This window comes from Tomitella cavernea, from assembly GCF_016599145.1.
GTDB lineage: Bacteria > Actinomycetota > Actinomycetes > Mycobacteriales > Mycobacteriaceae > Tomitella > Tomitella cavernae.
The window spans coordinates 1-49,787 of sequence record NZ_JAENKO010000035.1; the positions used below are offsets into that span (position 1 = coordinate 1).

The 49,787-nt window shown below is 71.1% G+C and carries 46 protein-coding genes; 32 read left to right on the forward strand and 14 right to left on the reverse strand.

Features of this window, described 5'->3' with window-relative positions:
* The 13 genes from ribD to secG all read left to right on the forward strand — a co-directional run.
* Nucleotides 1–871 (forward strand): bifunctional diaminohydroxyphosphoribosylaminopyrimidine deaminase/5-amino-6-(5-phosphoribosylamino)uracil reductase RibD (gene ribD, locus JJ683_RS12515; protein WP_200174558.1); only part of this gene is annotated, 871 nt, incomplete at its 5' end.
* A gap of 48 nt (nt 872–919) precedes the next feature.
* Nucleotides 920–1,621, forward strand: a complete 702-nt coding sequence (locus JJ683_RS12520; protein ID WP_200174559.1) for a riboflavin synthase — start codon at nt 920–922, stop codon at nt 1,619–1,621.
* Between the two features lie 90 nt (nt 1,622–1,711).
* Complete coding sequence (locus JJ683_RS12525) at nt 1,712–2,989, forward strand: bifunctional 3,4-dihydroxy-2-butanone-4-phosphate synthase/GTP cyclohydrolase II (RefSeq protein WP_200174560.1); 1,278 nt, start codon at nt 1,712–1,714, stop codon at nt 2,987–2,989.
* Nucleotides 2,986–3,468, forward strand: a complete 483-nt coding sequence (gene ribH, locus JJ683_RS12530; RefSeq protein WP_200174561.1) for a 6,7-dimethyl-8-ribityllumazine synthase — start codon at nt 2,986–2,988, stop codon at nt 3,466–3,468. The genes JJ683_RS12525 and ribH overlap by 4 nt, the downstream gene beginning before the upstream one ends.
* Nucleotides 3,465–4,016, forward strand: a complete 552-nt coding sequence (locus JJ683_RS12535; RefSeq protein ID WP_307810899.1) for a PH domain-containing protein — start codon at nt 3,465–3,467, stop codon at nt 4,014–4,016. The genes ribH and JJ683_RS12535 overlap by 4 nt, the downstream gene beginning before the upstream one ends.
* Before the next feature lie 34 nt (nt 4,017–4,050).
* A complete protein-coding gene (gene uvrC / locus JJ683_RS12540) occupies nt 4,051–6,171 on the forward strand; it encodes an excinuclease ABC subunit UvrC (protein WP_200174562.1) in 2,121 nt (706 codons plus the stop codon).
* A gap of 80 nt (nt 6,172–6,251) precedes the next feature.
* Entirely contained in the window at nt 6,252–7,109 is an 858-nt protein-coding gene (gene rapZ, locus JJ683_RS12545; RefSeq protein WP_200174615.1) for an RNase adapter RapZ, read from the forward strand.
* Entirely contained in the window at nt 7,106–8,167 is a 1,062-nt protein-coding gene (locus tag JJ683_RS12550) for a gluconeogenesis factor YvcK family protein (protein WP_200174564.1), read from the forward strand. The genes rapZ and JJ683_RS12550 overlap by 4 nt, the downstream gene beginning before the upstream one ends.
* 12 nt (nt 8,168–8,179) lie before the next feature.
* Nucleotides 8,180–9,157, forward strand: coding sequence for a DNA-binding protein WhiA (gene whiA, locus JJ683_RS12555; RefSeq protein WP_200174617.1), 978 nt, complete (start codon nt 8,180–8,182; stop codon nt 9,155–9,157).
* Nucleotides 9,158–9,380: 223 nt separating this feature from the next.
* Nucleotides 9,381–10,397, forward strand: coding sequence for a type I glyceraldehyde-3-phosphate dehydrogenase (gene gap, locus JJ683_RS12560; protein ID WP_200174566.1), 1,017 nt, complete (start codon nt 9,381–9,383; stop codon nt 10,395–10,397).
* Between the two features lie 20 nt (nt 10,398–10,417).
* Nucleotides 10,418–11,671 (forward strand): phosphoglycerate kinase, encoded by a 1,254-nt coding sequence (locus JJ683_RS12565; RefSeq protein ID WP_200174569.1) that lies wholly within the window; start codon nt 10,418–10,420, stop codon nt 11,669–11,671.
* Nucleotides 11,672–11,678: 7 nt separating this feature from the next.
* Complete coding sequence (tpiA, locus tag JJ683_RS12570) at nt 11,679–12,464, forward strand: triose-phosphate isomerase (protein WP_200174570.1); 786 nt, start codon at nt 11,679–11,681, stop codon at nt 12,462–12,464.
* Between the two features lie 212 nt (nt 12,465–12,676).
* Nucleotides 12,677–12,910 carry a preprotein translocase subunit SecG gene (gene secG, locus JJ683_RS12575; RefSeq protein WP_182348687.1) on the forward strand — a complete coding sequence of 78 codons (234 nt, stop codon included), beginning with the start codon at nt 12,677–12,679 and terminating at the stop codon, nt 12,908–12,910.
* Nucleotides 12,911–12,974: 64 nt separating this feature from the next.
* Here the strand turns inward: secG and pgl are convergent, their stop codons facing one another.
* The 5 genes from pgl to tkt form a co-directional block, all read right to left on the reverse strand.
* On the reverse strand, nt 12,975–13,685 hold the full coding sequence (gene pgl / locus JJ683_RS12580) for a 6-phosphogluconolactonase (protein ID WP_200174571.1): 711 nt from the start codon (nt 13,683–13,685) through the stop codon (nt 12,975–12,977).
* Between the two features lie 76 nt (nt 13,686–13,761).
* Complete coding sequence (locus JJ683_RS12585) at nt 13,762–14,667, reverse strand: glucose-6-phosphate dehydrogenase assembly protein OpcA (RefSeq protein ID WP_200174572.1); 906 nt, start codon at nt 14,665–14,667, stop codon at nt 13,762–13,764.
* The gene (gene zwf / locus JJ683_RS12590) at nt 14,664–16,322 is read right to left on the reverse strand and encodes a glucose-6-phosphate dehydrogenase (RefSeq protein ID WP_307810902.1); all 1,659 of its coding nucleotides are present in this window, start codon (nt 16,320–16,322) and stop codon (nt 14,664–14,666) included. Before zwf ends, JJ683_RS12585 begins: the two co-directional genes overlap by 4 nt.
* Nucleotides 16,323–16,325: 3 nt before the next feature.
* Complete coding sequence (gene tal / locus JJ683_RS12595) at nt 16,326–17,444, reverse strand: transaldolase (protein ID WP_200174573.1); 1,119 nt, start codon at nt 17,442–17,444, stop codon at nt 16,326–16,328.
* A 12-nt stretch (nt 17,445–17,456) separates the two neighbouring features.
* Nucleotides 17,457–19,580, reverse strand: a complete 2,124-nt coding sequence (gene tkt, locus JJ683_RS12600) for a transketolase (RefSeq protein WP_200174574.1) — start codon at nt 19,578–19,580, stop codon at nt 17,457–17,459.
* 628 nt (nt 19,581–20,208) lie between these two features.
* Between tkt and JJ683_RS12605 the strand changes: the two genes are divergently transcribed.
* Entirely contained in the window at nt 20,209–21,153 is a 945-nt protein-coding gene (locus JJ683_RS12605) for a heme o synthase (protein ID WP_242474676.1), read from the forward strand.
* Between the two features lie 32 nt (nt 21,154–21,185).
* On the opposite strand, the gene JJ683_RS12610 is transcribed toward JJ683_RS12605, so the two are convergent.
* Entirely contained in the window at nt 21,186–22,154 is a 969-nt protein-coding gene (locus JJ683_RS12610; RefSeq protein WP_200174579.1) for a quinone oxidoreductase family protein, read from the reverse strand.
* 115 nt (nt 22,155–22,269) lie between these two features.
* Here JJ683_RS12610 and JJ683_RS12615 point away from each other — a divergent pair, with 115 nt between their 5' ends.
* Complete coding sequence (locus JJ683_RS12615) at nt 22,270–22,557, forward strand: hypothetical protein (protein ID WP_200174581.1); 288 nt, start codon at nt 22,270–22,272, stop codon at nt 22,555–22,557.
* A gap of 47 nt (nt 22,558–22,604) precedes the next feature.
* Here the strand turns inward: JJ683_RS12615 and JJ683_RS12620 are convergent, their stop codons facing one another.
* From JJ683_RS12620 to mptB, 3 genes are read right to left on the reverse strand one after another with little or no spacing between them, the layout of a single operon-like run.
* Nucleotides 22,605–23,462, reverse strand: coding sequence for an ABC transporter permease (locus JJ683_RS12620; RefSeq protein WP_200174583.1), 858 nt, complete (start codon nt 23,460–23,462; stop codon nt 22,605–22,607).
* Nucleotides 23,459–24,415, reverse strand: coding sequence for an ABC transporter ATP-binding protein (locus tag JJ683_RS12625; RefSeq protein WP_372435296.1), 957 nt, complete (start codon nt 24,413–24,415; stop codon nt 23,459–23,461). The genes JJ683_RS12620 and JJ683_RS12625 overlap by 4 nt, the downstream gene beginning before the upstream one ends.
* Nucleotides 24,416–24,447: 32 nt before the next feature.
* Nucleotides 24,448–26,151 (reverse strand): polyprenol phosphomannose-dependent alpha 1,6 mannosyltransferase MptB, encoded by a 1,704-nt coding sequence (gene mptB, locus JJ683_RS12630; RefSeq protein ID WP_200174585.1) that lies wholly within the window; start codon nt 26,149–26,151, stop codon nt 24,448–24,450.
* A gap of 94 nt (nt 26,152–26,245) precedes the next feature.
* On the opposite strand from mptB, the gene JJ683_RS12635 reads away from it, so the two are divergent.
* From JJ683_RS12635 to JJ683_RS12670, 8 genes are all read left to right on the forward strand, one after another.
* Nucleotides 26,246–27,178 carry a helix-turn-helix transcriptional regulator gene (locus JJ683_RS12635; protein ID WP_200174588.1) on the forward strand — a complete coding sequence of 311 codons (933 nt, stop codon included), beginning with the start codon at nt 26,246–26,248 and terminating at the stop codon, nt 27,176–27,178.
* A 102-nt stretch (nt 27,179–27,280) separates the two neighbouring features.
* Nucleotides 27,281–28,753, forward strand: coding sequence for a Fe-S cluster assembly protein SufB (sufB, locus tag JJ683_RS12640; RefSeq protein WP_200174589.1), 1,473 nt, complete (start codon nt 27,281–27,283; stop codon nt 28,751–28,753).
* A gap of 95 nt (nt 28,754–28,848) precedes the next feature.
* On the forward strand, nt 28,849–29,985 hold the full coding sequence (sufD, locus tag JJ683_RS12645; protein WP_200174623.1) for a Fe-S cluster assembly protein SufD: 1,137 nt from the start codon (nt 28,849–28,851) through the stop codon (nt 29,983–29,985).
* 58 nt (nt 29,986–30,043) lie between these two features.
* On the forward strand, nt 30,044–30,829 hold the full coding sequence (gene sufC, locus JJ683_RS12650; protein WP_200174590.1) for a Fe-S cluster assembly ATPase SufC: 786 nt from the start codon (nt 30,044–30,046) through the stop codon (nt 30,827–30,829).
* A gap of 4 nt (nt 30,830–30,833) precedes the next feature.
* On the forward strand, nt 30,834–32,093 hold the full coding sequence (locus tag JJ683_RS12655; RefSeq protein ID WP_200174591.1) for a cysteine desulfurase: 1,260 nt from the start codon (nt 30,834–30,836) through the stop codon (nt 32,091–32,093).
* A gap of 89 nt (nt 32,094–32,182) precedes the next feature.
* Complete coding sequence (sufU, locus tag JJ683_RS12660) at nt 32,183–32,668, forward strand: Fe-S cluster assembly sulfur transfer protein SufU (RefSeq protein WP_200174592.1); 486 nt, start codon at nt 32,183–32,185, stop codon at nt 32,666–32,668.
* A gap of 98 nt (nt 32,669–32,766) precedes the next feature.
* Nucleotides 32,767–33,108 (forward strand): metal-sulfur cluster assembly factor, encoded by a 342-nt coding sequence (locus JJ683_RS12665; RefSeq protein ID WP_143908102.1) that lies wholly within the window; start codon nt 32,767–32,769, stop codon nt 33,106–33,108.
* Nucleotides 33,086–33,580: a DUF1990 domain-containing protein gene (locus JJ683_RS12670; RefSeq protein ID WP_200174593.1), complete on the forward strand. Its 495-nt coding sequence runs from the start codon at nt 33,086–33,088 to the stop codon at nt 33,578–33,580. Before JJ683_RS12665 ends, JJ683_RS12670 begins: the two co-directional genes overlap by 23 nt.
* A gap of 3 nt (nt 33,581–33,583) precedes the next feature.
* Here JJ683_RS12670 and JJ683_RS12675 read toward each other — a convergent pair whose 3' ends face one another.
* Nucleotides 33,584–34,771, reverse strand: coding sequence for a lycopene cyclase family protein (locus JJ683_RS12675; protein ID WP_307810904.1), 1,188 nt, complete (start codon nt 34,769–34,771; stop codon nt 33,584–33,586).
* Nucleotides 34,768–35,607, reverse strand: a complete 840-nt coding sequence (locus tag JJ683_RS12680) for an SDR family oxidoreductase (RefSeq protein ID WP_200174594.1) — start codon at nt 35,605–35,607, stop codon at nt 34,768–34,770. Before JJ683_RS12680 ends, JJ683_RS12675 begins: the two co-directional genes overlap by 4 nt.
* Before the next feature lie 278 nt (nt 35,608–35,885).
* Here JJ683_RS12680 and JJ683_RS12685 point away from each other — a divergent pair, with 278 nt between their 5' ends.
* Entirely contained in the window at nt 35,886–37,517 is a 1,632-nt protein-coding gene (locus JJ683_RS12685) for an ABC-F family ATP-binding cassette domain-containing protein (RefSeq protein WP_200174596.1), read from the forward strand.
* A 30-nt stretch (nt 37,518–37,547) separates the two neighbouring features.
* Here JJ683_RS12685 and JJ683_RS12690 read toward each other — a convergent pair whose 3' ends face one another.
* Complete coding sequence (locus tag JJ683_RS12690) at nt 37,548–38,114, reverse strand: TetR/AcrR family transcriptional regulator (RefSeq protein ID WP_200174598.1); 567 nt, start codon at nt 38,112–38,114, stop codon at nt 37,548–37,550.
* Nucleotides 38,115–38,255: 141 nt separating this feature from the next.
* Nucleotides 38,256–40,970 (reverse strand): aconitate hydratase AcnA, encoded by a 2,715-nt coding sequence (acnA, locus tag JJ683_RS12695; RefSeq protein ID WP_307810905.1) that lies wholly within the window; start codon nt 40,968–40,970, stop codon nt 38,256–38,258.
* Nucleotides 40,971–41,368: 398 nt separating this feature from the next.
* Between acnA and JJ683_RS12700 the strand changes: the two genes are divergently transcribed.
* Nucleotides 41,369–41,896 carry an Rv1476 family membrane protein gene (locus tag JJ683_RS12700; RefSeq protein WP_200174603.1) on the forward strand — a complete coding sequence of 176 codons (528 nt, stop codon included), beginning with the start codon at nt 41,369–41,371 and terminating at the stop codon, nt 41,894–41,896.
* A gap of 169 nt (nt 41,897–42,065) precedes the next feature.
* On the opposite strand, the gene JJ683_RS19450 is transcribed toward JJ683_RS12700, so the two are convergent.
* A complete protein-coding gene (locus JJ683_RS19450; RefSeq protein WP_277952131.1) occupies nt 42,066–42,191 on the reverse strand; it encodes a hypothetical protein in 126 nt (41 codons plus the stop codon).
* 135 nt (nt 42,192–42,326) lie between these two features.
* On the opposite strand from JJ683_RS19450, the gene JJ683_RS12705 reads away from it, so the two are divergent.
* The 7 genes from JJ683_RS12705 (at nt 42,327) to JJ683_RS12735 (ending at nt 49,700) form a co-directional block, all read left to right on the forward strand.
* Complete coding sequence (locus tag JJ683_RS12705) at nt 42,327–43,676, forward strand: C40 family peptidase (RefSeq protein ID WP_200174625.1); 1,350 nt, start codon at nt 42,327–42,329, stop codon at nt 43,674–43,676.
* Nucleotides 43,677–43,803: 127 nt separating this feature from the next.
* Nucleotides 43,804–44,934, forward strand: a complete 1,131-nt coding sequence (locus JJ683_RS12710; protein ID WP_200174605.1) for an AAA family ATPase — start codon at nt 43,804–43,806, stop codon at nt 44,932–44,934.
* Entirely contained in the window at nt 44,931–45,920 is a 990-nt protein-coding gene (locus tag JJ683_RS12715) for a DUF58 domain-containing protein (RefSeq protein ID WP_200174607.1), read from the forward strand. Before JJ683_RS12710 ends, JJ683_RS12715 begins: the two co-directional genes overlap by 4 nt.
* Nucleotides 45,917–46,897, forward strand: coding sequence for a VWA domain-containing protein (locus tag JJ683_RS12720; protein WP_200174608.1), 981 nt, complete (start codon nt 45,917–45,919; stop codon nt 46,895–46,897). Before JJ683_RS12715 ends, JJ683_RS12720 begins: the two co-directional genes overlap by 4 nt.
* A gap of 97 nt (nt 46,898–46,994) precedes the next feature.
* Nucleotides 46,995–47,732, forward strand: coding sequence for a 3-oxoacyl-ACP reductase FabG1 (fabG1, locus tag JJ683_RS12725; RefSeq protein WP_200174609.1), 738 nt, complete (start codon nt 46,995–46,997; stop codon nt 47,730–47,732).
* A gap of 82 nt (nt 47,733–47,814) precedes the next feature.
* Nucleotides 47,815–48,612 carry an NADH-dependent enoyl-ACP reductase InhA gene (gene inhA / locus JJ683_RS12730; RefSeq protein WP_200174610.1) on the forward strand — a complete coding sequence of 266 codons (798 nt, stop codon included), beginning with the start codon at nt 47,815–47,817 and terminating at the stop codon, nt 48,610–48,612.
* A gap of 5 nt (nt 48,613–48,617) precedes the next feature.
* Nucleotides 48,618–49,700 (forward strand): ferrochelatase, encoded by a 1,083-nt coding sequence (locus JJ683_RS12735; protein ID WP_200174611.1) that lies wholly within the window; start codon nt 48,618–48,620, stop codon nt 49,698–49,700.
* Nucleotides 49,701–49,787 lie beyond the last annotated feature (87 nt).

Below are 49,787 nucleotides of genomic sequence, written 5' to 3' on the forward strand. Positions count from 1 at the left end.
CGGCCCGCACGCCGAGGCCGCCGCACTGGCGCAGGCGGGGGCCCGGGCGCGCGGCGGCACCGCCGTCGTCACGCTCGAGCCGTGCGATCACACCGGCCGTACCGGGCCGTGCAGCCGCGCCCTGATCGAGGCCGGAATCGCGCGGGTGGTCTTCGCGATCGCCGATCCCACTGCGCAAGCATCCGGGGGCGCGGAGACGCTGCGCCGGGCAGGGGTCGAGGTGGTCGGCGGCGTGTCGGCCGCCGACGTGGAGGCCGGGCCGCTGCGGCCGTGGCTGCACCGGCAGCGCACCGGACGGGCGGAGGTCACGCTCAAAATCGCCACGACCATCGACGGGCGGGTCGCGGCGCCCGACGGCACCAGCCGCTGGATCACGGGCGAAACGGCGCGCGCCGAGGTGCACGAGCGGCGCGCCCGGGTCGACGCCATCCTCGTCGGCACCGGCACCGTCCTCGCGGACGACCCGGCGCTGACGGCCCGCAATCCCGACGGCTCGCTTCGCGCGCACCAGCCGCTGCGGGTGGTCGTGGGCGACCGGCCCGTACCCGCGGGAAGCAGGATTCTCGATTCCGCCGCGCGCACGCTCGTCATCCCCGGCCACGACCCGGCAAGCGTGATCGAGCGCCTCTCCGCCGATTGCTGCGACGTGCAGGTCGAGGGCGGGCCGCGGCTCGCGGGGGCGTTCCTCGCTGCCGACCTGGTCGACCGTGTCGAGCAGTATCTAGCGCCGGCGCTGCTCGGCGACGGGCAGCTCGCCGTCGCCGGCGGGGGAGCCCTCAGCATCGGCGACGCGCTGCGGCTGCGGCGCACTGCGGTGCGCGCGCTCGGCGACGACCTGCTGCTGACCTACGATCGGGTGACCGGACAGTGACCGTGCCGGCGGTCGTGCCGACCGCCGGCGAACGAGAGGACCACGCGATTGTTCACGGGAATCATCGAAGAGGTCGGTGAGATCACCGCGGTCGCCGTCATGGGCGACTCGTCGCGGTTCACCGTGCGCGGGCCGCTGGTCACCTCGGACGCCGGCCACGGCGATTCGATCGCCGTCAACGGGGTGTGCCTCACCGTCGTCGACCTGCTGGAGCCCGGCGCGGCAGAGCGCGCGGCGACCGGCGGGGACGGCGCCGGAGCCGGCGGGACGCGGGCCGTCGCGTTCACCGCCGACGTGATGCACGAGACGCTCTCCCGCTCGTCGCTGGGCGACCTGCGCGTGGGCAGCCCGGTCAACCTCGAACGCGCCGCCGCCGTCTCGTCCAGGCTGGGCGGACACATCGTGCAGGGCCACGTCGACACCGTGGGGACCGTGGTCTCCCGCACTCCGTACGAGCACTGGGAGGTCGTGCGGGTGGCGGTGCCCACGCCGTCCGCGCGCTACGTGGTGGAGAAGGGCTCGATCACCGTCGACGGCGTCTCGCTCACGGTGAGCGCGCTGGGCGTCGACGAGGCGGGTCAGGACTGGTTCGAGGTGTCTTTGATCCCCACCACCTTGGCGTCGACCGTGCTGGGGACCGCTGCCGCCGGCACCCGGGTGAATCTGGAGGTGGACGTCATCGCCAAGTACGTCGAACGCCTTCTGGGAGCCGGTGCGGCCGCACCGGGCCCGCAGGGCCTACCCTCATAGTCGGGAATCGGGGCACCCACCGGTGTCCACGGGTGTCAAGCCGTGAGCGCGTGCGCGGGGCGAGACCACGAGCTGCCATGGGAGCGTTGCGTGAGGTTCGACAGCATTGAGCGGGCGGTGTCCGACATCGCCGCGGGCAAGGCGGTCGTCGTGGTCGACGACGAGGACCGCGAGAACGAAGGCGATCTCATCTTCGCCGCGGAGAAGGCCACCCCCGAGCTCGTCGCGTTCATGGTCCGTTACACCTCCGGGTACCTGTGCGTACCGCTGACCGGGGCCGACTGCGAACGCTTGGCGCTGCCGCCGATGTACACGGTGAATCAGGACAAGCACGGCACCGCCTACACCGTCACCGTCGACGCGCGCGAGGGCGTGACCACCGGGATCTCCGCTGCCGACCGCGCCCGCACCATGCGGATGCTCGCCGACGGCGGCAGCGGCGCCGAGGACTTCACCCGCCCCGGCCACGTGGTGCCGTTGCGGGCCAAGGAGGGCGGGGTCCTGCGCCGCCCCGGGCACACCGAGGCCGCGGTGGACCTCGCCGCGCTCGCGGGGCTGCGTCCGGCCGGGGCGATCTGCGAGATAGTCAGCCAGAAGGACGATGGCGAGATGGCCCGCGCGGACGAGCTGCGCGTCTTCGCCGACGAGCACGAACTGGCCATGATCTCCATCGCCGACCTCATCAGCTGGCGGCGCAAGCACGAAAAGCACGTCACGCGCGTGGCCGACGCCCGCATCCCCACCGCGCACGGCGCGTTCCGCGCCGTCGGCTACGAGAGCGTGCACGACGACGTCGAACACGTGGCGCTGGTGTGCGGCGACATCGGCGACGGGGCCGACGTGCTCGTGCGCGTGCACTCGGAGTGCCTCACCGGCGACGTGTTCGGCTCGCTGCGCTGCGATTGCGGCCCGCAGTTGGACGCGGCCATGCAGATGGTCGCCGACGAGGGCCGCGGCGTCGTGCTGTACATGCGGGGGCACGAGGGGCGCGGCATCGGCCTGATGCACAAGCTGCAGGCATACCAGCTCCAGGACGCCGGCCGCGACACCGTGGACGCCAATCTGGAGTTGGGGTTGCCGGCGGACGCCCGCGACTACGGCCTGGGCGCCCAGATCCTGGTGGATCTGGGCGTGAAGTCGATGCGACTGCTCACCAACAACCCCGCGAAGCGGGTCGGACTGGGCGGCTACGGGCTCACCATCACCGAGCGGGTGCCGATGCCGGTGCGTGCGACGGCCGAGAACCTGCGCTACCTGCGCACCAAGCGCGACCGCATGGGGCACGATCTGATCGGGCTGGACGATTTCGACCCCACGGCGTCCGGCGCGGAGAGCGTCGTCACCGCCGGCGACGGGGGGCCGGCATGAGCGGTGAGGGCAGGCCGGTCGATTACGGCTCCGTCGCGGCGGGGCTGCGGCTCGGCATCGTCGCGGGCCACTGGCACCGGGAGATCAACGACGCGCTGCTGGCCGGGGCGTTGCGCGCGGCGGACATGGCCGGAGTGGCGGGGCCCACCGTGGTCCGCGTCGCCGGCGCCGTGGAACTGCCTGTGGTGGCACAGGAACTGGCGCGCACGCACGACGCCGTCGTGGCGCTGGGCGTGGTGATCCGCGGGGGCACGCCCCACTTCGAGTACGTGTGCGACGCGGTGACGGCGGGGCTGACGCGCGTCGCCCTCGACGAGTCGACCCCCGTCGGCAACGGAGTCCTCACCACGGACACCGAACAGCAGGCGCTGGACCGCGCCGGGCTGCCCGGGTCGATCGAGGACAAGGGCGGCGAGGCGACGATGGCGGCGCTCGACGTGGCTACCACGTTGCGGCGGCTGCGGGACGGAGCGGCATGACCGTGGAGGGCGGATCGATGGTGGACGACGCGGAGACGGGCGGCGGACGGGCGCGGGCGGCCGACACGGCCGACCCGGACCGGCTCCAGTGGGACATGGTGGCGCGGTCCCGGCGCAGCAGCCTGTACGCGATCGCCGTCGCCGCGTTCCTCGTCGTGGTGTTCACCGTGCTCGGCTCGCTGTTGCGGGTCGCCGACACCGGCGTGCACTTCCGCGTATGGGACCAGATCTCCATCGCGCTGATCGGCGTGCTGATGGGGTGCGCGGCGCTCCTTTTCACCCGCCCGCGGCTGCGCGTGGGTCCGGCGGGAGTCACCGTGCGGAACCTGTTCAGCGACAAGTTCATCCCCTGGGACCTCGTCCAGCGGATCGCGTTCCCGGAGGGCGCGTCGTGGGCGCGCATCGACCTTCCCGACGACGAATACGTGCCCGTGCTGGCCGTGCAGATCAACGACCGGGGCCGGTCGGTGGAGTCGGTCAAGCGCTTCCGCGCCCTGCAGCGGCTGTACGCGGACGGGACCGGGCGTCCGGCGGACGGCCAGAAGTAGCGGCCCGCGGCGGGTGACGCGATAGCCTGGAGCCGTGCCGGATCCCACCACCTACCGCCCCGCCCCGGGCACCATCCCCACCGAGCCCGGCGTCTACAAGTTCCGCGCCCCCGACGGCCGCGTCATCTACGTCGGCAAAGCCAAGAACCTGCGCAACAGGCTGAGCAACTACTTCGCCGACCTGTCCACGCTGCACCCGCGGACGCGGCGCATGGTGACCACCGCCGGATCGGTGGAGTGGACGGTCGTGGGCACCGAGGTCGAGGCGCTGCAGCTGGAGTACAACTGGATCAAGCAGTTCGACCCCCGCTTCAACGTGCGGTACCGCGACGACAAGACCTACCCGATGCTCGCGGTGAGCGTGGGAGAAGAGATCCCGCGCCTGTTCGTCTACCGGGGCCCCCGCCGCAAAGGGGTCCGCTACTTCGGCCCGTACTCGCATGCCTGGGCCATCCGCGAGACCCTCGACCAGCTACTACGGGTGTTCCCCGCCCGCACCTGCTCGACGGGCGTGCTCAAGCGCCACCAGCAGCTGGGCCGCCCCTGCCTGCTCGGGTACATCGGCAAGTGCTCGGCACCCTGCGTGGGCCGGGTGTCGGTGGACGAGCACCGCGCGATCGTCGACGACTTCTGCGACTTCCTCGCCGGCCGCACCACGCGGCTGATCAAACAGGTCGAGCGCAAGATGCTCGAGGCCTCGGAGGATCTCGACTTCGAACGCGCCGCCCGTTTGCGCGATGACCTGGGGGCACTGCACAAGGCGCTGGAGAAGCAGTCGGTGGTGCTCGGGGACGGCACCGACGCCGACGTCGTCGCCTTCGCCTACGACGACCTCGAGGTGGCCGTGCAGGTGTTCCACGTGCGCGACGGCCGCGTGCGCGGGCAACGCGGGTGGGTGGTCGAACGGGTCGAGAGCGCCGAGTCTCCCGAGCTTGTCGAGCAGTTCCTCACCCAGTTCTACGGCGGCGAGTCCGACCAGGCACGCCGTTCCGGCCTGGACGAGGCGGACGCGCGCGGCGTCGTGCCGCGCCAGATCCTCGTCCCGGAGATGCCCGCGGACGCCGGCCAGCTGTCCGCCTGGCTCGGCGGGATCCGCGGCACGGCCGTCCGCATCCGCGTCCCCCGGCGCGGCGATAAGAAGGATCTGGCCGAAACGGTCCGGCGCAACGCCGAGCAGGCGCTCGCCCTGCACAAGCTCAAGCGCGCCGGCGACCTGACCACGCGCAGCGCCGCGCTGCAGGGCATCCAGGACGCCCTCGACCTGGACGACGCCCCGCTGCGAATCGAATGCGTCGACATCAGCCACGTGCAGGGGACCGACGTCGTCGCCTCGCTGGTGGTGTTCGAGGACGGGCTCGCCAAGAAGTCCGACTACCGTCACTACGCGATCAAGGAGGCCGCCGGCGACGGGCACTCCGACGATGTCGCCAGCATCGCCGAGGTGACACGCAGGCGGTTCAAACGGCACCGGGCGGACGCGCAGACGGACGCGGGCACCGGCGGACCGGACGGCGGCGGCGCGCACAACGGTGACGCCGACGGCGGTGATCTGGCGCCGGAGGCGTCCATCGACCCGGCCACCGGCCGGCCCCGCCGCTTCGCCTATCCGCCCAACCTCTACCTGGTCGACGGCGGCGCCCCCCAGGTGGCGGCGGCGGCCGAGGTGCTCGACGAACTCGGAGTCACCGACGTCGCCCTGGCCGGCCTGGCCAAGCGGCTCGAGGAGGTGTGGCTGCCGGGCGACGACGAGCCGGTGATCCTGCCACGGGGCAGCGAGGCGCTGTACCTGCTGCAGCGGGTGCGCGACGAGGCGCACCGGTTCGCCATCAGCTTCCATCGCAGCAAACGGTCCCGCAGGATGACCGCCTCGGCGCTCGACGCCGTCCCGGGGCTCGGCGAGGTGCGGCGTACCGCACTGGTGCGCCATTTCGGGTCGCTCGCGCGGTTGCGAGAGGCTACCGTTGACGAGATGACGCAGGTGCCGGGTATCGGCGCGGCGACGGCCCGGACCATCGCCGAGCACCTTCACGGCGGCCCCACAACCGATGACCCCGCAACCGATGCCCCCGGCACGCCGGCCGACCCGCCCACTGAGGTCGGGGAGAAGGACGATGCCGCCGAGACGATCGAACGGACAGGTGAGACCGCCCAGTGAGTGACGCGACACCCGCCGCAGGTCCCGCCGCCGCAGGTCCCGCCGCCGCAGGTCCCGCCGTCGGCTCTTCCGCCACCGCGATGGACGTGCTGCTCGTCACCGGTCTGTCCGGCGCGGGGCGCAGCACGGCCGCCAAGCTGCTCGAAGACCTCGGCTGGTACGTGGCGGACAACGTGCCGCCGCAGCTGGTCCCCACCCTGGTCGACTACGGCCTCAGCGAGGGCACCCGCATCGAGCGGCTGGCCGTCGTCGTCGACGTCCGCAGCAAGACGTTCTCGGGTGACTTGGACGCGGTGGGCGACGACGTGATCGCCCGCGGGGGAGCGCCACGGGTCCTGTTCCTCGACGCGTCGGACCACGTGCTGGTGCGCCGCTTCGAGCAGGTGCGGCGCGGCCATCCGCTGCAGCACTCGGGCACCCTTGCCGAGGCGATCGCGGCGGAACGGGCCATGCTGGCCACCCTTCGCATGTCCGCGGACGTCGTCATCGACACCTCGTCGTCGTCGGTGCAGAGGTTCCGGGAGAAGATGGAGACCCTCTTCGGCGGGTCCGAGCCGCGCACCGTCCGCGTGACCGTGCAGTCGTTCGGCTTCAAGTACGGCCTGCCCACCGACGCCGACATGGTGGCGGACGTGCGTTTCCTGTCCAATCCCTACTGGGTGGACGGGTTGCGTGGGCTGACCGGGCGCGACGCCGCTGTGAGCGATTACGTGCTGGCCGAGCCGGGCGCCGCGGAGTTCCTGCGCACCTACAGCCGGCTGGTGCAGCTGACCATCGACGGGTACCAGCGCGAGGGCAAGTTCTACGTCACCACCGCCATCGGCTGCACCGGCGGCAAGCACCGGAGCGTGGCGATGTCGGAAGCGCTGGGAGCGCTGCTGGCGGAGAACCCGGCGCTAGGGGTGGGCGTGGTGCACCGCGATCTGGGGCGCGAATGACCCGCGACCCGCGCGGCCCGTCGGTGGTGGCCCTCGGCGGCGGACACGGCCTGTTCGCCACCCTGAGCGCGGTGCGCCGCTTCAGCGACGATGTGACGGCGGTGGTCACCGTCGCAGACGACGGCGGCTCGTCCGGGCGGATCCGCTCGGAACTCGACATCATCCCGCCGGGTGACCTGCGCATGGCGCTGGCGGCACTGTCCGCGCCGGACGAGCGCGGCGGCCTGTGGACGGACCTCCTCCAGCACCGGTTCCGCGGCAACGGAGCGCTCGCGGGGCACTCGGTGGGCAACCTCGTGCTCGCCGGGCTCACCGAGCTGCTCGATGACCCGGTGGCCGCTCTCGCCGAGCTGGCGGGCGTGCTCGGCGTGCAGGGCGCGGTACTCCCCATGGCGCGGGTGCCCCTGGAGATCGCCGCCGAGGTGACGGGGCTCGAGGACGACCCGCGGGTGGTGCGCACGCTACGCGGCCAGGTCGCCGTGGCCACCACGCCCGGGCGGGTGCGGCGGGTGCGGCTGCTCCCGGCCGACCCCCCGGCGGTCCCCGCGGCGGTCCGCGCGATCCGCGCGGCGGACGTCGTCGTGCTGGGGCCGGGCTCCTGGTTCACGAGCGTGATCCCGCATCTGCTGGTGCCGGAGCTGTACGCGGCGCTCCAGCAATCGACCGCCTGCAAAGTGGTGGTGCTCAACCTGACCGCAGAGCCGGGCGAAACGGCGGGGTTCTCCACCGAACGCCATCTGCAGGTGCTGGCCCAGCACGCGCCGGACTTCCGGGTGGACACGGTGCTGGCGGACGCGGCGGCGGTGCACGCGCAAGGGGAACGCGACAACGTCGGACGCGCCGCGGACAGGTTCGGCGCCGCCGTGCATTACCGCGAACTCGCCGTGCCCGGCACGTTCACCCACGAGCCAGGACGTCTCGCCGATGCGCTCGCCGCGCTCGCCGGCATAGACCTGCCGGGCACGGACGTCACCACTTCGGAACGCACCACCACTTCAGAACGCACGCTGCACACCGCCGGTCCGGAGCGGCCCGCGGCCGGAACGGAAGGGGACTGACGCATCGTGGCGATGACAGCCGATGTCAAAGATGAACTCGCCCGGGTGGTGGTGACCCACACCAGCGCACGGCGCGCCGAAGTCGCGTCGCTGCTGCGCTTCGCCGGCGGGCTGCACATCGTCGGCGGCCAGGTGGTGGTGGAGGCCGAGGTGGACCTGGGCGCCACCGCCCGGCGGCTGCGCAAGGGCATCCACGACCTGTACGGCTATTCCTGCGAGGTGCGCGTCCTCAGCCCCGGCGGTCTGCACAAGTCGGGCCGGTACGTGGTACGGGTCGGCCGCGACGGAGAGGGCCTGGCCCGGCAGACCGGGCTTCTCGACCAGCGCGGCCGGCCGGTGCGCGGTCTGCCGCCGCAGGTCGTCGGGGGCAGCGTGCTCGATTCGGAGGCCGCCTGGCGTGGCGCGTTCCTCGCGCACGGTTCGCTCACCGAACCCGGGCGGTCGTCGGCTCTGGAGGTAGGCGCGCCGGGACCGGAGGCCGCGCTGGCACTCGTCGGCGCGGCCCGGCGGCTCGGCGTCTCCGCCAAGGCCCGCGAGGTCCGCGGCGCCGACCGTGTGGTGGTGCGCGACGGAGAGGCCATCGGCGTGCTGCTCACGCGGATGGGTGTCAACGAGGTGCGCATGGTCTGGGAGGAGCGCCGCATGCGCCGCGAGGTGCGCGCCACCGCCAACCGGCTCGCCAACTTCGACGACGCCAACCTCCGCCGCTCGGCGCGTGCCGCGGTGGCCGCCGCGGTACGGGTGGGGCGGGCTCTCGAGATCCTCGGCGACGAAGTGCCCGCGCACCTGGCCGAGGCCGGCGAGCTGCGTATCAAGCACCGGCAGGCGTCGCTCGAAGAGCTCGGGCAGCTGGCGGATCCGGAGATGACCAAGGACGCCGTCGCCGGCCGGATCCGACGGCTCCTGTCGATGGCGGACCGCAAGGCCGCCCAACTCGGCATCCCGGACACCGAGTCCGCGGTCACCCCCGAGCTGCTCGATGAGGCTTGAATGGGGCCGTGTCAGGGAGCGGCGCGAGCCGCGGCGATGCTCGGTCAGGGCGCCGCAGGCGACCGACTAGGATCGACGCGAGCGCACTGAGCTTCCCCGGCAGGGCGCGCCGCGTCCGGGGTGTACCGCAGCAAGACCGACCGAAGAAGAACTCGGCCTAGGGGCCGCCGACGGCACAGCCTGCCCGCCGGCGGCACCGATACGGCTATGTAAGGAGCGAACAGTGACTGTCCGGGTAGGCATCAACGGATTCGGCCGCATCGGCCGCAACTTCTTCCGCGCCGTCGAGGCACAGCGCGCCAAGGGCGACACCAGCATCGAGGTGGTCGCGGTCAACGATCTCACCGACCCCGCCGTCCTCACCCACCTGCTCAAGTACGATTCGATCCTGGGCCGGTTCCCCGAGCCGGTCGCGCTCGAGGGCGACGAGATCGTCGTGGGCACCCGGCGTATCAAGGCCTTCGCCATCAAGGAGGGCCCGGCGGCCATCCCGTGGGGCGACCTCGACGTCGACGTGGTCGTCGAGTCCACCGGCATCTTCACCGACGGCGACAAGGCGCGCGGCCACCTGCAGAGCGGCCCCAAGAAGGTCATCATCTCCGCCCCTGCCAAGGGCGAGGACCTCACCGTCGTCATGGGCGTGAACGACGACAAGTACGACGGCTCGCAGACGATCATCTCGAACGCCTCGTGCACCACCAACTGCCTCGGTCCCATCGCGAAGGTCCTCGACGACTCCTTCGGCATCGAGAAAGGCCTGATGACCACCGTGCACGCCTACACGCAGGACCAGAACCTGCAGGACGGCCCGCACAAGGACCTGCGCCGCGCCCGCGCCGCCGCCGTCAACGTGGTGCCCACCGGCACCGGCGCCGCCAAGGCCATCGGCCTGGTCCTGCCGCAGCTGCAGGGCAAGCTGGACGGCTATGCGCTGCGGGTCCCGATCCCCACCGGCTCGGTCACCGACCTCACCGTCAACGTGCGCACCAAGGCGACCCTCGACGAGGTCAACGCGGCGATGAAGGCCGCCGCCGAGGGCCCGATGGCGGGCGTGCTCAAGTACAGCACCGACCCCATCGTGTCGTCGGACATCGTCACCGACCCGCACTCGAGCGTCTACGACGCCCCGCTGACCAAGATCATCGACGACCAGATCAAGGTCGTGAGCTGGTACGACAACGAGTGGGGCTACTCCAACCGGCTCGTGGACCTCGTCGACCTCGTCGGCAAGTCGCTCTGATCCGGGAGGACTCTGCGGCGATGACTGTCAAGACACTGCAGAACCTGCTGGCGGCGGGGGTCGAGGGTCGCACCGTGCTGGTGCGTTCCGACCTCAACGTGCCGCTCGACGGCGCCACGATCACCGACGCCGGGCGCATCGACGCCTCGGTGCCCACGCTGTCCGCGCTGGCGGACGCCGGGGCCAAAGTCATCGTGATGGCGCACCTCGGCCGGCCCCAGGGTGCCGTCGACCCGGCGCTGTCCCTGGCCCCGGTGGCCGCCCGCCTCGGCGACGCGCTCGGCAGGTACGTCCAGCTGGCGGCCGACGTGGTGGGCATCGACGCGCAGGCGCGCGCCGAGGGGCTCACCGACGGCGATGTGATGCTGTTGGAGAACATCCGGTTCGACCCGCGGGAGACGAGCAAAGACGCGGCCGAGCGTGCCGCGCTCGCAGGCGAGCTCGCCGCGCTGACCGGCGGCGACGGCGCGTTCGTGTCGGACGGCTTCGGCGTGGTGCACCGCGAGCAGGCCTCCGTCTTCGACGTCGCGAAGCTGCTTCCGCACTACGCGGGCACGCTCGTGGCGGCCGAGGTCGACGTGCTGCGCACCATCACCGAGGGCGCCGAGCGGCCCAACGCGGTGGTGCTCGGCGGCTCCAAGGTGTCGGACAAGCTCGCGGTGATCGAAGCGCTCGCACCCAAGTTCGACACCCTGGTGATCGGCGGCGGGATGTGCTTCACCTTCCTCGCCGCGCAGGGACTGCCCGTAGGATCCTCGCTGCTGCAGGAGGAGATGGTCGACACCTGCAAGGACCTGCTCGACCGCTTCGCTGACGTCATCCACCTGCCGTGCGACATCGTCGTCGCCGATGGATTCGCCGCCGACGCGGAGGCCAAGACGGTGCCCGCCGACGGGATCCCCGACGGGTGGATGGGCCTGGACATCGGCGCCGAATCGGTCTCCCGCTTCGCTGCGGTGCTGCGCGCGGCCCGCACCGTGTTCTGGAATGGGCCCATGGGCGTGTTCGAGTTCGAGCGGTTCTCCGCGGGCACGCGCGGTATCGCCGAGGCGATCATCGAGGCCACTGCGGACGGCGCGTTCAGCGTGGTCGGCGGCGGCGACTCCGCGGCCGCGGTGCGCACCCTCGGCCTGGCCGAGGACGGATTCAGCCACATCTCGACGGGCGGCGGCGCCTCGTTGGAGTACCTGGAGGGCAAGGAGCTACCCGGCCTGGCCGTCCTCGACGACGCTCCGTCGCCGACAGCCCCGTCCGCACCGACCACCGAAGGGTAGGACCGTCATGCCCCGCACACCGCTCATCGCCGGCAATTGGAAGATGAACCTCAACCACCTCGAGGCCATCGCGCTGGTGCAGAAGATCTCGTTCTCACTGCCGGCGAAGTACTTCGACAAGGTCGACGTCGCGGTCATCCCGCCGTTCACCGACATCCGCAGCGTGCAGACGCTGGTGGAGGGCGACAAGCTGCTCCTCACCTACGGGGCGCAGGACGTCTCGGTGCACGCCTCCGGCGCCTACACCGGTGAGGTCAGCGGTGCCATGCTGGCCAAGCTCGGGTGCACCTACGTGGTCGTCGGGCATTCCGAGCGGCGTTCCCTGCACGGTGAGGACGATGCGACGGTGGCGCAGAAGGCCGCCGCCGCGCTCGCGCACGGCTTGACGCCCATCGTCTGCGTGGGCGAGGGGCTCGAGATCCGCGAGGCCGGTCAGCATGTGGACCACTGCGTGAAACAGGTCCGCGGTTCGCTCGCCGGGCTGTCCGCAGAGCAGATCGCGCAGTGCGTGATCGCCTACGAGCCGGTCTGGGCGATCGGCACCGGACGTGTGGCCACGCCTGAGGACGCCCAGGAGGTGTGCTCTGCCCTCCGCGAGGCCGTATCCGGCCTGGCCTCCGACGCGGTGGCCGCCGGTCTCCGGATCCTCTACGGCGGTTCGGTCAACGCGAAGAACGTGGGGGACATCGTCACCAAAGACGACGTCGACGGCGCGCTCGTCGGCGGTGCCTCGCTCAAAGCCGACGAGTTCGCCACACTCTGCGCGATCGCCGCGGGCGGTCCCCTGCCGTGAACCGGAGCGGCACCGGTCAGGGGAGAGCGGCAACGTGCTCCTTTGGCCGGTGCGCTGCAGGTGGGCCCGCGGCGGGTAACATCGGCGGCGACGTGCGCGCCCGCAGCGGCCGCCTGCGATCCGATTCGCCTCGACCCCGACCCCGACGACCCCGACTCCGACGACCCTGACTCCGACGACCCAGAAGCCAGAAGGGCAGCACTGATCCGCACATGGAACTGTTCCTGCAAATCCTCGTCATCGCGACCAGCATCCTGCTGTGCGTGCTGATTCTGCTGCACCGGGCCAAGGGCGGCGGTCTGTCCACCCTCTTCGGCGGCGGCATGGCCTCCAACCTGTCGGGGTCGACGGTGGCGGAGAAGAACCTGAACCGCTTCACGGTGATCACCGCACTGATCTGGTTCGTCGCCATCATCGGCATCGGCCTGGTGGTCAAGTACCAGTAGCCACGTGACGTGGTCCGGCCCCGGGAACGCTCAGGCGTTCCCGGGGCCGGCGTCGTCTCGGTGTTCAGAGCGCGACGGCCGCCGCGTCATCGAGGAACCACACGGTTTTCTCGCTGCCCACGGCGCCCGCCGCGGGCACGTCGACCGCGTCCGTCCCGGCCATTGCGGCGGCCGCCGCCTCCGCCTTGGTTCCGCCCGCCACCAGCAACCACACCTGCCGGGCGCGCCGCACCATCGGAAGCGTCAGCGTGATGCGGGTCGGCGGGGGTTTGGGGCAATCCCTTACCGGCATCGCGGTGGCCGCCTGCTCCGCCACGGCCGGCGAGCGCGGGAAGATCGAATTTATGTGGCCCTCGCCGCCCATCCCCAGCAGGTGCACGTCGAACGCGTCGACCGGCTCGACGAGCCCCGCGTACCAGCGTGCTGCCCTATCGACATCCCCGGCGAAGACGCCGTCGTCGGCGGGCATCGGATGGACCAGGGCCTGGTCGACGTGCACGTGATCGAGCAACGCTTCACGCGCCTGCAGTTCGTTGCGGTCGCGGTCGTCCGCGGCGACGAAGCGCTCGTCGCCCCAGAAGAATTCGACGTTGTGCCAATCGACGTCCGCGGTGCGCAGCGCGGCCAGCAATCCGATGCCGGCACCGCCGCCGGTGAGCACCACGCGGGCACGGCCCCGTTGCGCGATGGCCTCAGCGATGAGCGCAGTGAGTCGGTCGGCCGCAGCGGTGACGATGCCGTCCTGGTCGGCTTCGCGGACGATCTCGGTGGTCATTCCAGCTCCTTCCCGTCCGCCCGGGGGGCGCGGATCCGGTGTACGTTCGGTCGCCCGCGGGGAGGGCGCGCGGCCGTCAGGACTCGTAGGTGACGCGCGCTGCGCCTGCCAGCGCGTCCTCGTAGATCTCGTCCGGGTCCAGCCGCCGGAGCTCCTCGGCGAGGCAGTCCCACTCATGGCGGTGCGCCAGCGCCACCCGGCTGTCCCGTTCGCCCGGCCGGCTCAGGACGGCGACGGTGTCCGAAACGCGCATCAGCGACACGGTGTCGTCGCCCGAGTGCAGGGCGGCCCCCTCGGCGCCGTTGCGCCGGATCACGGGCACGTCGAGCGCGGTGGCCAGCCACCCGGCCAGCAGGTCTGCGGATGGATCGTCCGCTGGGCCAGTGACCTCGGCGCGGTCGATCGGCGAGAACTCGGGATGCTCTACGGCCGTCGCCAGCAGGGCGCGCCACGCCGTGATGGCGGGCCACGCCAAGTCGGTGTCGCCGCTCGCATAGCCCGACCACCGCCGCTGCAACAGGTCGCGCGGCTCCGCCGTGGACGGCCCGGTGATCCGGCGCAGCGCGATGCGCCCCAGCGGATCCTCCCGCGGCACGTCCGGGCCGTCGCCGGGCCACCAGGTGACGATGGGCGTATCCGGCAGCAGGAACGGGGTCACCACGCTGTCGCTGTGGGAAGACAGTGCGCCGTGCAGCCGCAGCACCACGACCTCGGATGCGCCCGCGTCGGCCCCGACTCGGATCTGTGCGTCGAGAACCGTACGCTCCGAGCGGGAGTGGTGGACGACGACGATGATGCGGCACGGATGCTCACGGCTCGCCTCGTTGGCGGCTTCGATGGACCGTTCCGTGTCGGCCTCGTCGCCGATTCCCACCACGAGGGTGAGCACGCGACCCAAGGTCACCGCACCGCCGGCCTCCCGGACCTCGTAGAGGCGCTGGATCACGTTCTTCGTGGTGGTGTCGGGCAGGTCCACGATCATGGGCGCCGCCACTCCCTTCCGGACCTGCGGAGCATCGCATCCGCTGACGACGGCCCCCAGCCGCCGGACTCGTAGGGCTCGGGCGCACCGCCGGCCGCCCACGCCTCGAGCACGGGCTCGAGGATCGCCCAGGACAGTTCCACTTCCTCGCCCACGGGGAACAGTGACGGCTCGCCGAGCAGCACGTCGAGGATGAGCCGCTCGTAAGCCTCGGGAGAGGAGACGGTGAACGCCTGCCCATAGCTGAAGTCCATGTTGACGTCACGGACCTCCATGGACGAACCCGGCACCTTGGATCCGAAACGGACGGTGATGCCCTCGTCCGGCTGCACCCGGATCACCAGGGCGTTCTGCCCGAGTTCCTCGGTCATCGTCGTGTCGAACGGCAAGTGCGGCGCGCGGGTGAAGACGACGGCGATCTCGGTGACCCGGCGCCCCAGCCGCTTGCCCGTGCGCAGATAGAACGGCACTCCCGCCCATCGCCGCGAGTCCACCTCGAGTGTGATCGCCGCGAAGGTCTCCGTCGTGGATCCCTCGGCGAAGCCCTTCTCCTCCTGCAGTCCGCACACCTGCTCGGAGCCCTGCCACCCGCGGGCGTACTGCCCGCGGGCCGTGGTCTCGGACAGCGGCGCGGCCAGTCGCGTCGCCGAGAGCACCTTGATCTTCTCCGCCTGGATGGCGCGCGGTTCGAAGCTGACCGGCTCTTCCATGGCGGTGAGCGCAAGGAGTTGCAGCAGGTGGTTCTGGATGACGTCGCGTGCCGCGCCGATGCCGTCGTAGTAGCCGGCGCGTCCGCCCAGCCCGATGTCCTCGGCCATTGTGATCTGCACGTGGTCGACGTAGTGCGAGTTCCACAGCGGATCGAACAGCTGGTTGGCGAAGCGCAGCGCCAGGATGTTCTGGACTGTTTCCTTGCCCAGGTAGTGGTCGATGCGGAAGACGTTGCGCTCGTCGAACACCTCGGTGATGGCGCCGTTGAGGGCCCGGGCGCTCTCGAGATCGTGGCCGAACGGCTTCTCGATCACCACGCGGCGCCAGTGGTCCCGCTCGCCGGGCGACGTGCCGTCGGGGCGCCCGCCGGCGAGCAGTCCCGCCTCGCCGGGGGAACCGCTGCGGTCGCTCCTGTCGCCGCCCTGCTCGGCCGGCAGGATCCGCTCCTGCGCGAGGCCGTGCGCATCCAGGTGGGCGCACACGGACGGGAATGCGTCCGGCGGAATGGCCAGGTAGAACGCATAGTTTCCGGCGGTGCCGCGTTCCGCGTCGAGCCCGGCTAACGATTCCGCCAGGCGCGCGTAGGCGGCGTCTTCGTCGAACGCGCCGCCGACGAACCGGATCCCCTCGGCCAGCCGCTCCCATACCGCCCTCCTGAACGGTGCGCGGGTGCGCCCCTCGATGGAGTCGAGCACGAACTGCCGGAACTCGTCGTCGGACCATTCCCGGCGCCCGAACCCGACGAGCCCGAAGCCGGGCGGCAGCAGACCGGCCGCGGCCAGGTCGTACACGGACGGCAGGAGTTTCTTGCGCGCGAGGTCGCCGGTGACGCCGAAGATGACCAGGCTGCACGGCCCCGCGATCCGGGGCAGGCGCCGGTCGCGGGGGTCGCGCAGTGGGTTGTGCGGAGTGACGGGCAGGTCGCCCGTGTGGGGGGAGCGCACCCGTCAGCGGGCGGATTCGAGTTGGCCGCGCACCGATTCCATGAGCTCCGACCAGGACACGTCGAACTTCTGCACGCCCTCACGCTCGAGCAGGCCGAAGACGTCGGCGAGGTCGACACCCGCTGTGGACAGCGTGTCGAAGACCTCCTGCGACTCCGCGCCCCGCCCGCTGACCGTGTCGCCCTCGACCACGCCGTGGTCGGCGAATGCTTCGAGCGTCTTCTCCGGGACCGTGTTCACCGTGTCAGCGGCGACGAGGCCGGTGATGTAGAGCGTGTCGGGGTAGTCGGGGTTCTTCACCCCGGTGGACGCCCACAGCGGACGCTGTACGGTGGCGCCCCGGCCCACCAGCGCGTTCCACCGCTCGTTCGTGTCGGTGAAGACCTCCTCGAACGCGGCGTACGCCAGCCGGGCGTTGGCCAGGCCGGCCTTGCCCTGCAGCGCCTTGGCCTCCGCGGTGCCGATGGCGTCGAGGCGCTTGTCGATCTCGCTGTCCACGCGGGAGACGAAGAACGACGCCACCGAGTGGATCTCGGCAAGCGGGTGGCCTGCCTCCGCGGCGGCCTCGAGCCCGGACAGGTAGGCGTCCATGACCTCCCGGTAACGCTCCACCGAGAAGATCAGCGTGACATTCACCGACACGCCCTCCGCGATGACCCGCGTGATGGCGGGCACGCCTGCGGGGGTGGCCGGGATCTTGATGAGCAGATTCGGCCGGTCGACCGTCTTCCACAGGTCGAGCGCCTGCGCCACCGTGCCGTCGGTGTCCGCGGCCAGCGTGGGATCCACCTCGATGGAGACCCGCCCGTCCACGTGCGCGGAGGCCTCGTACTGCTCGCGCAGCACGTCGCAGGCGCGGCGGACATCGTCCGTGGTCAGCTCGCGGATCGCGTCCGCAGTGTCGCCGCCACGGGCGGCGATCTGCGCGATCTGGGCGTCGTAGGCGGTGCCCTTCGACAGCGCGCCGGCGAAGATCGTCGGATTGGTCGTGACGCCCACGACGCTGCGGGTCAGTGCGAGCTGCGCGAGGTTGCCGCTCTCGAGGCGGTCGCGCGACAGATCGTCGAGCCAGACGGACACACCCGCCGCACTGAGCTTGTTGAGACGTTCGTTGGTCGGCATGATGGGTCCTCCTCAGGCCTCGCCGTTGACGTTTCCGCCGGCCGCGGCGGTGATCGACCGCCGGGCCGCGGCCACCACCGCGTCGGTGGTGAAGCCGAACTCGCGGAACAGGGTCTTGTAGTCGGCGGATGCGCCGAAGTGCTCGAGCGACACCGCCTCGCCCGCGTCGCCGAGGACAGCGCGCCACGGCATCGCGATGCCGGCCTCGACGCTCACGCGGGCGCGCACCGCGGGAGGGATCACCGCGTCGCGGTACTCGGCGGGCTGGGCGAGGAACCACTCGAGGCACGGCATCGACACCACGCGCGCCGCGTGGCCCGCAGCCTCCAGCGCCTCCCCGGCCACGACGGCGAGCTGCAGCTCCGAGCCGGTGGCCACGAGGACCACCTCGGGCGTCTCCGCCGAGCCTGGGACCAGCACGTAGCCGCCCTTCGCAACGCCCTCCCGTGCGGCGTCCGCGGTGCCCGGGAAGACGGGGATGTTCTGGCGGGTCAGCGCCAGCGCGACGGGGCCGTCGCGGTGCTCGATCGTGGCACGCCAGGCCGCGGACGTCTCGTTGGCGTCGCCGGGGCGCACGACGGCCAGCCCGGGGATGGCGCGCAGCGCGGCCAGGTGCTCCACCGGCTGGTGCGTGGGGCCGTCCTCGCCGAGGCCGATCGAATCGTGGGTCCACACGTACGTGACGGGAAGGCCCATCAGCGCGGCCAGGCGCACGGCCGGGCGCATGTAGTCGCTGAACACCAGGAACGTGCCGCCGTAGGGCCGGGTGGGCCCGTGCAGCGCGATGCCGTTGAGTACCGACCCCATCGCGTGTTCACGGATGCCGAAGTGCAGCGTGCGGCCGTACGGGTGCGCGGTGTAGGTGGAGGTGCTGATGGCTTCGGGACCGAAGGAGTCCGCGCCGTCGATGGTCGTGTTGTTGCTGCCCGCGAGGTCGGCGGAGCCGCCCCACAGCTCCGGAATTACCGGGCCGAGCGCGCCGAGCACCATCTGCGACGCCTTGCGGGTGGCGACCCCGGATGTGTCGGCGTCCCAGGACGGCAGCGCGGCGTCCCACCCGCCGGGCAGGCGACCGGCGACGAGGCGGTCGAACAGCTTCTTTCGCTCGGGCTCGCGCCCGGCCCAGGCGTCGAATCCCTTCTGCCAGGCGGCGTGCGCCTCCGCGCCGCGTCCCCGCACGGCGCGAGCATGTTCGAGCACATCGTCGGCCACCGCGAAGCTCACGGACGGGTCGAAGCCCAGCGCCTCCTTGACTGCGGCGACCTCGTCCGCGCCGATGGCCGCGCCGTGGATGGCGCCGGTGTTCATCTTGTTCGGCGCCGGGTATCCGATGATCGTGCGCAGCACGATGATCGACGGCCTGTCTGTGACGGCCTGCGCCTCCTCGGCGGCCGCGAGGATCCCGGCGACGTTCTCGCCGCCCTCGACCCGCTGCACGTGCCAGCCGTAGGCCTCGTACCGCGCGGCGACATCCTCGCCGAAGGCGATCGCCGTGTCGTCCTCGATGGAGATCTCGTTGTCGTCGTAGAAGACGATGAGGTTGCCCAGCTGCTGTGTGCCCGCGAGCGACGAGGCCTCCGAGGTGACGCCCTCCTGCATATCGCCGTCCGAGGCGATCACCCAGACGTGATGATCGAAGGGGCTCTCGCCCTCTTCCGCGTCGGGGTCGAACAGCCCGCGCTCGCGGCGCGCGGCCATCGCCATGCCCACCGCCGAGGCGAGCCCCTGGCCCAGCGGACCGGTCGTGATCTCCACGCCCGCGGTGTGCCCGTGCTCCGGGTGCCCCGGGGTGAGGCTGCCCCAGGTGCGCAGCGCCTCGATGTCGGCCAGCTCGAGGCCGTACCCGGAGTAGAACAGCTGGATGTACTGGGTGAGGCTGCTGTGGCCGCAGGAAAGGACGAAGCGGTCGCGGCCCGCCCAGGCTGGATCCGCCGGGTCGTGTCGCATGATCCGCTGGTAAAGGGCGAAGGCGAGCGGCGCGAGGCTCATCGCGGTGCCGGGGTGGCCGTTGCCGGTCTTCTGCACGGCGTCGACGGCCAGCACACGTGCGGTGTCCACGGCCTTCTCGTCGAGTTCGGACCAGTCCTCAGGCAGGACGGGGACGGTCAGGGCGCGGATCTCATCTGTAACCGACACGTGCGGATGACTCCTGGGTTCGCGGTTGGGTGGGTTCGCGGTGGGGGTGGGTTCGCGGTAGGGGTGGGTTCGCGGTGGCGACGTCTGCGGTACGGCGCCGACCCCGGGCCTCGGACGCCGAACCCGGCGGGCGGCCTGGCGCGACCGGGGACCGGCGGTGCGCCCCCGTCTGCCACACTAGTGCGCGCACAGGCGGGGGTCGATTCCGAGTTCCGGCCACCGCCGCCGGCCGGTCCGGGCGGACTGTGATCCGCAGCTCGTCGGTGCCCGCGAGTTTCCGTTGCGCAGCCCAGGCACTACCATGCTCTGTAGTAGATGTGCGCCGGTGCCGGTATGGCCGCTCACGGAGCCGCGTCGAAACCCTTCCCTCGTCGATCGACGTCGATATTCACGCCTCGCAAGCAGGCGTTCCGCAGCGCGGAGCACGGCGACGGAGGAGGATCGGTCGCGACGGGGAGCAGCGGCCCTCCGTGGCCGGCGCTCCGTGGCGGCCGGCCGAGCGCCGACGCCGCATCCAGGCCGGGCGAGAGCACTAGGAGAACGTGTGCGGACAGTGGATCAGGCCCATGGACGCGACAACACCGGCGTCCGAGGCGGCCAGGCCGCTCCCACGGGTCCCCGCGGGGCACTGGACTCCGCGCCGCGGACCCTGCGCGGGCGGCTGACGCGCGTCCGCGAGGTGTTCGGCGCGTACATCGCCCTCACCAAGCCCCGCATCATCGAGTTGCTGCTCGTCGCCACCATCCCCGCGATGCTGCTGGCGGACCGCGGCGGGCTGGACCTGCACGACGTCCTGCTCATCCTCACCACGCTGTTCGGCGGCTTCCTGGGCGCGGCCAGCGCCAACACGCTCAACTGCGTGGTGGACGCGGACATCGACAAAGTCATGAAGCGCACCAAGAAGCGCCCGCTCGCCGCGGACACCATCACTACGCGTCAGGCGCTCGTATTCGGCCTGGTGTTGGGCGCGGGCTCGTTCGTGTGGCTGTGGTTGATGACCAACCTGCTCTCCGGCCTGCTCATCGTCGCCACGATCGCGTTCTACGTGCTCTTCTACACCAAGGTTCTCAAGCGGCGGACGCCGCAGAACGTGGTGTGGGGCGGCGCGGCCGGGTGCATGCCGGTGATGATCGGCTGGGCCGCGGTCACCGGCACGATCGGCTGGCAGGCCGTGGTGATGTTCCTGATCATCTTCTTCTGGACGCCGCCGCACACCTGGGCGCTGGGCATGCGCTACCGCGAGGACTACGAGGCCGCCGGCGTGCCGATGCTCCCGGTCGTCGCCGAGCCGCAGGTGGTCACGTGGCGCATCGTGCTCTACACCGCCGCCACCGTGCTCACGACCTTCGCGCTGATCCCCGCCGCCGGGCTGCTCTACGCCATCGGCGCCGCGGTCATCGGGGCGTGGTTCCTGGGCATGGCCATCCGGTTGCACAAGGGCGTCAAGAACGGCGCCGAGGTCCAGCCGCTCAAGTTGTTCATCCTGTCGAACAACTACCTGGCGGCGGTCTTCCTCGTGCTCGCGGTGGATTCGATCCTCGACCTGCCCACGGTCGCCTCGCTCGTAAGCTGACCTCTCCGGCCGGGGCCGGACCGTGGCGCCCGTCAGTCGGGCAGCAGCACGATCGAACCGGTGGTGCGGCGCGCCTCCAGGTCCGTGTGCGCCCGCGCGGCGTCGTCCAGCGGGTACCGCGCCGCCACCCGCACGTCCAGCGTCCGGTCAGCGATCGCCGCGAACACCGCGCCCGCCCGCCAGTCGAGCTCGGCCCGCCCGGCCACGTAGTGCGCCAGCGTCGGCCGGGTGAGATACACCGACCCCGCCTCGTTGAGCCGCTGCGGGTCGAACGGCGGAACAGGCCCGCTTGCCGCGCCGAACAGTGCCAGCGTCCCCCTCATCCGCACGCACCGGAGGCTCTGGTCGAACGTGGACCGGCCCACTCCGTCGTAGACGGCGTCCACCCCGGTGCCGTCGGTGAGATCGCGCACCCGGTCCGCCAGCTCCGGGCCGTACCGGAGCACGTGGGCCGCCCCGGCGGCGCGGGAGAGCTCCTTCTTCTCGTCCGTGGACACCGTGGTGATGACCCGGATGCCGCGCGCGGCCGCCATCTGTGTGAGCAGCAGTCCGACGCCGCCGGCGCCCGCGTGCATGAGGACGGTGTCGCCACGGCGGGCCGGATACGTGGAGGTGATCAGGTAGTGCGCCGTCATACCCTGCAGCAGCGCCGAGGCCGCGACCGCGTCGTCGACGCCCGACGGCACGTGGACGGCCACATCCGCAGGCACCACGGCGTGCTGGGCGTAGGTGTCGGTGCCGCTGGCCCACGCGACCCTGTCGCCCACGGCGAAGCCCTGCACCTCCGCACCCACCTCGGTGACGCGGCCGGCTCCCTCGATGCCGGGGACGAACGGCAGTGGGCGCGGATAGGTCCCTGTCCGGAAGTAGGTGTCGATGTAGTTGACGCCCACCGCGTCGACCGATACAGCGAGGTCTGCCGGCCCCGGCTGCGGGCGGGGAAGGTCGGCGGGACGCAAGACCTCCGGCCCGCCGTACTCGAGGATCTGGATTGCGCGCATGATGCCGTTCTACACCTTGCACCGGCCGTCCAGAAGAGGGCGGGAGGGGCAGTCGGCTGCGCGTGCGCCGGGCGCCGCGGTGGGCACCGTCGGCCGGGCCGGTAAGGTCGTCCGCATGAGCGAGAAGGCTGCCACATCGATCCGGAGTTTCATCGCCGCGCATGGCGGTGCGGCCAAGGCCGTCCTGCAGCCGGTGGGTCTGCGCGGCGTCCGCATCACCCTGGTGGGGGCGGACGGGATCATGGGCGATGAGATGGTCGATTCGATGGCCGACGCGCAGGCCGTCGTGGAGGCGGTCCCGGAGCTGACGACCTCCGACTGGGACCGTGATCTGGTGGCGACCGCCACCCCCGCGCCGGGGCACGTGCAGAAGATGGCCGGCTGGTCCGGCCGCGGGCTCTAGAGCCGGGCCACGCCCAGCGCGGACGCCCCCGGCCGGGGGCGTGCGCGCTACTCGAACCGGAAGGTGCGCACGGCGGCCGCCCCGCCCAGCACGCCCCACACCACCAGGACGCCCAGCGCGGCCCAATCGACGGCACCCGACTGCGCTTGCAGCAGGGCTTCGGTGAGCGCGCCGGACGGCAGCAGCGTGGCCAGGGTGTACACGGCGCCGGAGACGTCGTCGCGGATGAGTACCAGGCCTGCGACGGCGAGCAGTGCGAACCAGATGATATTGGCCAGCGCCAGCACGATCTCCGCCTTGAGCCGGCCGCCGACGAGCAGGCCGAGCGTGGCGAAAGCGACGGTGCCGATCGTCACCGACAGCAGTACCAGCCCGATTGTGGCCGCGCCCGGCCGCCAGCCGAGTGCCGCGGCGATCGCACCGAGGATCACCAGCTGGCCGAGGATGACGATGCCGACCGCGCCGCTCTTGCCCGCGACGATGCCCCACTTGGGCAGGGCTGTGGCGCCGATCCGTTTGAGCGCGCCGTAGCGGCGGTCGAATCCGACGGCGATCGCCTGGCCGGTGAACGCGGTGGACATCACCGCCACCGCCAGCACCATCGGCAGGACGTGGTCGACACGGGGGTCGGCGAAGTCGCCGAACGGCAGCAGCGTCACCGCGACGAGGATCGCAATGGGGATGAGCAGGGTGAGCATGAGTTGTTCCCCGTGACGCAGCAGCAGGGTCAGCTCCATCCGCACCTGGGAGCGCAGCATCGCGGCGGGACGCGCCGCCGCGGGAGCGGGCGTGAATATGCCCGCAGCGAAACGCCCGGCTGAATCTGCCGCCGTGCCTACGGCCGCCGTTCCTTCCGTCGGCGCGCCCTCTGTCCTCGGCGCACCGGGCACCGTGCTGTCGTTCATGCTCGCAGCTCCCGTCCCGTGAGTTCGAGGAACACGTCCTCCAGGCTGCGCTTGGCCGTGGACAGACCCGCCAGCAGCACGTCGTTGTCCACGCACCAGCCCGTCAGCGCCGCCACGACCCGCGGGGTCGCCTCACCGGAGACCGTGTAGCGGCCAGGGGCGGGTTCAGCGACGCGGGCGTCGCCGGGCAGGCAGGCCCCGATGGCCGCGACGTCCAGGCGCGGGGGAGCGGTGAATGTGATCCGTCGCCGACCCGCGCCCGTGGTGAGCTCGGTCGGCGATCCACTCGCCACGGCCCGCCCGTGGTCGACGATGACGACACGGTCCGCGAGCTGCTCCGCCTCGTCCATCAGGTGCGTGGTGAGCAGGATCGAGACCCCATCGCGGCGGAGTGCGTCGACCAGCTCCCAGACCACGTTGCGCGCCTGCGCGTCGAGACCGGCCGTGGGCTCGTCGAGGAAGACCAGCTCCGGGCGGCCGACGATCGCGCACGCCAGCGCCAGGCGCTGCTGCTGCCCGCCGGACAGGCGCCGGTAGGGGGTGCGCAGCGAATTCTCGAGCCCCAGAACCGAGACGAGCCACCGCGGATCCAGCGGGTGCGCGGAGTACGAGGCGACAAGGTGGAGCATCTCCCCGGCACGCGCGCCCGGGTACGCTCCGCCACCCTGGAGCATCACCCCGATCCGCGGCTTGAGCCGGGCGGCGTCGCGCACCGGGTCGAGTCCGAGCACCCGCACCGTGCCGGCATCCGGACCGGCGAAGCCCTCGCACATCTCGACCGTGGTGGTCTTCCCCGCGCCGTTGGGCCCCAGCAGCGCCAGCACCGTTCCGGGGTCCATCGTCAAGTCGAGGCCGTCCACCGCGGTGACGGTGCCGAATTTCCGGACGACGCCGGACAGTTCCACTGCGGGGGCCGGCCCCTCGGGGCGCGGAGCGGAGTCACGGGACCGCAGCGGAGCCGACGGAGCCGTGGGAGAACCTGGCTTCACGACTTACCAGCGTATGTCGCCGGTTTCGTCGCGGTGCGCCCGGGCTGCCTTCGCGTCCATTCGATCCGCCGGCGGGTCGCCTGGCGGATCACGACGATGGTGAGCAGGGCCGCCAGTGCAGCCTCGACGATGACGAACGGCGGATACTCACCACCGTTGGGCGTCGGCCCCACCAGGCAGACAATGGCGGATACCGCGACCGCGGGCACGCGGAAGGCCGGCGTAGTGGCCCAGGCCGCAAGCGGCACGAGTGCCCACAGCAGATACCACGGGTGCACCACCGGGAACAGGATCACGAGGATCGCCAGCGAGACTCCGAGCCCGCCCACCGGGTGGATGCGGCCTGAATGGGTGGCGATGAGCATGCGCAGCACTCCGAGCGCCACCAGGACGAAGGCGATCGGCTTCATGATGGCGAGCACGGCCGTCGTGTGATTGCCCAGGCCCAGAAGCATGCCGGTGCCGCCGGTGCCCATCCCCAGCAGCGTGGTGATCGACATCCAGCTGCGCACCTCGCTGGCCGTGCCCAGCGTGGCGACCCAGCCGAATCCCAATCCCGTCGCCCAGGCGAACAGGGCCTGGCCCGCCACGGCGAGGGCGCCCAGCAACGCCGCCACCCAGACCACGTTGCGCATACCGGGACCGCGCCGCCGCGCGAAGGCCACGCCCACGAAGCCCAGGGCCATGATCGAGGGGATCTTGATGGCCGACGATGCGACGATCACCCCAGCACCGGCCAGGAGCAGCAGCCACCCACGCATCCCGAACGGGTCGGTGTCGTAGACGGCGCGCAGGCAGATCTCGAGGCCCGCGACCATCAGGCCGATCATGAGCGCCTCGTTGTGGATTCCGGCGATCAGGTGGAGGAACACGAGCGGGTTCGCCGCGCCCAGCCACAGCGAGGTGACCGGGGCGATGCCGCAGCGCTTCGCGAGCCGGGGGAGCGCCCAGATTATCAAGCAGACGCCGCCCACCTCGAGCAGCCTGTGCAGCAGCACCCCGACCACCACGTTGTCGCCGCTCATCGCGCCGATCACCTTGCCCAGCCACAGGAACAGCGGCTCGTAGGGCGCGGGGGTGTCGCGCCAGATCGTCGGCACGCTGCGCGTGAGCACATTGTCGACGCCGAGCGCCTGCGCCGGCCCCAACGAGTACGGGTCCATTCCGCGCGCGGTGATCTCGCTCTGCGCCAGGTACGAGTAGACGTCCTTGCTGAACATCGGGGGCGCCACCAGCAGCGGCAGCATCCACAACAGCATTGTGCGGTCCATTTGCGAACGGCTGAGCCGGCGCGGCGTGTTGCCCTCACGCAGCCGTCCGACGGCGAGTCTTCCCAGCAGCAGCCACGCGATGACGAGCATCGCCGTGCCCGTCATCGCCACCGTCAGCGCCACCGTGGGCATCCGGGAGAGCAGCCCGATCACGCGGTGCCCGTACACCGGGTTCTGCAGCACCGGCTGCGCACCGGCACCCAGGGCACCGGCCGCCATGAGCACCGTGCCGCACGCGCCGAAGCGGCGCACCGAGCGCAGCTGACGCGTTTCGTCGGGATCGAGCCCGGCCGCCTCCTGCTCCACCCGGTGCAGGTGCGAGACGCGGGCACCGGCCTCGCCGGGGGCATCACCGCTGGGCAGACCGGCGACACGCCGCAGCCGCCGCACGAGCGGGTGCGCACGCTGATCGGTGCCGGTCGGTGTCACGATGAGTGAGCGTAATGGGAGCGGCGTGCCGGGCTCCCGGCGCGGCCGCTGTCGTGAGTGTCGCCACTCGTCGCCCGGACGTAGGGCACCCTTGGTGGATCTGGGCGGGCAATTCCGTCACACTGGTGTTGTGAAATCCGATCCAGTACGCACACGAGGCGCCGCAACCGGCGCGTCGGGCTGTGCGTCCGGCCCGGATGACCGCGGTCCGGAGGCACGCCCGCCGATGGTGCAGGCGCACCATTCGGCAGCAGGTCCCTCCCATCCGGACGCGCCCGTCTCGGGGGAGGCGGGCACGCGTGCCGAAGTGGTGAGGCTCCTCCTCGAGGAGGGCCCCCTGTCCGCCACTGCCATCGGCTCCCGGCTGGGGCTCAGCGCCGCGGGCGCGCGCCGGCACATCGAGGCTCTTGTGGAGCAGGGCCAGGCGATGGTGGCCAGTGGCGCCGGTGCGCGCAGGCGCGGCCCCGGCCGCCCGGCCAAGCAGTTCCAGCTCACCGCCGCCGGCCGCGCCGGCCTGGGGCACGCCTACGACGATCTCGCCGGCGAGGCGATCCGCGCCCTGCGCGAGCTCGGCGGCGAGGACGCGGTGGCCGAGTTCGCTCGCAGGCGCGTCCGCGCGATCGTCCGGGGCGTCGCAGCCGCGGCGGACGACGCCGGGGGTGCAGCCGCCGACACCTCTCGAGTCGCCGACTCTCAGACCAGCAAGGCATCCGACGAACGCCTCGCCGGCACCGCCGAGGACATCGCCGAGGCCATGACCGACGCCGGCTACGTCGCCAACACGCGGCGGGTCGGCAACGGCGTGCAGATCTGCCAGCACCACTGCCCGGTGGCGCACGTGGCGGCGGAGTTCCCCGAGTTCTGCGAGGCCGAGCAGGAGGCGTTCCGCGACCTCCTCGGCACGCACATCCAGCAGCTCGCCACCATCGCCAACGGCGACGCAGTGTGCACCACCCACGTGCCCCTGGGGCTTCCGCAGGGCGCGGGCGGCAGGCCACACCCCCCGTCCCGGCCGCGCCCGGGATGACATGACCTGGCGGGCACAGCGGCCGCCACCAGCAACCAACCGTACGAGTACCACCCGCACGGAGCGCGTCGCGGGAAGCATCAGACTCCGGAAGGAGCCGGCATGACCATCACGTCGGACCAGGCAGGAACGTCGGGCAGCGCGTCGGCGACGGCCGCACCCGAACCGCTCACGCAGGAGCAGACCATCGAGTCGCTGGGCAACTACGCCTTCGGCTGGTCGGATTCCGACGAGGCCGGTCAGGCGGCCCGCCGCGGACTGAACGAGGACGTGGTCCGTGACATCTCCGAGAAGAAGGATGAGCCCGCCTGGATGCTGGAGAACCGGCTCAAGGCGCTGCGCATCTTCGACCGCAAGCCGCTGCCGGGGTGGGGCGCCGACCTGAGCGGCATCGACTTCGACAACATCAAGTATTTCGTGCGCTCCACCGAGGAGCAGGCGACCTCCTGGGACGACCTGCCCGAGGACATCCGCAACACCTACGACCGGCTCGGCATCCCCGAGGCCGAGAAGCAGGCGATGATCGGCGGCGTCACCGCGCAGTACGAGTCCGAGGTGGTCTACCACCAGATCCGCACGGATCTGGAGGAGAAGGGCGTCATCTTCACCGACACCGACACCGGCCTGCGCGAGTACCCGGAGCTGTTCCAGCAGTACTTCGGCACGGTCATCCCGGCGGGCGACAACAAGTTCTCCGCGCTCAACACGTCGGTGTGGTCCGGCGGGTCGTTCGTCTACGTGCCGCCGGGCGTGCACGTGGACATCCCGCTGCAGGCCTACTTCCGCATCAACACCGAGAACATGGGCCAGTTCGAGCGGACCCTGATCATCGTCGACGAGGACGCCTACGTTCACTACGTCGAGGGCTGCACCGCCCCGGTGTACAGCTCCGACTCGCTGCACTCGGCCGTGGTCGAGATCGTCGTGAAAAAGGGCGGCCGCTGCCGCTACACGACCATCCAGAACTGGTCCAACAACGTCTACAACCTCGTCACCAAGCGCACCCGCGCCGAGGAAGGCGCCACCATGGAGTGGGTCGACGGCAACATCGGTTCCAAGGTGACGATGAAGTACCCGGCCGTGTGGATGACCGGCGAGCACGCGCACGGCTCGGTGCTTTCGGTGGCTTTCGCCGGCGCCGACCAGCACCAGGACACCGGCGCCAAAATGCTGCACCTGGCGCCGCACACCTCGTCGAACATCGTCAGCAAGTCGGTGGCGCGCGGCGGCGGACGCTCGTCGTACCGCGGCCTGGTGCAGGTGAACAAGGGCGCCTACGGTTCGCGCTCCAACGTGGAATGCGACGCGCTGCTGGTCGACCAGATCAGCCGCTCGGACACCTACCCGTACAACGACATCCGTGAGGACGAGGTCACGATGGGCCACGAGGCGACGGTCTCGAAGGTCAGCGACGACCAGCTGTTCTACCTCATGAGCCGCGGCATGACCGAGGAAGAGGCCATGGCGATGGTGGTGCGCGGCTTCGTCGAGCCCATCGCCAAGGAACTCCCCATGGAGTACGCGCTCGAACTCAATCGACTCATCGAACTGCAGATGGAAGGGGCAGTGGGATAGTGGCAACGACGAATCGGTCGCAGGGGGACGCCGCAGGCGCCGCCACGGGAGTGCGCGGCGCCGTGCAGGGCGAGAACCCCGTCACGATCCCCGCCATGAACAAGGGCGAGGTGTTCACCTCGTTCGACGTCGAAGCGTTCGAGGTCCCGTCCGGCCGCGACGAGGCATGGCGCTTCACCCCGATGCGCCGGCTGCGCGGCCTGCACGACGGCAAAGCGAAAGCCGACGGCACGGCGACGGTGGCGGTCACCGGACCGGACGCCCCCGCGGTCTCCGTCGAGACGGTCGACCGGCAGGACGCGCGCCTGGGCCGCGCCGGGGCACCGGCCGACCGGGTCTCCGCGCAGGCGTACTCCTCGTTCGAGACGGCGACGGTGGTGACGATCGGCGCGGAGGCCGCGCCCGCGGAACCCGTCGTCGTGACGCTGACCGGACCGGGTACGGGCAAGACTGCCTTCGGCCACGTGCAGGTGCAGGCGCTGCGGCACTCCAAGGCGGTCCTCATCCTGGACCAGCGCGGCGCCGGCACGTACGCGGAGAACGTCGAGATCCTGCTCGGCGACGGCGCGGACCTCACCGTCGTCGCCATCCAGGACTGGTCCGACGACGCCGTCCACGTGGGCTCGCACCACCTGGACGTGGGCCGCGACGCCAAGCTCACCCATGTGGTGGTGACCCTCGGCGGCGAGCTGGTCCGCATCGCGCCCACACTCAAGTACTCCGGGCCGGGAGGTTCGGCGGACCTGTGGGGCGTGTACTTCGCCGACGACGGCCAGCACTTCGAACACCACCTGCTGGTGGACCACGCCCAGCCGCACTGCCGGTCGAACGTGGTCTACAAGGGCGCGCTGCAGGGCGATCCGACGTCGAAGAAGCCGGACGCGCGCACCGTTTGGATCGGCGACGTCCTCATCCGGGCCGAGGCGGAAGGCACCGACACCTACGAGCTCAATCGCAACCTGGTGCTCACCGACGGAGCGCGGGCCGACTCGGTCCCCAACTTGGAGATCGAGACCGGCGAGATCCGGCGCGCCGGCCACGCCAGCACCACGGGGCGCTTCGACGACGAGCAGCTGTTCTACCTGCGCTCGCGTGGGATCCCCGAGCGGGAGGCGCGGCAGCTGGTGGTCCGGGGGTTCTTCCACGAGATCATCGACCGCATCCCCGTCGAGGTCGTCCGCGCACGCCTGTCCGACGCCATCGAGGCCGAACTCGCGGCCGCCGGGTCCTGACCCGGCCGGCGCACGGCCCACCCCACACGAGCACACACGAAAGAGCCGAATCACCAAGATGAGCAACGCCAAGACCACGCTGGAGATCAAAGACCTGCACGTCAACGTCGCGCAGGAGAACGACTCGGCCGCGCCGATCGAGATCCTCAAGGGCGTCGACCTGACCATCACGTCGGGGGAGACCCACGCGATCATGGGGCCCAACGGCTCCGGCAAGTCGACGCTGTCGTACGCGATCGCCGGCCATCCGCGCTACGAGGTCGTCTCGGGCAGCGTGACCCTCGGCGGCGAGGACGTGCTGTCGATGTCCGTCGATGAGCGCGCCCGCGCCGGCATCTTCCTCGCCATGCAGTACCCGGTGGAGGTGCCGGGCGTGTCGATGTCGAACTTCCTGCGCACCGCGGCCACCGCTGTGCGCGGCGAGGCGCCCAAGCTGCGGCACTGGGTCAAGGAGGTCAAGCAGGCGATGTCCGACCTCGACATCGACCCGGCCTTCGCCGAGCGCAGCGTCAACGAGGGCTTCTCCGGCGGCGAGAAGAAGCGCCACGAGGTGCTGCAGCTCGAGCTCCTCAAGCCCCGGATCGCCATCCTGGACGAGACGGATTCGGGCCTCGACGTGGACGCGCTGCGTATCGTCAGCGACGGCGTCAACCGCTACCGCGAATCCGAGCAGGGCGGCCTCATGCTGATCACGCACTACACGCGCATCCTTCGGTACATCAAGCCGGAGTTCGTGCACGTGTTCAGCAACGGCCGTGTGGCCGAGTCCGGCGGCCCCGAGCTGGCCGACGAGCTCGAGGAGCACGGCTACGAGCGGTTCACCCGCGCCGGCGCCGGGGCCTGAGGCCATGACCGCCACCGTCGGCACTCTGGACGTCGCACGCATCCGCGCGGACTTCCCGATCCTGTCGCGCACCGTCCGCGGCGGGAGCCCGCTGGTGTACCTGGACTCGGGTGCCACCTCGCAGCGGCCGCTGCAGGTGCTCGACGCCGAGCGCGATTTCCTGCTGCGGCACAACGCCGCGGTGCACCGGGGCGCGCACCAGTTGGCGGAGGAGGCCACCGACGCCTACGAGGACGCCCGCGCGGCAATCGCCCGGTTCGTAGGCGCGGGCGGCGGGGACGAGTTGGTGTTCACCAAGAACGCCACCGAATCGCTCAACCTCGTCTCCTACACGCTCGGCGACCCGGCGGCGGGCGCACTGACGGTGGGGCCCGGCGACGAGATCGTCGTCACCGAGCTCGAACACCACGCCAACCTGGTGCCGTGGCAGGAGCTGTGCCGGCGCACGGGCGCGACGCTGCGCTGGTATGGGGTGACCGATGACGGCCGCATCGACGTGGACTCGCTCGAACTCACCGAGCGCACTCGCGTGCTGGCCTTCACCCACCAGTCCAACGTGACCGGTGCGGTGGCCCCGGTCGAGGAACTTGTCCGGCGGGCCCGCGCTGTGGGCGCACTGGTGGTGTTGGACGCCTGCCAGTCGGTACCGCACATGCCCGTGGACCTGCACGCGCTCGACGTCGATTTCGCCGCATTCTCCGGCCACAAGATGCTGGGGCCGTCCGGGGTGGGCGTGCTCTACGGCAAGCCGGAGTTGCTCGACGCGTTGCCCCCCTTCCTCACCGGCGGCTCGATGATCGAAACGGTGACGATGGAGCGCACCACCTTCGCCGCCCCGCCGCAGCGGTTCGAAGCGGGCGTGCCCATGACGTCGCAGGTGGTGGGCCTCGGTGCCGCCGTCGACTACCTGGCGGCCGTCGGCATGGACGCCGTGGCCGCGCACGAGCAGGCACTGGTGGAACGGGCACTGGCCGGCCTGGGCGCCATCGACGGTCTGCGCATCGTCGGACCGGCCACGGCGCAAGACCGCGGCGGTGCCGTGTCGTTCGTCGTCGACGGCGTGCACGCCCACGACTTGGGTCAGGTGCTCGACGACGACGGCGTGGCCATCCGCGTGGGGCACCACTGCGCGTGGCCGCTGCACCGGAGGTTCGGCATCGCCGCGACGGCGCGCGCCTCCTTCGCCGTGTACAACACGGCCGACGAGGTCGACGCGCTCATCGCCTCGGTGCGACATGGGCGCGAGTTCTTCGGCGTGGCCTGAGGTCGGAAACGCATGAACGGAATTGTGCGAGCACAGTCCGCGCCGGCGACGGTCGGACGCGGCCAGGGCGGACGGGAAGGAGCGGGCCGATGAGACTGGAGCAGATGTACCAGGAAGTGATCCTGGACCACTACAAGCATCCGCACGGGCGGGGCCTGCGTGAGCCCTATGACGCCGAGGTGCACCACGTCAACCCCACCTGCGGTGACGAGCTGACCCTGCGCGTGCACCTGGGCCCCGCCGGCGACTCCGCGGAGCAGGCCGTGGTCCGCGACATCTCCTACGACGGCCAGGGATGCTCCATCAGCCAGGCGGCCACCTCGGTGCTGTGCGATCTGCTGGTGGGGACCACACTCGACGACGCCCTACGCGTGGTCGAGAGCTTCCAGGAGATGGTCTCGAGTCGGGGTAAAGTCGAGGGGGATGAGGACGTGCTCGGCGACGGCATCGCGTTCGCCGGCGTGTCCCGATACCCGGCCCGCGTCAAGTGCGCGCTGCTCGGATGGATGGCGTTCAAAGACGCCGTCGTCCAGAGCGGGGCGGGCGCGGCCGTCGACGGTGCCGCGGCACGATGACACCAGCATGACGACACCAGCATGACGACACCGCACGGACGCCATGCGGCACACGACCTAGAATCGCGAGAAACCAGCACCCACCGGAGGGCAGCACAATGACCGAAAGCCAGGTTGCCGGATCGGCTCCATCGCTCGACGACGTCGAGGAGGCCATGCGCGACGTCGTCGACCCGGAACTGGGCGTCAACGTCTTCGACCTCGGTCTCGTCTACGACATCGCGATCGAGGAGACGGGCATCGTCAAGCTCGACATGACCCTCACCTCGGCGGCGTGCCCTCTCAGCGACATCATCGAGGACCAGACGGTGACCGCACTGGTGCGCAGCGGCCTGGCGCCGGACGTCGAGGTCAATTGGGTGTGGATGCCGCCGTGGGGCCCCGACAAGATCAGCGACGACGGCCGCGAGCAGTTGCGTGCGCTCGGCTTCACGATCTGACGCTCTGACGTACCCGGAGGTCGGGGCCACCGCGGGCGAGCTGCCGGCCGGTTACCGGCACATCCGGGCGTCGCTGTGCATCGGACGCGGCGAGGACACGTTCCTCGCCGCGTCCGACGCGCTTGCGCGGTGGGAGGTCCATCGACGGGCAGGTCTGCGCGTGGAGGCGCCCGGCCCGGTCGCGCTCGGCACGGATGTCGTTCTGCGGAAGTTCGGGTTTCGGATCCCCTGCCGCGTCGTCTACACGATCGACGATCCCGCCCGGCACGGTTTCGCATACGGCACCCTGGCAGGGCATCCGGAATCGGGGGAGGAGCGCTTCTGCATCGAGCACCGGCCCGACGGGTCCGTCTATGCCGTGGTCACTGCTTTTTCCAGGCCCGACCGCTGGTTCACCCTCATCGTTGATCCCGCCGCTCGCGCCGTGCAGCGGCGTATGACGGCGCGGTACCTGCGGGCGATGGGCTGCTGACGCTCACGACTGTCCCGTGCGGATACCGGCGCAAAGCAGTGTCCGGCGGGTCGCCGGATCCACCGCGCGAAACAGCGACCACATCGCCGCCGCGGTGGCGGTGACATCGGTGCGCCCCGACAGGAAGCCGCGCTGCCGGGCTGTCGGCAGCGCGAAGAACGCGTCGAAGAATGCGGCCGTCGCCGCCGGATCCAGACTCAGCAGCGCCGACAGGCCAGTCTCCCGGAGCCGCCGTACGGCGCGCGCCGACCACGGCCACAGCGGCCTACCCGGATCGACGCCGCAAACGAGCGCGTCGACGACGGCATCCGTGGCCGACAACGACGCCGCGACGCTGTACCCGGTGCCGGGATGCATCAGTCCCGCCCGCGCCCCGAACGACGGCACCGACCCGATCCGGCGGGGCGCCTGGACAGGGAAGCGGACCCGCTCGATGGTGACGTCCGCGGGTATCGCCACGTCGCGTGCGGACAGTCGTGCGATGAGACGCCGGCGCAGCTCGCCCAGCGGCAGACCGGGGCGGCCCACCAGGCAGGTCTCCTCGAGCAGCACGGTGCCGTCGCCGAGCGGCATGGCGTAGAGGAACGACGGGGGAGCACCGTTGTCCGCTGCGTTGTCGCGCCGCCAGTCCATGAACCACGCGTCGCCGCCTCCGAGCGCGGGTGCGGCGACGTCGCCCGGCACCACGACCCCGAACGCCGTCTGCTCCGCGAGCGCAGGATCCGGCCGCACCCCGCGGGCGTCGATCACCCGGCGGGCGTCGATGCGGGTGCCGTCGCGCAGAGTCACCGCCGTCGGGGTCAACGACGATGGCGCCACCGCCGTCGGGGTCAATGCCGATGGAGCCGGTATCCCGGCCGACCCGCTGATCACCCGGACGGCGGACAAGTCGAGGCGCCGGCGCAACGCAGCATTGTCGAAGATACCGTAGGTGCGGTCCAGCGCGCGTTCCCAGACGCCGTGCACACGAGGGCGGGGGATGCGCGCCCGCCAGACGTCGTCGCCGAGCCAGCCGGGGACCTCGTCCACCCACGCGGCGTACGTCGCACGCCATGGGCGATGCGGGTGCGGATCGATCGCGACCACGTCGAGCCCGCGCGCCGCGGCGCGGTGCGCGAGTGCCCGGCCGGCCGGGCCGAGCCCCACGACGGCCAGGTCCACGGCACCCCCGGCGGACGGCACCGTCGTCACATGCCGCCGGTGGCGAGCAGCCCGCCGTCCACCCGCACCGTGTCCCCGGTCAACCACGCCGCGTCGTCGGACACCAGGAACGCGACGGCCCGGGCCACGTCCTCGGGCGTGCCGATCCTGCCCATCGGGTACTTGCGCGCCGCCTGCTGAGCGTCCTCGCCCACGAGGACGCTCGCGAACGAAGTGTCGATCACGCCGGGCGCCACCGCATTCACGCGGATCGCCGGGGCCAGCTGCCAGGCGAGCTCCTCAGTGAGCCGGATCAGGGCCGCCTTCGACGCACCGTACGCGGAGATGACGCCCGAAGACCGCAGGCCGGCGACGCTGGCGATGTTCACCACGGCCCCGCCGTGCTCGCCCATCCAGGCCTTGTAGGCCTCCTGCATGTACCCGAGCGCGGCGACGACGTTGGTGTCGAAGATCTTGCGGACACCGCCGAGATCCGCATCCATGAGTGCACCGAACACCGGGTTGATGCCGGTGTTGTTGATGAGGATGTCGAGGCTGCCGAAGCGCTCGAGCGCCGCCGCCACCGTCGCGGCACGGTCCTCGTCGTGCCCGGTGTTGCCGACGACGGCCAGGACCCTGTCCTGGGGCGAGCCGGCCGGTGCACCGCCGCAGTGCTGTGCGCGCAGCTCCGCGGCCGCCTCCTCCAGGGGCCCGGCCTTTCGGGCGGTCACCACCACGGACGCACCGCGGGCCAGGAACTCCGCAGTGATCGCCCGCCCGATACCCCGGCTTCCGCCGGTGACGAGGGCGGTCCGCCCGGTCAGGTCGGCGCGGGCGGCGGGGCCGGCGGGGCCGGCGGAGTGCACTGGGTTTTCGTCGAGGGCCATACTCCGACCCTAGTTCTCGGCCGCCCCACGCCTCCCGCTGGGGCGCAGGTCACACGGTGCGGACGATCCGACCGCGGGGTGGGCCGGTATGATGGAACATCGGCTGAGCGCAGGGCATCGCGCTTTGTGCATCGTGCATCGTGCATCGTGCATCGCCCAGTGTGCGTGCCGTTACACCCGGAGGTCCCGTTCCACACGGTGCCACCGTTCCACCCGGTAGCGCGGTCCCGCTCGGACAGGCAGTCCCGCCCGGCAACGCAGTAGGGAGCATTCAGTACGTGATCACCGCCACCGACCTCGAGGTACGCGCGGGCGTACGTACCCTGTTGACGGCTCCCGGGGACCAGCTCCGCGTTCAGGCGGGCGACCGCATCGGGCTGGTCGGCCGCAACGGCGCGGGCAAGACCACGACGCTGCGCATCCTGGCCGGCGAGGGGGAGCCCTACGCCGGCTCGGTCACCGTCGGCGGCGAGGTGGGGTACCTGCCCCAGGACCCTCGTGAGGGCAACCTCGACACCATCGCGAAGAACCGCGTGCTCTCCGCCCGCGGCCTCGACGAGATCATGCTGTCGATGGAGAAACAGCAGGTGCTCATGGGCGAGCTGGTCGATGACGCCGCCCGCGACCGCGCGATCCGCAAGTTCGGGCAGCTCGAAGACCGCTTCTCCTCGCTCGGCGGCTACCAGGCCGAGTCGGAGGCCGCGCGCATCTGTCACAGCCTCGGCCTGCCCGACCGCATCCTGGAGCAGCCGCTGCGCACGCTCTCCGGCGGTCAGCGGCGGCGCGTGGAGCTCGCCCGCATCCTGTTCGCCGCCTCCGACGGCAGCGGCGGCAAGTCGGGCACGACACTCCTGCTGGACGAGCCCACCAACCACCTCGACGCCGACTCGATCGCCTGGTTGCGCACCTTTCTGCAGAACCACGACGGCGGTCTCATCGTCATCAGCCACGACGTGGAACTGCTCGAGGCGGTGGTCAACCGCGTGTGGTTCCTCGACGCCGTGCGCGGCGAGGCGGACGTGTACAACATGGGCTGGCAGAAGTACCTCGACGCGCGTGCCACCGACGAGCAGCGCCGCCGACGCGAGCGCGCCAACGCGGAGAAGAAGGCCGGTGCGCTCAAAGCGCAGGCCGCGAAGCTGGGCGCCAAGGCCACCAAGGCCGTCGCCGCCAAGAACATGGTGCGACGCGCCGAGCAGATGATGGAGTCGCTCGACGAGGTGCGCGTGGCCGACAAGACCGCGCACATCAAATTCCCGGCGCCGGCCCCCTGCGGCAAGACGCCGCTGATGGCCGCAGGCCTCGGCAAGAGCTACGGCTCGCTGGAGATCTTCACCGGCGTGGACCTGGCCATCGACCGGGGCAGCCGTGTGGTGGTGCTCGGTCTCAACGGCGCGGGCAAGACCACGCTGCTGCGGATCCTGGCCGGGGCGGCGCAGGCGGACACCGGCAGCATCGACCCCGGGCGCGGCCTGAAGATCGGCTACTTCGCCCAGGAGCACGACACCATCGACAACGACGCGTCCGTGTGGGAGAACATCCGCCATGCCGCGCCGGATGCGGGCGAGCAGGACCTGCGCGGCCTGCTGGGGGCGTTCATGTTCTCCGGCCCGCAACTCGAGCAGCCGGCGGGCACCCTCTCCGGCGGCGAGAAGACCCGTCTGGCGCTGGCCGGGCTCGTGTCCTCGGCCGCCAACCTGCTGCTGCTGGACGAGCCGACGAACAACCTCGACCCGACCTCGCGTGAGCAGGTCCTGGCGGCGCTGCGCACCTACGAGGGCGCCGTGGTGCTGGTGACGCACGACCCGGGCGCCGCCGAGGCGCTGGCCCCCGAGCGGGTCATCCTGCTGCCGGACGGCGCCGAAGACCACTGGTCCGAGGAGTACGCGGAGCTCATCTCGCTGGCGTGACCGGCGCCCGCACGTCGGGCCCTGCAGGTGTCAGTCGTGCTTGCGCACCGACTCCTCCACCAGGTCGAGCACGCGCGCCAGGTTGCCCGCGTCGTGTCCGCCGGCGACGCGGGTGATCAGACCGTCGAGAACGAGCTCCAGGTAGTCCTGCAGCACCTCGCCGGTGACGTCATCGCGCAGGCGACCGGCCTCCTTCTGCCGCCGCAGCCGTTCGCCGGTGGCCGCGCTCAGCTCCCCGGACCGTTCTGCCCACCGTCGGCGGAAGTCCGCGTCGGTGCGCAGGCGCCGGGTGATCTCCAGGCGCGTGGCCAGCCAGTCGAAGCGCTCGGGGTGGGTGAGCACGTCCCGCATGACCTGCACGAGCCCCTGCTCTGCCGCGGTGTCCGCCATCCGCTGGGCGTCGTCCTCGGCCAGCGCCAGGAACAACGCCTCCTTGTCGCGGAAGTGGTGGAAGATCGCGCCGCGCGACAAGCCGGTGGCGTCCTCGAGACGCCGGACGGTGGCGCCTTCGTATCCGTACTCGGCGAAGCACTTCCGGGCACCGTCGAGTATCTGGCTGCGCCGTGCGGCGCGGTGGTCTTCGCTGACTCGGGGCACCCCCCGATCATAGGCAATCAAACAGTACGTGCGTCACGGGATCACCGGACGGCCCCGCGGTAGACGCGTGGCGGCCCCGCCCGGATGGCGGATTCGAGCGATCCGGGCGGGGCCGCGTCTGCGGTGGTCAACGCGGTGCGATCACGCCTCCGCGCCGGCCATGTTCCGCAGCACGAACTGCAGGATGCCGCCGTGACGGTAGTAGTCCGCCTCGCCGGGCGTGTCGATGCGCACGACAGCGTCGAACTCGACCGTGGTGCCGTCGGCCTTGGTCGCGGCGACCTTGAGCGTGGCCGGCGTCGTGCCTTCGTTGAGCTCCGTGATGCCCGCGATGTCGAACGTCTCGGTGCCGTCGATGCCCAGCGACGCGTAGGACTCGCCCGCAGGGAACTGCAACGGGATCACGCCCATGCCGATGAGGTTGGAGCGGTGGATGCGCTCGAACGACTCGGCGATGACCGCCTTCACGCCCAGCAGGACGGTGCCCTTGGCCGCCCAGTCGCGCGAGGAGCCGGAACCGTACTCCTTGCCGCCGAGCACCACCAGCGGCGTGCCCGCCTTCTGGTAGTTGACCGAGGCGTCGTAGATGAACGCCTGCGGACCGCCGTCCTGGGTGAAGTCGCGCGTGTAGCCGCCGCTGACGCCGCCGTCGACGATGGCGTCGAGCAGGAAGTTGCGCAGGCGGATGTTGGCGAACGTCCCGCGGACCATGACCTCATGGTTGCCGCGCCGCGACCCCAGCGAGTTGAAGTCCTTGCGGGCGATGCCGTGCGACTCGAGGTACTGCGCGGCCGGGGTGCCGGACTTGATGGCGCCGGCGGGGGAGATGTGGTCGGTGGTGACCGAGTCGCCCAGCGTCGCCAGTACGCGCGCACCGGTGATGTCGCCGACCGGCTGCGGCTGCGCCGTCATGCCGTCGAAGTACGGCGCCTTGCGCACGTAAGTGGACTCGTCGTTCCAGTCGAAGATCTTGCCTTCCGGCGTGGGCAGGCTCCGCCAGCGGTCGTCGCCCTTGAACACGTCGGCGTACGACTTGGTGAACATCTCGCTGTTGATCGCCGACTTGATGGTGTCGTTGATCTCCTGCGTGGACGGCCAGACGTCCTTGAGGAACACGTCGTTGCCGTCGTCGTCCTGCCCCAGCGCGTCGGTCTCGAAGTCGAAGTCCATGGTGCCGGCGATCGCGTAGGCGATGACCAGCGGAGGGGAGGCCAGGTAGTTCATCTTGACGTCGGGGGAGATGCGGCCCTCGAAGTTGCGGTTGCCCGACAGGACCGCGGTGGCGGCGAGGTCGTGGTCGTTGACCGCCTTCGAGATCTCCTCCGGCAGCGGGCCGGTGTTGCCGATGCACGTGGTGCAGCCGTACCCGCCCAGGTAGAAGCCGAGCTTCTCGAGGTAGGGCCACAGGCCCGCCTTCTCGAAGTAGTCGGTGACCACCTGTGAGCCGGGTGCCATGTTGGTCTTCACCCAGGGCTTGCTGGTGAGGCCCTTGTCCACGGCATTGCGGGCGAGCAGCGCCGCACCGATCATCACCGACGGGTTGGACGTGTTGGTGCACGACGTGATGCCCGCGACGGCGACGGCGCCGTGGTCCAGCGTGAAGGTGCCGCGCTCGGCGGAGGCCACCTCGACCGGGGTGGACGGCACGCCGTCGACCACCGGAGTGCCCTCGGCGACGTAGTGGGTGATGTCCTTGCGGTACTGCTGCTTGGCCTCGCTGAGCAGGATACGGTCCTGCGGGCGCTTGGGGCCGGCGATCGAGGGCACCACGGTGCCCAGGTCCAGCTCCATGTACTCGGAGAACACGGGCTCGTTCTCCGGGTCGTGCCACATGCCCTGGTCCTTGGCGTAAGCCTCGACCAGCGCCAGGTGCTCCTCGCTACGCCCGGTGAGCCGCATGTAGTCGATGGTCTCGTCGTCGATCGGGAAGATCGCGGCGGTGGAGCCGAACTCGGGGCTCATGTTGCCCAGCGTCGCACGGTTCGCCAGCGGCACTTCCGCCACGCCGTTGCCGTAGAACTCGACGAACTTACCGACGACGCCGTGCTCACGCAGCATCTCGGTGACCGTGAGCACCACGTCCGTCGCGGTGACGCCCGGCGCGATCTCGCCGGTGAGCTTGAAGCCGACCACCCGCGGGATCAGCATCGACACCGGCTGACCCAGCATGGCGGCCTCGGCCTCGATGCCGCCGACGCCCCAACCGAGCACGCCCAGGCCGTTGACCATCGTGGTGTGCGAGTCCGTGCCGACGCACGTGTCCGGGTACGCCTGCCCGCCGCGCGTCATCACCGTGCGCGCGAGGTGCTCGATGTTGACCTGATGCACGATGCCGGTGCCCGGGGGGACCACCTTGAAGTCGTCGAAGGCGCCCTGACCCCAGCGCAGGAACTGGTAGCGCTCGCCGTTGCGCTGGTACTCCAGCTCCACGTTGCGCTCGAAGGCGTCGGCGCGGCCGAACACGTCGAGGATCACAGAGTGGTCGATGACCATCTCCGACGGGGCGAGGGGGTTGACCTTGTCCGGGTCGCCGCCCAGCGCGACGACGGCCTCGCGCATGGTGGCCAGGTCGACGATGCAGGGCACGCCGGTGAAGTCCTGCATGATCACGCGCGCCGGCGTGTACTGGATCTCGACGCTCGGCTCCGCCGACGGATCCCACGCGGCGATGGCGCGGATCTGGTCGGCGGTGATGTTCTTGCCGTCCTCGTTGCGCAGAAGGTTCTCGGCCAGGACCTTCAGCGAATAGGGGAGTTTGGCGGTACCGGGCAGCGCCGAGAGCCGGAAGACCTCGTAGGAGTTGTCTCCGACCTCGAGCGTGCCGCGGGCGCCGAACGTATCGTTACTTGTGCTCACGTGCGCTCCACTCGTCATCGATGCTCACCGCCTGCGGGTCTCACCGGCGGTTCCGCGAGTCGCGTGCGCCGCCCGTCCGCGTTGTGAAGGCGCACTCCACGGCGCCGGCGGGGGCCGCCGACGCGAGGGGCGTCTCCTGGACCGGAACGGGCTTGCCAGTCCGCACTGTGCGCCGTCTCCGCGGCCGCACGGCGGGGCGCGCCTCGGCTCGCCGACATTCTAACAGTACGGGCGTACTACGTGCTGACAGGCGGACGAACGGGGTGTTGAGTGGTGGCGGAACCGGGTGTTCGGCCGTCTCGGCGCGTGTCGGTTGACGGGGCGCCGCACCCGGCCCCCTAGACTCACCGTGTCATGCTCCGCCGACGCCGGAGAAGGATCACGGAGAAGGGTCGCCGATGAGTTCCGCCGACTACGCCTCGGAAACCCTCGCGGGGATGAACGTGCAGCAGGTGATCCGGGACGTCGCCCACGGCGGCGTGTCCGTGCCGCCCGAGTACACGGATGTCGCGCCCGGGCTGCGCGCCGTGGTGACGGACGCGCAGCAGGAGGGCCTGGAGTTGTCCGTCGTCGTGGTCCCGCACGATCAGTGGGGGATGAAGCTCGGCAGCGCCATCGCCTACCCCGAGCGTCTGCGCGACCTGTCCACCGCTGTCGGCGAGTCGGAGGGCGGCACCGTCCTCACCTTGGGCCCCGCGCAGATCGGCACCTACAGCGACTCGCTGAGCAGGTTCACCCTCGAGTCCGCGGAGAACGCCGTACAGCATCCGCGGTCACCGGAATTGACGGTCGCCGCACAACGGTTCGTCGACGAGGTGGGGCAGGACCAGTTCCCCTGGACGGCCGTCTCCGCCGTCCTCCTCGTGCTCGTCGTGATCGTGGTGGCCGGCGGCACCGTTCTCAACGTCCGCCGCGCACGCGGCTGAGCCGCTCTTCGTTCCATCCATCGCGCCCATCTACCCCTGTCACCTGCCCTTTCGCGTATTACATCGCTGATATTTGTGACAGAAGTTCACTATGGGACACGATCTGTCGTACGGTGCTACTGGCACGGATGTTGCGTATGGGAGTCCTGTCGGCGCGTCGGATCGACCGTCAGCGGAAGCAGTGCGTCTGCTGGCCGGCGTGCGACGTGCCGGCCCGGGCCACCGCCGCATCCGGGATGTGCGGAGCGAAGGGAAGCGCCCCGCGCTCGCTGCCGCCGCCGCGTGCCCGGGTCACCCGGTGCGCGGTGCGGCGAAACCGAGGGAGAACTTCGTGGGACGTAAGGGATCGAGCGCTGCGCGATCTGATGACCATCCTCGTCCGTTCCGGACTCGCACACGCGTGGGGGCGGGCCTGTTCGTCGCCGGTGCGATGCTGCTGACCTCCCCCGGGATGTCGATGGCCGTGCCGCCCCCGCCGCCCAACCCGTCGGACTCGCAGTTGCGGGACGCCGCGGGCGCGGTGACGCAGGGCGTGGGGCACGTCAGCGAGCTCATCAACAGGATCGCGCAAGCCGACCAGGATCTGCAGAACCTCATCGGCCGCGTGCAGATCAAACGCGAGGCGGCCAACAAGGCGCTCGTCGACCTGCAGCGGGCCCGGTCCGTCGCCGCGGAGGCCGCCGCCGCCGTGCAGACCGCCCAGCGCCAACTGTCCGACGCCGGAACCGCCATCCAGCGCGCCCAGGAGCAGTTCGAGCAGTACGTATCGACCGGATACCAGCAGGGTGCCCCCGTCGGCTCGCTGACGATGTTCCTGGGCTCGGACGGCCCCGACGACGTTCTGACACGCGCCCGGCTGATGGAGGTGGTCCGCCAGGCGTTCGAGAACGCGATGGTGGACCTGCAGCGCGCCCGCGCTCAGGAAGCCAACGAGGTCTCGTCCAACAAGGCGGCCAAGCAGCGCGCGGACGCCGCGGCCGACGACGCCCGCCGGAAGGAGCAGGCGGCCAAGCAGGCCATCTCCGAGGCCGAGGACGCAGCGCAGCAGCAAGCCGCCGAGCGCGCGCGCATCGAGGCGAACAAGCAGGAGGCGGAGCAGGAGCTCGCGGCCGCCCGCAACAACGTCGAGGGGCTGCAGTCGCAGCGCGAGGTCTACGAGGAATGGGACCGCCGGCGGCAGGCGGAGGAGGCCGCGGCCCGTGCCGCCCAGGAAGCGGCGCGCAAGGCCGCCGCCGAGGCCGCTGCGCGAGCGGCGGCCGATTCCGCGGCGCAGGCCGCCGCCGACGCAGTCGCCGCGAGCCAGGAGAACGGCAACCTCACCGGAACCGTGGACACAGCGGTGGCGAGCAAGTCCGCCGCGCAGAAGATCGAGATCGTCATCGACCGCGGCATGTCGCAGCTGGGCGTGCGGTACTCCTGGGGCGGCGGCAATGCCAACGGGCCCACGCTGGGCGTGCGCGACGGCGGCGTGGCGGACACGTACGGCGACTACAAGAACGTCGGCTACGACTGCTCCGGCCTGATGGTCTACGCCTTCGCGGGCGTGGGGATCTCGCTGCCCAAGTACTCCGGCTACCAGTACACGGCCGGCAAGCAGGTACCCGTGGACCAGGCCCGCCGCGGCGACATGCTCTTCTGGGGGCCCGGCGGCAGCCAGCACGTGGCGCTGTACCTCGGTGACGGGCAGATGCTGGAGGCCCCCTTCTCCGGCGGCGTGGTCCGGGTGGCACCGGTACGGTGGTCCGGGATACAGCCGTACGCGGTGCGCATGATCGGGTGACGGACCTTCGGGTGACGGACCGCAGCCGCGCCACCCCGCGCTGCCGCGCACGGCCGGCGTTCAGGCGTGCGGAATCTCCGCGCGCGCACCGAATCAGGAGGGCGGCACACCGGTGGCGAGCCATGACATGACCGGACAGGGTACTGCGGATCACACGCAGACGGGCGGCGGCACAGGCGCAGCAGTGCCCCGCGCGGCCGGGCTGCCCGCGGACACCGCGATGCTCGAGCGCGCGGTCTACGAGATCAAGCGCGTGATCGTCGGCCAGGACCATCTGGTCGAGCGGATGCTCGTCGCCGTCCTCGCCCGCGGCCACGTGCTGCTCGAGGGCGTGCCCGGTATCGCGAAGACGCTGGCCGTGGAGACGTTCGCCAGGGTGATGGGTGGCGATTTCTCCCGCATCCAGTTCACGCCCGACCTCGTGCCCACCGACCTGCTCGGCACACGCATCTACCGGCAGGGCCGCGAGGAGTTCGACACCGAGTTGGGGCCTGTCGTCGCCAACTTCGTCCTGGCCGACGAGATCAACCGTGCCCCGGCCAAGGTGCAGTCCGCACTGCTGGAGGTGATGGCGGAGGGGCACGTGTCCATCGGCGGGACCACGTACCCCATGCCGCTGCCGTTCCTTGTGATGGCGACGCAGAACCCGATCGAGAGCGAGGGCGTCTACCCGTTGCCGGAGGCGCAGCGGGACCGCTTCCTGTTCAAGGTGCTCGTGGGCTATCCGACGCCGGAGGAGGAGCGCGAGATCGTCTACCGCATGGGCGGCACCGCGCCCGTTCCGGAGCGCGTGCTCGGCCCGGAGGACCTGGTGCGGCTACAGGAGGCCGTGGGGACGGTGTTCGTCCACCACGCACTGGTGGACTACGTGGTGCGGCTGATCACCGCCACCCGCAGCCCGCAGGACCACGGACTCCACGAGGTGGGGCAGTGGATCGCCTACGGCGCCTCGCCGCGCGCCACGCTCGGCATCATCGCCGCGGCGCGGGCGCTCGCGCTGATCCGCGGACGTGACTACGTGGTGCCGCAGGACGTGGTGGAGGTGGTCCCCGACGTGTTGCGGCACCGGCTGGTCCTCACCTATGACGCGCTGGCGGACGAGGTCTCGGCCGAGGACATCGTGCGGAAGGTCATGAGCGCGGTGCCCCTGCCCCAGGTGACGGCCGCACAGACGCCGCCCGCACAGACACCGCCCCCGCAGCACGGGTCGGGCGCGCACCCGGCGCCGCCGGCCACCGACGCCGGTCCCCGGCGTTGACGGGGCAGGCCTCCCGCGCGGCCGCTCGGGGCGGTCCGCCGTCCTTCGCGCGCGGTGAACTCGAAGACCCGGCGCTCAGCGCGGCCCTGCACACGCTGGAGCTCACGGTGCGGCGGCGCCTCGACGGTCTGCTGCACGGCGACTACCACGGGCTGATCCCGGGCCCGGGCACCGAACCCGGGGACGCGCGTGAGTACCAGCCGGGCGACGACGTGCGCCTGATGGACTGGTCGGTCACCGCGCGCACCACTGTGCCGCACATGCGCATGCCCATAGCCGACCGTGAACTCGAGACATCGCTGGTTGTGGACCTGTCCGCGAGCCTCGACTTCGGTACCGCCCACTGCGAGAAGCGTGACCTCGCGGTCGCCGCGTGCGCCGCGATCACCTACCTCACCCTGCGCGGCGGCAACCGGATCGGCGCCGTCATCGACACCGGTTCCGAGCGGATTCGCATCCCGGCACGCAGCGGACGGGTGCACGCGCGCACACTGCTGCGCGCGATCGCCACCACGCAGCGTCCGGCCGACGGGGTGCGGGGCGACCTGGCGGGGGCCATCGAGTCCCTCCGCCGGCGGCGTTCCCGGCGCGGTCTCGTCGTCGTGGTGAGCGACTTCCTCGGCGACCCAGACTGGGAGCGGCCGCTACGGGGGATCGCCGCCGCGAACGACGTGCTCGGCGTCGAGGTGCTGGACCCCCGCGACATCGCCCTTCCTGACGTGGGCACCGTGATTCTGCGCGATCCGGAATCCGGCCGCACGCGCGAATTCACCACCACGGCGAAGGTCCGGTCCGACTTCGCCGCGGCTTCCGCGGCCCACCGCGACGTCGTCTCCCGGGTTTTCCGCAGCAACGGCGCCCCGATGCTGCGGCTGCGCACCGATCGCGACTGGATGGCGGACACGGCCCGGTTCGTCGCGACGCGGCGTCGGCTCGATGCCGGGGCGATGGCCACCTCCGCGCCGGGGGCGGAGGCCGCGCTGTGAGCCTGTCCGGATTCGTCCACCCCTGGTGGCTTCTCTGGCTGATCGCGGTGGCGTTGGTGGCGGCCGGGTATATCGCGGTGCAGCTGCGGCGCCGGCGCAAGGCCCTGCGCTTCGCGAGCTTCGACATGCTCGACGCGGTGGCCCCGCAGCGCCGCAAGTGGTACCTCCACCTGCCTGCGGCGATGCTGGTGCTCGGCCTCACCGGCCTCACCATCGCCGCCGCCGGCCCCACCGCGGACCACAAGGTCCCCCGCAACAGGGCCACCGTGATGCTGGCCATCGACGTGTCGCTGTCGATGGAGGCGACCGACGTGCAGCCCAGCCGGCTCGAGGCGGCGCAGGAGGCGGCGAAGTCGTTCGTCGACGAGCTGCCCGACGGCATCAACCTCGGCCTGGTGTCCTTCGCGGGTACGGCGTCGGTTCTCGTCTCACCCACCACCAACCGGCAGTCGGTGGTCGCCGCCATCGACAATCTGCAGCTGGCCGAGCGCACCGCCACGGGCGAGGCGATCTTCACCTCTTTGCAGGCGATCGAGAACTTCGGCGCCGGGCTCGGCGGCGGCGACAACGTCCCGCCCGCACGGATCGTCCTGGAATCCGACGGCACCCAGACCGTGCCGCAGGGCCTCAACGACCCGCGCGGCGCGTTCACCGCGGCGCGGCAGGCCAAGAAGGTGGGCGTACCGGTGTCGACGATCTCGTTCGGCACCTCCTACGGGTACGTCGATATCGAGGGGCAGCGGATCAACGTTCCCGTGGACGACGATTCGCTCAAGCAGATCGCGGACCTGTCCGGGGGCACCTTCTTCCGGGCATCGAGCCTCGGCGAGCTGGAGAGCGTCTACGACACCCTGCAGACGCAACTGGGCTTCGAGATCGAACGCGGCGACGCCTCGCGTCCCTGGCTGTTGTTGGGTTCGGCGCTCGTCCTGGCCGCGGCGGCCGGTTCGCTCGTCGTGGGCAGGCGGCTCCCGTGACGGTCGTGACGGTCGTGACGGTACGGACTGTGACGGCTGTGCACGGCGGCCGCCCGCGCTTTCGGCGCGCCGATACCGATGGGTAGGGTGAGTCACCATGGCAAAGACCGATGAGAGTCCCACTGACGCGCAGGGCCGTTCCGTCCTGGTCACCGGCGGCAACCGCGGCATCGGCCTGGCGATCGCCCGCAGGCTCGTGGCCGACGGGCACCGGGTGGCCGTGACACACCGCGGATCCGGCGTGCCGGAGGGCCTGTTCGGCGTCGTCTGCAATGTCGACGATTCCGACTCGGTGGATCGCGCGTTCACCGAGGTAGAAGAGCATCAGGGTCCCGTCGAGGTGGTCGTCGCCAACGCGGGCATCACCGACGACACGCTGCTCATGCGCATGTCGGAGGAGCAGTTCCAGCGCGTCGTCGACACCAACCTCACCGGCGCGTTCCGCGTGGCCAAACGCGCCTCGCGGCCCATGCTGCGCAAGCGCTTCGGACGGTTCATCTTCCTCGGCTCGGTCGTCGGGCAATCAGGCGGCCCCGGCCAGATCAACTACGCTTCGTCCAAGGCCGGCGTGGTGGGCCTGGCCCGGTCGCTCACCCGCGAGCTCGGTTCTCGCTCCATCACCGCCAACGTCGTGGCCCCCGGCTTCATCGACAGCGACATGACCGCGGTCCTCGGGGACGCGCACAAGAAGGCCATCGTCGAGGCCGTGCCGCTCGGCCGCCCCGGACGCACCGAGGAGGTGGCTGCGGCAGTGAGCTGGCTCGCCTCCGACGGCGCCTCGTACGTCTCGGGTGCCGTGATCCCGGTCGACGGCGGGCTCGGCATGGGACACTGACCGGGGACCGGACCCCGCAGGGCACCGGCGGGCCGCGACACGGCTCGCCCGCACACACCGCAGCGCAGGAGGCGCACACCGCATGGCAGGACTGCTCGCCGGCAAGACCATCCTGGTCACCGGGATCATCACCGATGCGTCTATCGCATTCCACGTGGCCAAGACCGCCCAAGAACAGGGCGCCCGCGTCATCATCACCGGCTTCAACCGGCTGCGCCTGATCGACAGGATCGCCCAGCGCCTGCCGGAGGACGTTCCGCCGGCCGTCGAGCTCGACGTCCAGAACTCCGAACATCTGGGGTCCCTGGCGGACCGGGTCCGCGAGGTCGCGCCCGAGGGCATCGACGGCGTCGTCCACTCGATCGCCTTCGCGCCGCGCAGCTGCCTGGGCGCGGGGTTCTTCGACGCGCCGTGGGAGGACGTCTCCCAGGCGCTCGAGGTCTCGGCGTACTCGTACGCGGCGCTGGCCAAGGCGCTGCTGCCGGTGCTCAACGACGGCGCGTCGCTGGTGGGCATGGATTTCGACCCCACCCGGTCGATGCCGTTCTACAACTGGATGGGCGTTTCCAAGGCCACGCTCGAGTCGGTGAACAGGTACGTGGCCAAGGAGGTCGGCGGCCGCGGCATCCGCTCCAACCTGGTAGCGGCCGGCCCCGTCAAAACCCTCGCCGCCAAGGCGATCGCGGGTGACGCGACCGGGCCCGGCGCGGAGCTCGCCCGGCTCAACGAAATGTGGGACCGTGCGGCGCCGCTCGGCTGGGACGTCGACGACCCGACGAAGGTCGCCAAGACGGTTGCCGCTGTGCTTTCCGACTGGCTGCCCGGCACCACCGCCTCCGTGGTCTACGTCGACGGCGGCTTCCACGCCACCATCGGCTGACCGGCATGGCCAGCGCATCGGGGGAGTCTGTGCGCGAGCCCGGCGCACGCGCCCTACTCGTGGCATCGTTCGGGGGCCCCGAGGGGCCGCAGGATGTACGCCCGTTCCTGGAGAACGTCACGCGCGGACGGAACATACCGCCGGAACGCCTCGACGCCGTCGCGAAACACTACCTGCACTTCGGCGGCATCTCACCGATCAACGCGCTCAATCGCGCGCTCATCGACGCCGTCCGCGCCCGACTGCGCGCGGAAGGCATCGACATTCCGGTCCACTTCGGCAATCGCAACTGGCATCCGATGATCGAGGACGCCGTGGCCGGCCTCGCCGCCGACGGCGTCGAGAGCGCGCTCGTGTTCGCCACCTCCGCGTGGGGCGGCTACTCCGGATGCCGTCAGTATCAGGAGGACGTCGCCCGCGCCCGTGCCGCAGTGGGGGACCGCGCGCCGAAGCTGGTGCGGCTGCGGCAGTTCCACGACCACCCGCTGTTCATCGCCGCGTTCGCCGATGCTGTGCGTGAAGCCCGCGGTTTCTTGGGCGCCGAGCGTCCCCGCGTGGTGTTCACCGCCCACTCGGTGCCCGATTCGGCAGACCTTGCGGCGGGCCCGCCCGCCGACGGCGGCCGCCTCTACAGCCGTCAGGTCGCCGAGTCGGCCCGGCTGGTGGCGCAGGCCGCGGGCATCGACGAGCACGACGTGGTGTGGCAATCGCGGTCAGGCCCGCCGCACATCCCGTGGCTCGGCCCCGACATCTGCGATCACCTTGACGACGTGGCGGCGCGCGGGTACGACGGTGTCCTGGTGTGCCCCGTCGGGTTCGTTTCGGATCATCTCGAGGTGATCTGGGACCTCGACACCGAGGCCCGCGAGCACGCCGCACGCCTGGGTCTGGCGTTCGGCCGGGTCGCCACACCCGGCGCCGATCCGCGGATGGCGCAGATGATCGTCGAGCTCATCCGTGAGCACCTCGACGGTGCCGCGCCGCGACGGTCCGGGAACGTGCCTCAGTACGGCTGCACCCGGAACGGCGCCCCGTGCGCGGTCGCCTGTTGTGCGGCATCCGCGCCGCGGCCGCGCACCGGCGGCTAGTCCACGCGGCCCGCTGCGCCGACTACCGCGGTGGGTCCGGGTCCGCGCCGGCGGCCGGCGGGCAAAGTCAGTGGCGGCGCTCGGGCC

Excerpts from the sequence above, each read along its gene's own strand:
- ribH (WP_200174561.1), top strand. The coding sequence starts at position 2,986 with ATGAGCGGTGAGGGCAGGCCGGTCGATTACGGCTCCGTCGCGGCGGGG.
- JJ683_RS12535 (WP_307810899.1), top strand. The coding sequence starts at position 3,465 with ATGACCGTGGAGGGCGGATCGATGGTGGACGACGCGGAGACGGGCGGC.
- rapZ (WP_200174615.1), top strand. The coding sequence starts at position 6,252 with ATGGACGTGCTGCTCGTCACCGGTCTGTCCGGCGCGGGGCGCAGCACG.
- JJ683_RS12550 (WP_200174564.1), top strand. The coding sequence starts at position 7,106 with ATGACCCGCGACCCGCGCGGCCCGTCGGTGGTGGCCCTCGGCGGCGGA.
- whiA (WP_200174617.1), top strand. The coding sequence starts at position 8,180 with ATGACAGCCGATGTCAAAGATGAACTCGCCCGGGTGGTGGTGACCCAC.
- JJ683_RS12565 (WP_200174569.1), top strand. The coding sequence starts at position 10,418 with ATGACTGTCAAGACACTGCAGAACCTGCTGGCGGCGGGGGTCGAGGGT.
- tpiA (WP_200174570.1), top strand. The coding sequence starts at position 11,679 with ATGCCCCGCACACCGCTCATCGCCGGCAATTGGAAGATGAACCTCAAC.
- secG (WP_182348687.1), top strand. The coding sequence starts at position 12,677 with ATGGAACTGTTCCTGCAAATCCTCGTCATCGCGACCAGCATCCTGCTG.
- pgl (WP_200174571.1), bottom strand. The coding sequence starts at position 13,685 with ATGACCACCGAGATCGTCCGCGAAGCCGACCAGGACGGCATCGTCACC.
- JJ683_RS12585 (WP_200174572.1), bottom strand. The coding sequence starts at position 14,667 with ATGATCGTGGACCTGCCCGACACCACCACGAAGAACGTGATCCAGCGC.
- tal (WP_200174573.1), bottom strand. The coding sequence starts at position 17,444 with ATGCCGACCAACGAACGTCTCAACAAGCTCAGTGCGGCGGGTGTGTCC.
- JJ683_RS12610 (WP_200174579.1), bottom strand. The coding sequence starts at position 22,154 with ATGCGCGCAATCCAGATCCTCGAGTACGGCGGGCCGGAGGTCTTGCGT.
- JJ683_RS12615 (WP_200174581.1), top strand. The coding sequence starts at position 22,270 with ATGAGCGAGAAGGCTGCCACATCGATCCGGAGTTTCATCGCCGCGCAT.
- JJ683_RS12620 (WP_200174583.1), bottom strand. The coding sequence starts at position 23,462 with ATGAACGACAGCACGGTGCCCGGTGCGCCGAGGACAGAGGGCGCGCCG.
- sufB (WP_200174589.1), top strand. The coding sequence starts at position 27,281 with ATGACCATCACGTCGGACCAGGCAGGAACGTCGGGCAGCGCGTCGGCG.
- sufD (WP_200174623.1), top strand. The coding sequence starts at position 28,849 with ATGAACAAGGGCGAGGTGTTCACCTCGTTCGACGTCGAAGCGTTCGAG.
- sufC (WP_200174590.1), top strand. The coding sequence starts at position 30,044 with ATGAGCAACGCCAAGACCACGCTGGAGATCAAAGACCTGCACGTCAAC.
- JJ683_RS12655 (WP_200174591.1), top strand. The coding sequence starts at position 30,834 with ATGACCGCCACCGTCGGCACTCTGGACGTCGCACGCATCCGCGCGGAC.
- sufU (WP_200174592.1), top strand. The coding sequence starts at position 32,183 with ATGAGACTGGAGCAGATGTACCAGGAAGTGATCCTGGACCACTACAAG.
- JJ683_RS12665 (WP_143908102.1), top strand. The coding sequence starts at position 32,767 with ATGACCGAAAGCCAGGTTGCCGGATCGGCTCCATCGCTCGACGACGTC.
- JJ683_RS12680 (WP_200174594.1), bottom strand. The coding sequence starts at position 35,607 with ATGGCCCTCGACGAAAACCCAGTGCACTCCGCCGGCCCCGCCGGCCCC.
- JJ683_RS12700 (WP_200174603.1), top strand. The coding sequence starts at position 41,369 with ATGAGTTCCGCCGACTACGCCTCGGAAACCCTCGCGGGGATGAACGTG.
- JJ683_RS12705 (WP_200174625.1), top strand. The coding sequence starts at position 42,327 with ATGCTGCTGACCTCCCCCGGGATGTCGATGGCCGTGCCGCCCCCGCCG.
- JJ683_RS12710 (WP_200174605.1), top strand. The coding sequence starts at position 43,804 with ATGACCGGACAGGGTACTGCGGATCACACGCAGACGGGCGGCGGCACA.
- fabG1 (WP_200174609.1), top strand. The coding sequence starts at position 46,995 with ATGGCAAAGACCGATGAGAGTCCCACTGACGCGCAGGGCCGTTCCGTC.
- inhA (WP_200174610.1), top strand. The coding sequence starts at position 47,815 with ATGGCAGGACTGCTCGCCGGCAAGACCATCCTGGTCACCGGGATCATC.
- JJ683_RS12735 (WP_200174611.1), top strand. The coding sequence starts at position 48,618 with ATGGCCAGCGCATCGGGGGAGTCTGTGCGCGAGCCCGGCGCACGCGCC.